The sequence below is a fragment of the Devosia sp. MC532 genome (assembly GCF_016461625.1).
Classification (GTDB): Bacteria; Pseudomonadota; Alphaproteobacteria; order Rhizobiales; family Devosiaceae; genus Devosia.
The window spans coordinates 230,687-288,357 of the sequence record NZ_JAEMNZ010000004.1 but is presented as its reverse complement, the minus strand read 5'-3'; the positions used below and the strand labels follow the sequence as shown (position 1 = coordinate 288,357).

Genomic DNA, 57,671 nt, shown 5'->3' with positions numbered 1-57,671 from the left:
GAAGAACATTGGCGTCGATAGCGCCACCTCATTGCCGCCCACGCTCATGAACCACCAGATCGAGGTCATGAACGGCGCATCGATAAAGACGCTCAATAGGCCCGAGGCCCCCGCCAGCAGCACGCCGATCCCGGCGAAGGCCAGCGGATCAAGCCGCAGCGCTTTGCGTACCGTCGGCACGCCCACAGCCATGCCGTAAACGGCAATGGCGGACGCCGCGATCAACCCACCGATAAAGCCCCCACCAGGCTCATTGTGCCCGCGCAGGCAAATGTACCAAGAGAAGACCAACATGGTCGCCACGATCAGCGGCGCCAGCGTGCGGAAAATGACGGTGTTCATGGCGTCACCTTCTTTGGCTTTCGCGCTGCGCGCAGTTTCTTGGCTGGGGCGCCTTTCTTGGGGCGACGCAGCAGGGCCAAAATCGCCATGCCCGCCCCCATCACCACGGCAATCTCGCCCAAGGTGTCGAAGCCGCGATAGTCGACCAGAATGACGTTGACGATGTTGTGGCCATGGGCGATCGGCACGCTGGTTTCGATAAAGAAGTCCGAGAGGCGCGTGTTCAATTCGCCATTGAGCACCAGCATCAAGAGAAGGCTCACCCCAGCCCCGCAGATAATGGCAATGGTGCCGTCGCGAGCCCAGTCTTCAAACGGTCGATGATCCTTCACATCGAGCCGCAAGCGGCTCATGACAAAGGTCAGCACCACCACCGAGAGCACTTCCACCATCAGCTGTGTAAAGGCGAGGTCCGGCGCGCCAAAGATCAAAAAGATCAGCGCCACCGACGTGCCCTGCACGCCCAGCGCCAGAATGGCGACGAGGCGCGTCGGAGCGCACAGCACTGCCACCAGCCCGATGATCGCCGTAATGAAAATCGCCCACTCGTAAAAATGGAGGCTCGGCAGCACAAGCCGCTGGCTCCAGTTACCCAAATCCCGGGTCGGCACTAGCCAGTCGAACCCGCCCCAAGCCAACATCGGCCCAAACAAGGCCAGCCCCAAGGCGCAGAAGACGACGACGAGATAGATCTCCAGCTTGCCGTGATGCAGGGTTTGCGTCACCCGCGCCGAAAAGCGAATGAGGCCGAACATGACACGATCGAACACAGTGTCTGCCGTCCAGCCAATTGCCGCGTCAAACTTGCGAAGCATGCTGCGCAAACGATTGGCTTGCAGATAGGCGGCCACACCAACGGCCCAAGTGGCAATCGAGAGCCAGATCAGTGGCGAGGTGACATCAATCGCCAAAGACAAATGGCTGTCCACTGCACTGCCGAAAATTGCGCTCGCAGCGGGCTCCAGAATATTGGCCCCAGTAAAGCCCGGCATCGCACCAAGCAGCACACCAATCACGCCGAGCAAAGCCGGCCCGACCAGCATAGCAATCGGAGCCTCGTGCGCATGCTTGGGCGTATCGATCTGTGGCCCCATGAATGGCTTGATCATCACGATCATCGCCACACCCGCCAAGAGCCCATTGCCAATTACCAGCACCGCCAGCGTCAGCAAAACTGTCCACTCGCCAGAGAGGAGCCCCGCATACATTTCTTCCTTGGCGAAATAACCAAGGGTGAGCGGCAAGCCGATCATCGAGAGAGCGCCGAGCACAGCGCCCGCAAAAGTCACAGGCATTGCCTTGCGCAAGCCGCCGAGGGCGGTGATGTCGCGCGTACCTGTTTCATGATCCACCGCGCCCGCGACCATAAACAGGCCTGCCTTATAGCAGGCATGCGCCACGAAATAGACCGCGACACCGGCCACGGCATAGCTTGAGCCAAGGCCCAGCAGCAGGACCAGCACACCCAGCGATGCGATGGTGGTTTGTGCCAAGATTTGTTTGAGATCGGTCTGCTTGATCGCGCCCAGCGCACCCCACAACAGGGTGATACCACCAAAAATGGTGAGAATGCTCATCCACTCCGCTGTCCCGCCAAGGCTTGGGGTCATGCGGGCGAGAAGATATACCCCCGCCTGCACCATGGTGGCAGAATGGAGGAAAGCCGACACCGGCGTTGGCGCTTCCATAGCGTTGGGCAACCAGAAGTGCAGCGGAAACTGAGCACTCTTGGTAAAGGCCGCCCCGAGAAAGCACAGCAGAACGACAAGATAGAGCGAATGCTCGCGCAGGACATCGCCCATGCCGCGCACCGCGCTCATCTCCCAAGTGCCAGTGAGCACATAAACGAGGATCGCCCCGGCGAGCAGGCACATGCCGCCGATATTGGTGATCACCAGGGCCTGAATTGCCGCCCGCCGCGCCGCCTGGCGCTTATGATCAAACCCAATCAGCAAGAAGGAGGTGATCGAGGTCAGCTCCCAGAACACGAATAGCCCAAGCAGGCTATCGGCCAAGACGAGGCCCAGCATGGCGCCCATAAAGGCCAGCATAAAGCCAATAAAACGCCCCTGATGTTCATGTCCCTTGAGGTAAGCGCTGGCATAGAGAATGATGAGCGTTCCAATGCCTGAAATGGTCAGCGCAAAGACCAGCGCCAGACCATCGACAAAAAAGCTCAAACCAATCCCATAGGCCGGAATCCAGTCCAGCGAGGTGGCAATTGTTTCGCCACTAACCACCGCTGGCACGAAGCCGATCAAATAGTAAAAGATCGCAGCTGGGACGAGTGCCAGAGCCAAACCACTAATATGACCTAACAACCGCCCGAGCAGTGGCGCGAATACCGCTGCAACAAAAGGCGCGATCGCGGCCATACCAACATAGTCTTGAGTATCGAGCTCCAAGCGGACCGCCTCTTATCAACAGTTCGATTCTTATTGCGCGCGAGATTCGGACCTTAAAGAATGACTGGACTGTCACAAGCAAAATCCGTCCCCGCCGGTACGCCAGTTTCGTTTTTCAACGTATTCCGGGCTGGCAAAACCCGTCGGGGCGTCCTATCTCCATGTCACTTCACCTGCATGTCATCGCAGGCCCATTGGAGAGATCATGACTGAGCTCACACCGCCCGTCGCCAAGCGCGTTTTCCATAGCCACACGCATCACGGTGTTACCGTTGACGATCATTACGCGTGGCTACGCGCTCAAAACTGGCAGGCGGTGATGCAGGACCCGTCGGCGCTCGACGGTGAAATCCGCACTTATCTTGACGCCGAAAACGCCTACTACGAAGCCCACTTCGGCAAGCCGACCGAGGCGCTGCGCGATAAAATCTTCAAGGAAATCAGAGGCCGTATCAAGGAAGACGACAGCGGCGTGCCGTCTCCAGATGGTCCTTACGCCTACAACACCCGCATGCTTGAGGGTAAGCAATACCCGCTGATCGTCCGTACCCCGCGCGATGGTGGCGAAGAGACAATCCTGCTCGATTGCAATGCTGAAGCTGGTGAAGGTTACTTCGGTTTTGCCGGCGCATCGCACGACAACACTCATAGCGTTCTCGCTTGGGCCGCGGACCGCGCGGGCTCGGAATATTACGACATCGTCCTGCGCGACATCGCCACCGGCATGGACCGCGACGAAGTCATCAAAGACACTGCTGGCGGCTTTGTTTGGAGCAATGACAGCTCCTCTATCTACTACGTCGAGTATGACGATAACCACCGCCCCTTCCGTGTCCGCCAGCACATCATCGGCACGGCGCAGGATAGCGACGCCGTGATTTATGAAGAAGAAGATCCGGGCTTTTTCGTCGGCATCGACAAGACCCTCTCGGAAAAATTCCTCATCATCGACGCCCATGATCACCAGACCAGCGAGGTCTATCTGATCGACGCGGAAAACGGCGGGGACCCAATCCTCGTCGCGCCGCGCGTGGTCGGTCGTGAATATGAAGTCGATGAACGCGATGGTCTGCTCTACATCCGAACCAATGCGGACGGGGCCGAAGACTATAAAATCGTTACCGTTTCTGCCGACGCCCCGGCGCCAGAAAACTGGACCGATCTCGTCCCCCATACGGAAGGTGTTCTCGTCCTCGACGTCGCCCTTCTCAAAAACTACATGCTCCGCCTTGAGCGTGAAGATGGTCTGCCGCGCATCGTCTCCCGCGATCTGCGCACGGGCAAGGAAGAGATCGTCGGCTTTGACGAAGACGCGTACTCGCTCGGCATGGCGACGGGCTACGAGTTCGACACCGCCGTCTTCCGCCTCTCCTATTCGTCCCCAACGACACCGCAGCAGCTCTTTGACGTAAACCTCGAAACGGGCGAGCGCACGCTCCTCAAGACGCAGGAAGTCCCCTCGGGCCATAACCCGGAAGACTATGAAACCAAGCGTCTTTTCGCCAAGGCTGCCGACGGCGAAGAGGTTCCTGTTACCCTGCTCTACCGCAAGGGCCTCAAGCTCGACGGCTCCAACCCAGTGCTGCTCTACGGCTATGGCGCTTATGGCATGTCCATGCCTGCGGCCTTCTCGGTTTCAAAACTTTCGCTGGTCGATCGCGGTTTTGTCTATGCCATTGCCCACATTCGTGGCGGCATGGAAAAGGGTTATCGCTGGTACCGCCTGGGCAAGACGGCACACAAGACCAACACCTTTGACGACTTCATCGCCTCGGCGGAAATGCTCATCGCTGAGGGCTATACCTCAGCTGGCAAGATCGTCACCGAAGGCGGCTCCGCTGGCGGAATGCTGATGGGTGCCATCGCCAACATGCGCCCGGACCTTTGGGCAGGCGTCATCGCCAACGTGCCCTTCGTCGACGTTCTCAATACCATGCTCGATTACACCCTGCCCCTCACCCCGCCAGAATGGCCAGAGTGGGGCAATCCAATCGAGTCTGAAGACGACTACACGCGCATTGCGTCCTACGCGCCCTATGAGAACGTCGCCGCGCAGGAATACCCTCCGCTCTTTGCGCTAGCCGGTCTCACCGACCCGCGCGTGACCTATTGGGAACCAGCCAAATGGGTTGCCAAATTGCGCGCAACCAAGCTGGGCGATGCACCATTGTATCTCAAGACCAATATGGGGGCAGGACATGGTGGCGCCTCTGGGCGTTTCGAACGCTTCAAAGAGACCGCCGAGTGCTATGCCTTTGCGATTAAGTCGGTCGGAATGGACGAATAGTCTATTTCACAACATTGTTGTGCCGCTTCAGGCTGATATAAGGTCAGTCGAAATTCGGCGTCGCCATCGGATTACGATTACACTCAACGGAGGCTTTTATGACCACCAAGTTCACCCTGCCGCCACTGCCTTATGCATACGACGCTTTGGGCCCGTACATGTCGGCAGAGACGCTTGAGTTCCACCACGACAAGCATCACCAAGCTTATGTCACCAACGGCGAAAAGCTGCTGGAAGGTTCGGGTCTGGAAATCCTGCCACTTGAAGACATCGTTCGTGAAAGCTTCGGCAAGAACGCTGGTCTGTTCAACAACGCTGGTCAGCACTACAACCACGTTCACTTCTGGAACTGGATGAAGCCAAACGGCGGCGGCAACAAGCTCCCAGGCAAGCTGCAGGCAGCAATCGACAGCGACCTCGGTGGCTTCGACAAGTTCCGCGCAGACTTCATCGCTGCTGGCACCACCCAGTTCGGTTCGGGTTGGGCATGGCTGTCCTTCAAGGACGGCAAGCTGGAAGTGACCAAGACTGCCAACGGTGAATCGCCACTCGTACACGGCGGCAAGCCCCTGCTCGGCGTCGACGTTTGGGAACACTCCTATTACATCGACTACCGCAACGCGCGTCCAAAGTACCTCGAAGCTTGGTTCGACAACCTGGTGAACTGGGAACACGTAGAAAAGATGTTCGAAGAAGCCACTGCCTAAGCCATTACTCTGAAAAGAGTTTTTGCGCGAACCCGTCGATCTTCGGATCGGCGGGTTTTTCTTTATCTACAGCCAATCCTTTAACTTATGCCCGCGCTGCTTCTTTGCCTCATCCTTGCGTGTTAACAATGCATTAACGCAAGAAGGAATCGTTCTTGGTCGCTCGAGGCAAGACAGTCGCTGTATTGGCAGCCACCCCAGCGCTTACCGCAGTTTTAGCGATGGTGTTGGCCGGTGACTCGCGCCTTCGTGTGCGCCCGTTCGCGAGCGAAATTGAGCTCTATTCCTACATGCGCATCGCCCCACTGGACCTGTTGGTCGTCGATTTCGACCGCGAGGGGCCTCCGGCCTATGAGGTTGTTGAAGCCATTCGTCTCGATCCAAGCTTCGTCAATCGCGACCTGCCGGTGATCGCCCTCACCCGCCGCATCACACCCGACACGCGTGAACAATCCATCTCCGCGGGCATCGACGAAGTTGTGGTTAAGCCCATGTCGCCGCGCCATCTTCTCCAGCGCGTACAGCAGCGGCTGCTCAAGCATGACGTCGTCGGTTCAGTCGATTTCGGCTACTACGGCCCCGACCGTCGCGGCCTCCTGCCCGAGCAAGAAGACCACCCTCTGCGCCGCCACAGCGATAATGTTATCCCCTTCACCCGCCCGATGATGGATACTCCTCAGCACCCGACGGTATAGGGCTACAAAAAACCCGTCCACACGTACAACTTACGTTGTGAGCGGAACTCGACTCTGCAATTATCTTTAATGTTTCATTAGGTATTATTGCGCAGCCATGCTTCCAACACGCAAAGGCCTTTCAGGCGGCCTCGCTATCGCAGCAGTCGTTTCGACATTATCCATCCAGCCGACCTTTGCGGTTAGCAGCATTAGTGGCTCCATCCAGGCCATTTGTTCGACCTCATTGGGGTTCACTCTTGAGGTCACTGTCAACAGCACCAACACAACCCCTGACTACACCAATAATAACGGCAATATCGACCGCTTCGCGGTCTATGTTCGCCAAGGATATGCTATCCTTGAGACATACATAGTCGAGCAGGTTATCGGCGGCGCGGCGACAAAGCTGACTTATAAGTTCACTCAGCCGTATGATGCAGGCTCATACGATGTGCGCTTCGTCGACCTTTTAGAACATAACAATGCCCCAACAGGCGGCAACGCCGTCGCGGAAATGTCTGAGCTAGTTGCCTCCTTCACTCTCCCTCAATTTGCTGAACAAGCTCAAGCCTGCCAAGCTGCATCGGGCGAAGAGGCTACCCAGTCATTCCTGTCAGCGCGCTCTGCCAGCGTCGGAACGAGCGCCCGCCCAACGTCGCAGCGCATTTCGCGCCTCAATGGCCAACGGCCAAGAACAGACCAGAGCGGCGGCGAAGTTCTCAATTATGTCTCAAGCTTCGCCTCCACCGGTCAGCTGCCGATCTCAGCCTCGCTCTCGGCGATCGCCGACCTCGACCAATCCTCGAAGCTGCGCGGAAGCCCGTTCGACGCCTGGATCGAGGGTACGTTCTCGCTGCTCGAAACCCAAACGGGCAACGGTCGCGCGACCTCCGCAGCCATTGGCGCGGATTACCTCCTCACCCCTGATCTTCTCGTCGGTGGTTTTGTCAGCATCGACCGCTTGGACAATTTTGAAACCGCCACCGACACCTTCTCAGGCACCGGTTGGATGGCAGGTCCTTACCTCACCACCCGTTTGACCGATCAGCTATATCTCGATCTCACCGCAGGCGCTGGCACGGCCGCCAACAAGAAGAGCAATTCTTCCGGCGAGGACAATTTCAATTCCACCCGCGCCTATCTCAACGCTACCTTGGAAGGCCAGTTCGGCGAGGAAGCCATTCGCTTCACGCCACGCCTAGGCCTCAACTATGCCGGTGAATGGGCTGCTGGCTACACCGACCATAACGGCGCTTGGACCGATGCTACCTCAAGCACTTCAGGCAGCGTCTTTGCTGGCCCCGGCGTCACCTTCACCGCCCATGATAGCGATATCACTCGCTCCCTAACCTTACGCGCCGATGCCAACACCACGCTCGGGGATGGGGCACAGCTCACAGCAGCTCTGGAAGCTGCTGTTCAACTCGGCTTTGCCAATGGCGTTGATCTGTCCGCCCGCGCCAATTGGGCAGGCATTGGTACCAGCGCCAAAACGCTGAGCCTCTCGCTCAAAGCCAGCGCCGGTTTCTAAGCTCAAGTATCCCCGCTTCGGCGGGGATATCTTTGCCGATTTTTAACCATAAGATTGCTCGGCAAACACGGCTCTGCTAGCGCTGACAGCAAGACCAAGCTGCATCTCGCACTGTTATTCTGAGCACCCTATGTCCTTTACCCGTCTCGCCTTTCTCGCTTTCTCACTCACTGCAACCGTCACAACCTCTGCCTATGCAGCAGCCTATAGCCACGAAGACTTCGGCTCTTCGGTAGAGACCTTTGCAGCGGGCCATGCGGACATCCTGGGTGCAACCCTGATCTCGTCGCAGCAGCGCCTCGCGCGCCTCGTCGGCGGCTCCACCGACACCGGCCTCACCCAGGGTGAGATGCTCAGCTACATCGCCTCCACCTCCCCAAGCGCTGCCGCAACTGCTGCTGCCGTGCAGGCCGCGACACCGAGCTACAACCCATTCGCTGCTTGGGTCGATGGATCGTTCAGCTATCTCGAAAGCAACAAGGGCTCCGGTCGTGCCGTTCTGGGCGCTGCAGGTGTGGACTACCGCGTGAATTCATCCCTTCTCGTGGGTGCATTCGTGTCGATCGACAAACTGAACGAGTTCAAGACTGAGTATGGCACTGTCGACGGCTATGGCGTGATGGTCGGGCCCTATATCACCGCCCGCCTGACTGAGCAGCTCTCGCTCGATGTTACTGCGGCCGTTGGCGCTGCCAAGTACACCAGCCAAGTGCCCTTTGGCGGTCTCGACGCGACCACCGATGCAACACGTGCTTACTTCAATGCCACGCTCAACGGCGTTTTCGGCGAAGACAGCATTCGCTTTACGCCGCGCGCGGGCCTGACCCACGCCGCTGAATGGACCAATGGTTACACCGACGGTGGCTACATCGCAGGCGAAACCTATTCCAAGACTGTCGTCTTCGCCGGTCCCGGCGTCACCCTCGCCCACACCGCTAATGGCATCACCAGCTCCGCCAGCTTGAATGCCGACCTCAAGTCGACCCTTGGCGACAAGGCTCAGCTGTCGGGCGCCATTGAAGCTGCGACCAAGTTGGAATTCGCCAACGGCTTCGGTCTCGGCGCTAGCGCCAGCTATTCGGGCATCGGCACGTCCGACCGTTCCCTGAGCCTCTCGCTCAAGGCCAGCGCCAGCTTCTAAGCCTCTTACGCGCTAACATACCAAAAAGCCCCGCATAGCTTTCCTATGCGGGGCTTTTTAACGACTAGAGAAAGAGCGTTAGCGGCGCTGTTCCAGCGCCCAAACGGTCTTCCCCCACAGGTCTTCAACCGTTTCGGCAAACTGAATATTGCGGTCGAAATTCTTGACCGAATGAGACAGAACGTCGTTGGCAAAGCCGCGGATCACCTCAAAGGCCCGATGGTGATTGAGCATAATAACCGGGCGATTGTGCTGGCTCGACCAAGCCCCAAACAGAGCAAGGCCTGAACTGAGCGAGCCCGGCAACGCGACCAGCGCTTGCGTCCTCTCCGCCAAAGCGGCATGGCGCTCACGCTGATCGGGAATGACGCTAATCGGCACGTCAGCCAAGGCTGGTGGCAGTGTAACGCTAGCATCGGCCAACACTTCCACTACGCCCCCCGCAGCGCGCGCGGCGGTAATCAGCGGAACGGGCACAATGCCATCTTCGGCCAGACAAATCAGCTTGGCGCCCTTCCGCGCAAAGACGAGACCAAACTCACTCATGATGGAGGCGCGCTGCGGATCGCCCGGACCACGATCGGAAGCAAAAACGGCAAGAGTAGGCGTCATATTTGAGCTCATCGACGGCGCTTCAAAGAACCGAAAATACCGCGCACAATCTCGCGGCCAAGTGTATTGGCGACGGTGCGGGCAAAGCTCGTCGCTGCAGCTTCGGTGGGGTTTTGACGGGTCGACCGGCGCGGCGCAGCAGCGCGTTCTTCCTTGGCCTGACGGGCCAGTTCCTTCTCGCGCTCTGCCTCGTAGGCCGCACGTTCTTCCTGCAGTTCAATCTCTCTCGCGCGCTTGTTGAGGATTTCATAAGCGCTCTCGCGGTCAATCACGGAGTCATAGATCCCGCCCACGGGCGAATTGGCGATGGTTGCGTCGCGCTCTGCCGGGGTTAGCGGGCCCACCTGCGCGCTCGGCGGACGGATCAACGTGCGCCCAACAATTGATGGAATACCTTTGTCTTCCAGCACCGAAACCAGAGCCTCACCAATCCCCATTTCAGTGATGACCGCTTCGGTCGAGAAGGCCGGGTTAGGGCGGAAGCTTTCGGCAGCCACGCGCACGGCCTTCTGCTCACGCGGCGTATAAGCCCTTAGCGCGTGCTGGATGCGATTACCCAACTGCGCCAGCACGCTTTCCGGAATATCGGCAGGGTTCTGCGTAACAAAATACACGCCCACACCCTTGGAGCGGATAAGCTTGACCACCTGCTCGACCTTGTCGATCAGCGCCTTGTTGGCTCCGTCGAACAGCAAGTGGGCTTCGTCAAAGAAGAACACGAGCTTGGGCTTATCCATGTCGCCCACTTCCGGCAGCTCTTCAAAGAGTTCCGAGAGCAGCCACAGCAGGAAGGTCGCGTAGAGCTTTGGGGCTTTCATCAGCTGGTCCGAAGCCAACACCGAGATGAAGCCCTTACCATCGGTGTCGCGACGCATCAGGTCGGCGATTTCAAGCGCTCGCTCGCCGAAGAAATCGTCCGCGCCTTGCTGCTCCAGCACCAGCAGCGACCGCTGAATAGCGCCAATCGAAGCCGTCGCCACATTGCCGTAACGCGCCGAAATTTCCTTGGCACGGCCCTGAATTTCGACCAACAGAGACCGCAAATCCTTGAGGTCGAGCAGCAGCAGACCTTCTTCGTCAGCCACGCGGAAAGCGACGTTCAACACGCCTTCTTGGGTGTCGTTGAGGTCAAGCATCCGCGCCAGCAGCACGGGCCCAATTTCCGAAATCGTCGCGCGGACCGGGTGGCCCTGCTTGCCGTAGAGGTCCCAGAACATGGTTGGGTAGACATCGTCGACATAGTCGTCAAAGCCGATGTCGGTCGCCCGAGCTGTCTGCCAGCCCTGCGCCACGCCAAGCTTGGCAATGCCCGAGAGGTCGCCCTTAATGTCGGCCGCAAAAACCGGCACGCCCGCGGCAGAAAACCCTTCGGCAAGCACCTGCAGGGTGACGGTCTTCCCCGTGCCCGTCGCGCCGGTCACCAACCCGTGGCGATTGCCATATTTGAGATTGAGATATTCGGGCCTATCGCTCACACCAAGAAAGATTTTGCCGTCAACGAGCATGAGCCAACCTCCTAATCTTCAATACATCCATATAGCCGCGCTCGCAGCGCGCTCACAAGCACGAACCGTCAGGTCTCAGGCTTTGTATCGCCACGAGACCGCATGACGGCCGTCGCATTCAGCTCCAGTTCAGCGACCTCGCGATAGAGCTTTTACATGGAGGGACGAATGCGCCACATCATGACACCATTCATCGCCGCCTTGCTGGTTTCGCCGGCCCTTGGAGATGCGCTGCAAGACCAACGCGCACCCGACTACTCGGGCCCAATGCTGGTCGATTACCGGCCTGTGATGTGCGTGCGCGCGCCCTGCCCTCCAGGCGTTTACGTGATCGAAGGCGACGGTTTCACCACGCGCGCCCGCACAGTGATCATCGAGGATGCTGGCGCGATCAATCAATATAATGGCCAATATCTTGAGGTCGAAGATATCAGTGGCTCCATATGGCTCGGCGCCGATGCAACCGGCACCCCACTGCCATTGGACGTAGTCTATATTGCGATAACACCAGAAACAGCGCCGACGCCTTAGAACGCGTCGACCGCCCTCAACTCGCCCACGACCATACCGCGTACATTCTTGATCGGCTGGCGCGCAAACTGCTCCAGCACCGCGCGCTGGGCGTCGTTTGGATCAGCATACTTCAGCAGCAGTCCCGAAATCATCGCGTGGCTTGCCGCCATATTGCCGTCGTCACACTTGAGCGCATAGCCCCAGCCCTTGGAGCGGATTGCGCCACACTGCACGCCTTCCGCGCCACCTTTTTGCATCAGCTCACCCGCATAGGCGTTCATGATCAGCGTATCGAGATGCCCTGTGCCCGCCACGAGGTGCGGATGCTTGGTCGCTGCATTGAACAGCGCTTGCGCCCCCTCGGCGTAGTGGCTCGGCAGGCCCTCGCCCGTCGCCATTTTAGCAAAGCCCGTCGCCCAAGCGCGCAACGGCGCCGCCCAAGTCGGGATCGAGCAGCCATCCGTGCCGCAGCGATCTTCGGTGAGCTTCTCGCCGATCACTGTTTCAACCGCTTTGCGCACGGCCTTCTGTACAGCGTGTTCGCGTTCGACATAGCCGTGCGGATCAACGCCCATGGCCAGCGCCACACTGAGCATGCCCGAATGCTTGCCGGAGCAATTATTATGTAGCGCACTGGGGTTTTCACCCGCCTTACGCAGCGCCTCACGCGCCGCGTCATTAGTCGGCATATGCGCGCCACATTCAAGGTCAGCAGCGCTCAGGCCCATGCGCCCGAGGAAGGCGCTGACATTGGAGGTGTGGTCGTCTTCACCGTGATGGGAAGCACAGGCCAGCGCCAGTTCTTCCGTACGGTGATGGAATTTTTCAATGGCGTGCTGATCGAAAATCGCCAGCGCCTGCATGGATTTTACAGCCGAACGCGGGAAGATTGGACGCTCAACATCGCCGCCAGAGGCAATAACATTGCCTATTGCATCCACAATGATGAACGCGCCGCGATGACGGTTCTCAACCCAGTTGCCGCGTAGGACTTCGGCGAGAATGGGGTTTGCGTCCATAACAAAAAACTCCGGTTCGTGCTGTCTTGGAGGAACAGCGCCGAACCGGAAAAGTCAACATGCATGGGTTGGAGGCAGAAAGCTTGTGATCAGAACCACTGATCCGTGGGGGTGAGGTAAGAGGCGTTCACCCAGCCGCGCATATGGTAAACTTCCACAAGGCACCAATCGGCGGAATTCTGGGCAGAATTGTCGATGCAACGCTCGACCCAAACATCCGTACCGTTTGGAACTGCGCTAATCTTTTGCGAGTAGGACGCCGGCCACTTGCGGATATTGAGATTATCCCAGCTGGCCACACCACTCACCTGAGCGGTCGATTGAACATGATAGCCGGCAGCCATTGCTGGCTGGACCGCGAAGGCTCCTGCTGCGACCAATACGAGGCCACAGAGCGATGCCATCAAAACCTTTTCCTGTGCCTTGTTCATCGCCGTCTCCTCTCGGTGATCTCTAGCGTTGAGATGACACTAGCTGCTCCCAATTGAACTCAGCCTGATCCCCTCATTCAGATTGGGTTCATGTTTTTCCGGCCTCTCCCCCAGCATCAGCCGACCTCCCTCCCCCTCGTGGGAAGGGATTGAGGGTGAGGGAACGCCGCCCCAACTTGCATACCTCTTGTGCGCATTCGTCTCATTGTGCCAAAGGCATAACTCGCTTCTTCTTGCGCCTTGGCAATTCGCCGAGACGAGTTTGTAGTTATGACTTTTATTCCGCTCGACCACCCGGATCGTCACGCCATTATGGACGAGGTTCACGCCCGCCCGGTCGAAATCCTGCCATCCGAATGCCGCTTGCGCCGCTTGGTTCTGGTCATGCCGGGCGAGCCGGGCGCTATGCAGCGCGCCTTTCAGCGATTTGCCGATTTCCGCCTCGCTTCGGGCGTTGAACTCGAACTGGCAGGAAGCCGTCAATACAGCTTTGAAACGCCCACCCGCTCCGTCACCTGGGAGTTTCATACAGAGTTCGTCACCATCACATGGCGCGATAGTCTGACCGGCGCGGATAATTTCCCGAACGACATTGGCCTTGAGGCTATTGGCGAAGGCCAGTTGCTTGGCGCGGTTCGTATCGACGTTATTGCCGATCACACCATTCCGGATCGCCTGATCCCGGGCTTCTCGCTTGCCAGCCTCTGCCTGTCGAACGTTGAAGACGGTAAAGCGCAAGTCGTGACCGACTTTATTCCCGATGCCGAAAAGTTCACCCGCATCGAGTTTGCGGCGGGAGCGCTGACGCCCTTGCGCCGCTCCATTCTCACCCGTCGCTTGCTCGAAGTCGAAACTTATCGCGCCATAGCGCTGCTCGGCCTGCCACTCGCGCGCGCCGCGTCGCCTGATCTGCGCGGCATGGAGAGCGAACTCTCGACCGTCATCAATTCGCTGTCGGAAGTGGTCGATCCGGCCAGCGCCAAGGGCGTGCTCCACGGCCTGCATGAATTGTCGGTGCGCTCGGGCCAAATGGCGGAACGCCTTGGCTATCGCTTCGCCGCTGGTCGCGCCTATGGCGAAGTCCTCAATTCGCGCCTCAAAGGTCTGCGCGAAAGTGGCACCGACAAGGGTTCGACCCTGTCGCGCTATATCGCCAACCGCGTTGAGCCGGGTCTGGCCACTTGCGCCGCCATCGAGCAGCGCCTGCGCGTCTTGTCGCGTAAGATCGAACGCGCCATTGGCCTGCTGAACGTGCGCATCGGCGTTGATATGCAGGTCCAAAATGCCTCGCTGCTCGACAATATCGCCCGCACCGCACGCAGCCAGTTCCTCCTCCAGCGCACCGTTGAAGGTCTCTCGACCATCGCCATCAGTTATTACGCGCTTGGCATTGTCGGCTACCTCTTGGGCGGTCCGCTCTACCATTGGAACATCGACAAAACGATGGCGCTCTCGATCTTCGCGCCTTTCGTTGTGCTGCTGGTCTGGCTCTCCGTTCGCTCCGTCCGCAAGAAGCACGAAGGCCACTGACCCAAATGCAAAGGCCCCGGATCATCTCCGGGGCCTTGTTCTTACCGCAGCCAAAACATTGGCTTTAAATCCACCGAGATCGGCTCATTCTTTTCATTGGTGGCCATGATATCGGCCATATGCGCCCACCAGCGCTGCATCACGGCCGTATTCGGCAGATCGTCCATGGTGTGATCGACGCGACGCCACAGCACGCCAAAGAGCGTATTGGTCTCCTCGTCGAGATGGATGGAATAATCCTTCACCCCCGCCTCGTGCAGTAGGCCCACCAGCTCGGGAAAAATCTCGTCGTGACGCTTCTTATATTCCACTTCCATGCCCGGATTGAGCTTCATCTTGAAAGCGTGTTTTTCATATCCCGCGTCCGTAATCACGCCCGTCGCTCCTTCATCATCCGATAGAAAATTGGCAGGGCGATCACGACGATCAGCAGCCCACCAGTAAAAATGCTCATGACAATGCCGGGCACATTGAGCAGCCCGAGCCCAAAAGTCACCAGCCCGATAATCAGCGCTGCAATCACCACACCAAGGATAGATCCGGCCCCGCCAAGGATGGAAACGCCCCCCAGCACGACCATGGTGATCGCTTCCAGCTCCCAGCCCTGCGCAATGGAGGGCCGCGTTGAGCCCAGACGCGCGGTCAACAACACTGCCGCAATGCCGCTCATCAGGCCTGTGAGGCAAAAGAGGATGAACCGCACCCGATCGACGCGCACGCCGGAAAACTGCGCCGCCGTCGCATTATTGCCAATGGCAAAGACGCGCCGACCAAAATTGGTTTTGTGCAGCAGCACATAGAAAATCACCGCGCAAACGCCGAACAACACCAGCTCAAACGAGATCACCCACCAGACATATCCCTGCCCGAACCACGAAAAACTGGCCGGATAACCCTTATAGCTCTGGTCCCCAAGAACGATGAAAGCGATCCCACGAAACAGGCTCATCGTGCCGATGGTGACAACGATGGAGGGCAGTTTCAGCCGAGTGACCAACACGCCATTAAAGGCTCCGCAGGCCAGCCCAACGGCAACACCCACCGCCACCAACACGGGCGTATCCGCCCCAAATTGCAGCGCCAGCCCCATCAGCGTCGAACACAAGGCAATGATAGAGGCGACCGAGAGATCAATCTCGCCAGCGATAATCAGCAGCGCCATCGCCAGCGCAATCAGCGCCTTTTCGGTGAAATTGAACGTGAGGTCCGAGAGGCTCCAGGCGTTGAGGAAATAGGGAGAGGCAAAGCTATTTGCGATGAAAATCCCAATCGCCACGAGAACCAGCAAGCTCTCCCAACTCAACACCCCCGCCTTCCAAGAACTCCCCAAGCGGTCTGGGAGTTTTTTCGTCACTATGTCTGTCATCATCTCTCCTCCCGGCACGACTCCCTACACACCCACCACCCCGCCTCCCTCCCCCTTGAGGGGAGGGCCGGGGTGGGGGTAGAGGCCTACGAGTCCTTGCGCCCAATCCCGTCACGCTGCTCAAGCAAATCCACCACTTCCCGCATCACGCCATCCAAATTCTGCATCACATCGACATTGCTCACGCGCAGCACCTCGAACCCGACACTCTCCAGAAACCCATCTCGCCGCGCATCGCCCGCCTCGCGCCCCGCATGGCTATCCCCATCCACTTCGATCACCAGCTTGGCTTGGTGACAGGCGAAATCGGCGTAGTACGGACCGATCGGCACCTGCCGACGGAAATGAAAGCCGAGAGGTTTTATCTCTCGCAACGCATCCCAAAGCTTAGCCTCAGGCTCCGGCATGTTATTGCGCAATTCCCGTGCCCGCTTGATGCTCATGTTCCCCCACCCTTAATCCCTCCCCTCAAGGGGGAGGGAGACGATGAACATTTTAGCCTCTACCCAACACACACTCGGTCCAACTCCCTCCCCCTTGAGGGGAGGGCCGGGGTGGGGGTATTTACGCCCCCCGCAAAATCACCCGGCCCTTGCTCCGCTCGCCACGCGCGTTCAGCACCACCGCCAGCAAAATCGCCGCACCAGAAATCGCCATCTGCCAGAAAGGCGACACCCCGATTACCGGAAGCGCATTGTTGACGACGCCGAGGAACAGTGCCCCCAACAGCGCCCCGCCAACCGTGCCAATGCCCCCAGCAATCGACACCCCGCCGATCACACAAGCTGCGATGATATTGAGTTCATAGCCGCTCGCCACTTCCACCGAAGCGATCACATAGCGCGAAATCCAGAGATAGCCCGCCAGCCCCGAAATCGCCCCGGCCAGCACAAACGCATAAAACTTCGTCTTGCCGACATCGATGCCGGTGTACACCGCTGCCGTCGGATTAACGCCAATGGCGTAAAACGCCCGGCCCAGCGGGGTCCGTGTCATCAACACATAAACCAGCGCCGCCACCACAATCGCAAACCAGCTCAACACCGGCAGGCCCAGAAAGACGCTCCGTTGCAGTTGGATAAAGTCCGGGCTCATCTGCGCTGCGTTCACCCAAGCACCGCCCGAAATGACGAAGACCAGCCCGCGGAAAATCGTCAGCGTTCCCAGCGTCACAACAATGGCCGGAATGTTCAGCTTCCAGACGAGGAGCCCATTAAACGCTCCCAGCGCCGCGCCAACAACCACGCAGCCCAGAATAAGCAATGGCACTGGAATAAAAGGGAAAGCCGCATTAGCCATAGCCACAATCATGCCGGTCAGCGCCAGATTGGAGGCCATCGACAAGTCGATACAGCGGGTCAGAATGACCGCCATTTGCCCCAGCGCCAACATCATCAAAATGGACGTATCGTTGAAGACGGTCAGCAAGTTGCTCGGCTCAGAAAAGCGCGGAAAGCGCAGTGTCACGGCTAAGATCACGGCGACAATTGCCAGCCCCAGCCAGATTTCGCGGTGTTTGAAAAGACTCTTCATGCCGCCTGCTCCTCAGCAATACCGGCGGCCAGGCGCACCAGCGTTTCCGGCTGCAACCCATGATTGACCAGCGTGTCGACCACCAGCCCCTCGCGCATAACGACGATCCTGTCGCTCATGCCCAACACTTCGGGCAGCTCGGACGAGACCATGATGACGCTCAATCCCTGCGCCACCAGCTCGCCCATGAATTCATGCACCGCCGCCTTCGAGCCAATGTCGATGCCCTTGGTCGGCTCGTCCAAAATGATCACCTTCGGCAGCGTCGCCAGCCATTTGGCGATCACTACTTTTTGCTGATTACCACCCGATAGGGTCGATACATTCTGGCTCAGCGATGAGGCGCGCAGATCAAGCCGCTCAGTATAAGTGCGCGACAGCGCGAACTCTTCCGCCATGCGCAAAAAGCCGCTGCGACTTGTCTTGTCCAAACTCGGCAGCGAGACGTTCTTAAAGATCGGCTCGCCGGTAATGACGCCCTGTTTCCCGCGCTCTTCCGGCACATAAACAATCCCGGCCTCCACCGCGTCGGCCGGGGATTTTGGCGTGAGTCTTTTGCCCTCTAGGCTGACACTCCCGGCGCTGGTTTTGGTCAGACCGAACACCGCCTGCATCACCTCAGAGCGCCCTGCCCCGACGAGCCCGTAAAAGCCGAGGATCTCGCCCTTTTTTACCTCAAAGCTGACGTCATGAAATTCTGTCGGGTGACAGAGCCCCGATACAGCCAGCACCGTTTCGCCAATCTGCGCGGTCCGCACCGGGAAAATGTGGTCAACCGAGCGGCCCACCATCATCTTCACGATGTCCGTTTGCGGGGTGTCTTTGATAAAACCCTTGCCCACCATTTCCCCATCGCGGAACACGGTGTAGCGGTCGGCAATGCGGTAAATTTCGTCGAACTTATGCGAGATGAAGAGTATCGCTTTGCCATCGGCTTTAAGAAGCTCGATCAGCACATAGAGGTCCTCGATTTCCTTCTGGCTCAGCGCCGCGGTCGGCTCGTCCATAATGACCACTTGCGCCTCGACGCTCAGCGCCCGCGCCACCGCTACCAGATGCTTCTTGGCAATGCCGAGTTCCTTCAGCGGCGTCGTCGCATCAATCCCTGCCGCCATAGAGTCCAGCGTCAGCTGCGCCTCGCGCTTCATCGTCGCCCAGTCGATCAACCCAAAGCGCGTCTTGGGCGCATGGCCGAGATAGATGTTTTCCGCCACCGTCAGCTCATCAAACAGCACGGTTTCTTGGTGGATCGCGGTAATCCCCGCCGCCGAGGCCGACACAGCCGTCGGCAAGGTCACCGCCTTGCCATTGACTGAAATAGTGCCGCCATCCGGCTGGTAAATCCCGGTCATGGTTTTCACCAGCGTCGATTTTCCAGCGCCATTCTCGCCAATCAGCGCCGTCACTTCACCGGCATAAAGCTCCAACGAAACCTCATGCAACGCCCGCACACCGGGAAAGCTTTTCGAGATGTTTTCAAGAGTGAGAATGGGCGTTTTCATATTCTTGATCCTTGGCGCCACTGTCCCGCGCCGCTCTCATCACAAGCTCGATATGCCTCCCTCCCCTTGAGGGGGAGGGAATGAGGGTGGGGTGATCGACCGGCGTATCCCAATAGCTTCCAGATGCTCGATGCAACTCCCCCACCCCTACGGGGAGAGGGTGGGGTGAGGGGGCTTTGCCAGTAAAGCTGACGCCCCCACCCTGCCTCCCCCGCAAGCGGGGGAGGAGCACGTTCTGTAGTCTTGAAAAGATCGCGTTCCCAACAGCAGTCCAGTCCCTCCCCCTGTTTCAGGGGGAGGCTAGGAAGGGGTCAGTAGATCTTCGAAAACTCTTCGATATTGCTCTTATCGAACTGGAACGGCGCGGCCATTGCAGCGGAGTTGGTGTCGTCGAGCGTGACTTCACCCACCTTGCCGATGGAGAAGGTCGCGCCGGGCTTGGCTTCAGCACCATCAACCAAGGCATCCGCCAGCATCACTGCCGAATAGCCCAGATCAATTGGGTTCCACAGCGCCACCGCCTGGCTCGCGCCATTGTCGATGAACTGCTTGAACTCGCTTGGCAGCGCCAGCCCAGTAACGTTGATCTTGCCGATCAAATTCTGGTCGGTCACCACCTGAGCCGCTGCCACAACACCAACGGTAGTTGGTGCAATGATAGCCTTAAGGTTCGGATGGGCTGCAATCAGACCACGCGCTTCTTCGGTCGACTTCACGCTGTCGTCGTCGCCGTAAACGGTGGCCACGAGGTTGATGTTGGAGAACTTCGCGGGAATGGCTGCCTTAGCCGCTTCAATCCATGCGTTCTGGTTGGTCGCGGTCGAAGCCGCCGAAAGGATCGCAACATCGCCGCCTTCAGGCAGGAAGTCCGCCGCCAGCTTGATGATGGTTTCCCCGATCAGACCAACGTCGGATGGGTTGAGGTGGATCTGGCGGCCTTCTGCAGCAACGCCGGAGTCCCAAGAGATGACCTTGATGCCGCGTTCCATGGCGCGCTTGAGCGCTGGCACGAGGGCGTCCGGATCGTTGGCCGAGATCGCAATAGCATCAACCTGCTGAGCGATCAGCGAATTGACCACCTCGATCTGTGCTTCAGCGGTTGCTGCCGTTGGGCCGGTGTAGATCACTTCCACATCGCCCAATTCAGCGGCAGCTTCCTGCGCGCCCTTATTGGCGGCATCGAAGAAGCCATTGCCGAGCGATTTCACGACCAGCGCGATGCGGGTCTTATCCTGTGCCATGGCTGGCGCGGCCAGCATCACAGCGGTTGCAGCTGTTGCTGCAAGAAGAGTCCAGAGCTTCATTATTTCCTCCCAGAAACGAAAACCTAGTCTGTGTTTGGGCTTAGGCCGCGTCCCCCTGCGGTTCCGCCTGTCCCATCGCATCCGCGATCACCAGCTTCACCCCTGCTTCCTCAAGCATCAGGCGATCTGCGTCGCGGATTCCACCGTCGGTAATGACGGTAGAAATTCGGTCGAGCCCACAAAGAATGAGGCTCGAGCGACCCGAAAATTTCGAACTATCGGCCAAAACGATCACTTCGTCGGCCTGCCCGATCAGCGCCAGTTCCGATTGCACCACCATGGGGTCAGCCTCCATCAGGCCATGTGGCCCGATCCCCTGACAGCCGATGAACATGCGCTTGGCGTAAAAATGGCTCGCCACCACGCCACCGAAGGGCGACAGGATGACGTTTTGCTCGCGATAGATCGTGCCGCCCGGAATGACGACCGAGTTGCGCGAATTGTGGATGAGAAACTCGGCAATGGCGAAGCTGTTGGTGAACACACTCAGCCGCTTTTCCATCAGATAATGCACCATCTGATAGGTCGTTGTGCCACCGTTGATAATCACCGGCTCGCCATCGGCGCACAGCTCTGCCGCTGCTCGCGCAATAGCGCGCTTTTGCGCGATATTGATCGTTTCATTGACCGAGAATGGGCGGCCCATCAGCCCACCCTGTGCTGGCGGGGTCAGCGCTTCCGCGCCCCCTCGCACCCGGCGCAACTTGCCTTGCTCGTCCAGCGCCGCAATATCCCGGCGGATCGTCGCTTCCGACGAACCGGTAATGTCACACAACTCCGCCACCGTCACGACGGGGCGCGATTGCGCAGCAGCCAGAATAACGCGATGGCGTTCGGTTTCGTGCAAGTTGTTTCTCCCTGCCCTTAGTGCTTCCACCTCTTCCAAGCAGAGTCAATCATCATTCGCAAGGTTTCGATCATTTCCATTCACACATGAAAAATTCTGATCGAAGCTGATTGACACCTTGCAGGATTGGTGAGCTATTTTCACCCCTGACTGACCGCGCTCTGCGGCGAACAATGCGTCCATCTACGGGTTATGCCCACGGAAGCGAGTTGAAGAGAATTGCGGCTCATAGGAAAGGGCCGCTTCTGGGGAGGAAATTGCCATGTCCACTGCGCCGAAGCGCCTCGAAAACCTATGGGACGATGCCAAAGCCGCATCGCTAAGCGAGCCAGAACGTCTGGTCTACCGCTCCAATCTCTTGGGCTCCGACAAGCGCGTCACCAATTTCGGTGGTGGCAATACGTCCTCCAAAATCTGGCAGAAAGATCCGCTCACAGGCGAGACCGTTGAAGTGCTTTGGGTCAAGGGCTCCGGTGGCGACAATGCTTCCATTAAGCTCGATGGTTTTTCGACCCTCTATATGGAAAAGCTGCGCGCTCTGAAGGGGCTCTATCGCGGCCTTGAGCATGAAGACGAGATGGTCGGCTATCTTCCCCACGCCACCTTCAATCTCAACCCGCGCGCCGCGTCCATCGACACGCCGCTCCACGCTTATGTGCCGCGCCCCTATGTCGATCACATGCACCCCGATGCGATCATCGCCATTGCCGCTTCCAGCAACTCCAAAGAGCTCACTCAGCAGATCTTTGGCGACACTATCGGCTGGCTCCCTTGGAAAAAGCCGGGCTTCGAGCTTGGCTTGTGGCTTGAAAAATTCTGCCATGAAAACCCCTTCGCGAAGGGCGTTATCCTTGAAAGCCACGGCCTCTTCACTTGGGGCGACGATCCAAAAAGCTGCTACGAAACCACCATTGCCATTATCAATCAGGCAATCGAATGGTTTGAAAACCAGACAGCCGGCAAGGTGATCTTTGGTGGCGCTGTCACCACCTCCCTCCCTGCCGCTGAACGCCGTGCCATTGCCGCCAAGCTGATGCCGAAAATTCGCGGTTTCATCTCCGAGGACAGCCACAAGCTGGGGCATTTTGACGATAGCGACGCCGTGCTGGAATTCGTCAATTCCAAGAATTTGCAGCCGCTCGCGGCGCTGGGCACCTCCTGCCCCGACCACTTCCTGCGCACGAAAATCCGTCCGCTGGTCATCAATTTCGACCCGGCCAATCCAGACGTTGATGCGGTCATTACTGGTCTTGCTGATCAGATTGCCGCCTACCGCGCCGATTACGCGGCCTATTACGAGCGCTGCAAGCACGACAATTCGCCCGCCATCCGTGACCCGAACGCGGTCGTCTATCTCATGCCGGGCGTTGGCATGTTTACCTTCGCCAAGGACAAGGCTACTGCCCGCATCTCCGGCGAGTTTTACGTCAACGCCATCAATGTGATGCGCGGCGCGTCCACCGTCTCGACCTATCAGGGTCTGCCGGAACAGGAAGCCTTCGACATCGAATATTGGCTGCTTGAAGAAGCCAAGCTCGCTCGCATGCCAAAGCCAAAGTCGCTGGCTGGCAAGATTGCTCTCGTCACCGGTGGCGCAGGAGGCATTGGCAAGGCGACCGCCATACGCCTCCTGCGTGAAGGCGCTTGCGTCGTCCTCGCCGACATTGACCAGGCCGCGCTCGATAGCGCCATTGCCGAACTCTCGTCCGTCTTCGGCGCCGATGTGGTCCGCCCGGTCAATATCAACGTCACTCGCGAAGAACAGGTCACAGCAGGCTTTGCCCATGCCGTGGTCGAATTTGGCGGGCTCGACATTCTCGTCTCGAACGCCGGCCTAGCCTCTTCCGCCCCGATCGAAGACACGTCCCTCGAGCTCTGGAATAAGAACATGGACATCCTGTCCACGGGCTATTTCCTCGTCTCGCGCGAAGCGTTCCGGTTGTTCCGTCAGCAGAAGATCGGCGGCAATGTCATCTTCGTCGCCTCCAAAAATGGTCTCGCCGCTTCGCCAAACGCGGCCGCCTATTGCACCGCCAAGGCCGCCGAAATCCACCTTGCCCGCTGCCTCGCGCTCGAAGGCGCTGAAGCGCAAATCCGCGTTAACGTGGTCAATCCAGACGCCGTGCTGCGTGGCTCCAAGATTTGGGCAGGCGAATGGCTCGAACAGCGCGCCTCGACCTATAAGACCGACAAGGACGGTCTTGAGGAAATGTACCGCCAGCGCTCAATGCTGAAACGCTCCGTCTTCCCCGAAGACATTGCCGAAGCGATCTATTTCTTCGCCTCAGACGCTTCAGCCAAATCCACTGGCAATATTTTGAATGTTGACGCGGGCAACGCCCAGTCGTTCCCGCGCTAAGCTTGGCTCCAAGAGTCAGCAACAGAACTCGATACAACCCCTCCCCCTCACAGGGGGAGGTTGGGTGGGGGTAAACCCCAGCGGCTGGAGAGAGGCCGCAAGGGAGGAAACACATGACCGAACAACTCATCGCCGCTTCGACCGTCGAAGCCGAAAACGCCAAGCGCTCTACTGATCTGCGCAATGACTACGACAGCCTTGGCGAGCGCCTCGACCGCCGTGGCATTTCCATCGACGCGATTAAATCCAAAGTCGCCGCTTTTTCCGTTGCCGTCCCCTCTTGGGGCGTTGGCACCGGCGGCACCCGCTTTGCTCGCTTCCCCGGCAAGGGCGAACCACGCGATATTTTTGATAAGATCGAAGATTGCTCGGTCATCGCGCAACTGACCCAAGCGACCCGCACCGTCTCGCTGCATATCCCATGGGACAAGGCCGACACAAACCGCCTCAAGCAAGCCGCTTCCCGCTTTGGCCTCGGCTTTGACGCCATGAACTCCAACACCTTTGCCGATGCTGCCGGGCAGTTGCAGAGCTATAAGTTCGGCTCTCTCTCTGCCGCCGATGCCGCCACCCGAAATCAAGCCATTGAGCACAATCTCGAATGCATTGAGATCGGCAAAACCATTGGCTCAAAAGCCCTCACGGTCTGGATTGGCGACGGCTCCAATTTCCCCGGTCAGGTCAATTTCGCCAATCAGTTCGAGCATTACCTCAATTCCATGAAGGCGATTTACGCGGCCCTCCCCGAGGATTGGCGCGTCTATACCGAGCACAAAATGTACGAACCGGCATTTTATTCGACCGTCGTGCAGGATTGGGGCACCAATTATCTCATCGCCAAGGAACTGGGCGACAAGGCCTATTGCCTCGTCGACCTTGGCCACCATGCGCCCAACGTTAATATTGAGATGATCGTTTCGCGCCTTGCCCAGTTCGGCAAGCTCGGCGGCTTCCACTTTAACGACAGCAAATATGGTGACGACGATCTCGACGCAGGCTCCATTGACCCATACCGCCTGTTCCTCGTCTTCAACGAGCTTGTCGACGCTGAAGAGAAATATTCCGATTTCCGCCCGGCCCACATGCTCGACCAGTCGCACAATGTCACTGACCCGATCGAAAGCCTGATGCTCTCCGCCGCCGATGTGCAGCGCGCCTATGCGCAAGCCCTGCTTGTTGATCGCAAAGCCCTTACCGAAGCACAACACGGCAATGACGCCCTCGGCGCGACCCAAGCCCTCCGCTTGGCTTATCGCACCGATGTCGAGCCGATCCTCGCCATGGCGCGCTACGAACAAGGCGGCGCGATTGATCTTTTGGCCACCTACCGTGCCTCTGGCTATCGCCAGCGTGTCGCCGAAATCCGCCCGGAAATCGCCGCCGGCTCAAGCGGCATCGTCTGACCGGACTTGATCCTCCCCTCCCCCTGCCCAGGGGGAGGCCGGATGGGGGGCTCCCTAAGCCTTTACCAGCCCGCCAAAATACTCCAGCGCATAGGCCTCAACGCCACCGACCAAAATAGCCTCGCGCCCGCGAAACTGCTCCGGCCCACCGTCGTTTCGATCTTGATAGGTGCAGCCGCCACTGAGCCAGACAAAGCCACCGAGGAACCGCCCTTTGCGGTAGAGCGCCGATAGGGAGTCTTGGATGATCGCCCCTGCCTGCCCTGCGTCGATCAAATCCGGCCGCTTTATATAGCCGTAGTAATTCATGGCCCAGACAGGCTCATTGCGGTGCCAGAGCACTTCTTGCCCCAGAAAATCTGTGCCGCCGAAATAGCTATCAAGGTAGCGCCAGTCGCCCTCCTCCCAGGCGATCTCGTTTGCGCCCTGCCGCGATGGCGTCACCTTTGCCCCACCACCGACATAGCTTGCGGCCTTGGCCCGAACGATCACGCGATTAAGCTCTTCGCTGTCCATACCCCTGCCCTCCCTCGCGCATAGATTTAGGCGCGTCAGAGACAGATTACGTCAGCATTCCACCTAAGATCGAGCGGGCCCGAACTTGGCGTTTCTGCGCCGAGGCTGACGAGCTGTGTGCTGCACAACGACGCCCTCTCCTGCCAGCAGCATCCTAAGCTCTCAAGACCGACGTTGCCTCCAATATCCACTCTCGAAACACCTTCACCTTGGTCCAATTTCGTCGCGACTGCGGATAGACCAGCTGATAGGTGCACCCGTCCCAGCCCAGTTCGGGGAACGGTTGTACCAGTCGCCCGCTCGCCAAGTCATCGCGAAATAGCGCCGGCGTAATCATGGCAAAGCCTCTCCCTGCCCCCGCCGCTGCCGCCTCCAACACTTGCGTGTCGAGTGTCACCACGCCCCGGGCCATTGCGGGATAGTCGTCAATGCCCATCATCTCGAACCACTGTCCAATCCATTGGTCACTTGGCGAAATCGCTGGTGCGCCAAGCAGGTCTCTCGGCTCCCGAATACGATGCTTTTCGATGAAATCGCCGCTCATAATCGGCGTGAATTTTGCCCGCAACAGCTCGTGCCCAATCACGCCCTCCGGCAGCTCGCCCCAAGACGCAATTATGCCGACGTCGAACATGTCCTTTTGAAAATCGACATTCTCCACCCGACTGTTGAACCGCACAGCAATGTCGGGGTGAGCCACTTGAAACAGCCCGATATTGGCGGCGAACCACCGCGTGGCAAAAGTCGGCAGAGACAATATGGCCAATGTCCCGCTGACATGCTGATGCGTCTGCGCAAAACTATTGCGCAGAATATCAAATGCCTGCAGCACATCCGGCGCGAGACGCTGCCCCACTTCGCTCAGCTCCACCTGCCGCGCTTTTCGCACAAATACTGCTGCGCCAATCCGCTCCTCCAAGAGCTTGATCTGATAGCTCACCGCCGCCTGCGACATGCCCAGTTCTGCAGCCGCGCGCGTAAAACTAAGCTGTCTCGCGACAGCCTCGAAAGCCCGTACGGAGGTCAGAGGCGGAATATCAGACATAAGCTTACCTTATACGTCTCCACCGGCATTCAATTGGAAAATTGCGATATACTCGCGCTAAAGCAGAGCATGGCCAAGTCAAAGACATAAGGCAAGGATGTGTTCTGATGCTTCCATTTGCACTTCTCGAACTTCCCGCTCTGCTGTTCATCAATACTTCGGGCAAGCGCGGCGCCGGCCCGCTCTACATGTCCTCGGAACCTCTATCAACGCATTTGCGCCGCGATATCGGGCTCGACGCCATCCGGGATGAGCGTGCCGAAAACCTCTCGCCAATTCCCCCCGATCGCATAAAGTGAGGCCACTGTTTCGCTTTCCCATCTCAGCCGACGGCCATGTCAAAGACCACGCCCGCCACTGCCGCGCTCACCAAAGTCGGTATTTCCTTTGAACTAGCAACCTACGACTATGACCCAAATGCGGAACGCGTCGGCTTGCAGGCGGCCGAGGCCATGGGCGTGTCACCGGCCGAAGTGTTCAAAACGCTGATGGCCGAGCTCGATGGCAAGCCAATCTGCGCCATCGTCCCCTCGGATGAAGAAGTGAATATGAAAAAGCTGGCTGCGGCTTTGGGTGGCAAGTCGGCGCATATGATGAAGCCCGTCGATGCCGAGCGCCTCACCGGTTACAAGGTCGGCGGCATTAGCCCTTTGGGCCAGCGCAAGGTCGTGCCGACGGCGCTTGATGAAATGGCAACGCTCTACGACGAGATCTATCTCAATGGCGGTCAGCGCGGATTGCAGATCCGCATCAAGCCCGATGATCTCGTTTCAGCGCTCAACTGTGTCACCGCCGATCTGACACGCTAGACCACCCCCAGAAACGACAAAAGGCGCCCTGCAGGACGCCTTCATCGGATAGTCTTTTCTCTGCCGCCTTAGGCGACCGAGACCTTCGCTTATTAGGCTACGTAGGTGCCGCGTGCGATCGACTTGATGTCACCCTTGGTGATGCCCAAGTCGTTCAGCTGACGGCTGTCAAGGCTGTTCAGTTCACGCAGAGTGCGCTGGTAGCGGGCGTAGTCAGAAAGCTTCTTTGCGATGTTCATTTCGGTTCCCCTTCGGTTGATGACCCCTATGTAGACCTAAGTCGTAGTGATTAGAAGATGGCCAATCTGCACATCCGTTATGCACTAGATGCAAGTGATGGGGCAATCTTGGTTAAGCAAGGGTAAATTCGAAAAACCCAGCGAAACTCGGCAAAAATGAGGCAGCCCGCCTTAATCGCCATAGCAAAGGGCCGCACATCATCTGCATGATGTGCGGCCCTGCTTAATTTACAGGCAGATAGTTAGACCTGCCTACTCGCTTTTCGTCTCAGCCATGCGCGCAGCGCGGGCCACGCGAATGTCGTCCTTCATCTCGAACCACATGGCATTGATGATGCCGAAGGCGCAGGCCAGGCCGAGGCCGAGGATCCATGCAAAATACCACATACGACTGCTCCTAGTAGGCGTTGGGGTTTTTGGTGAGATTGTCGGCCGTAACCGGACCACGCATCACGCGGAACACCCAAGCGGTGTAGGCAACGATGATGGGCAGGAAGATAACGGTCGCAACCAGCATAATGAAGAGCGTCAGATGGCTCGACGATGCATCCCACAGCGTCAGGCCCGAGCCTGGAACCGTCGAGGACGGCAGCAGGAACGGAAACAGCGAGACACCAGCTGTCGAAATGATCCCGAAGATCGCCGCGCTCGTTGCCAAGAGCGTGATCACATGCTTGCGGCCTATAAAACCGAGCACCGCCAAGACCAGACCGACGAAGGCCAAAATCGGCGCAGTCACCATCCAAGGATATTTGCTGTAGTTCAGCATCCAGCCGCCCTGCACCAGCTCAACCGACTTGGCGAGCGGGTTGATCGGCGCTGCCGGGTCAATCACGCTGGTCACAACGTGGCCGCTCATGAACGCAACCCAGAAACCACCCAGCGCGAACAGCACCAGAGTTCCAGCAGCAGCATAGAGCCCGAACATGCGCGCCCGTTCTGCCATTGCCCCTTGGGTGCGTCCGGCGATAACAGCCGCGCCCTGCGCACTGATCATGCCCACGCTGACGAGGCCGCACAGCAGTGCAAACGGCATCAACAGCTGGAAGAAGTTGCCCGTGTAGAAGATGCGCATGGTGTCGTCGAAGTGGAATGGTGCGCCCAAGAGCACATTGCCCACCGCCACGCCCATGATCAGCGCTGGCACAAAGCCACCGATGAACAGGCACCAATCCCATACAGCGCGCCAGGTCGGGTTATCGATCTTGCCACGGAACTTGAACCCCACTGGGCGCAGGATCAGCGCCAGAAGGATCACGAGCATGGCAAGGTAGAAGCCCGAAAAGCTCACCGCATAGAGTGGCGGAAACGCGGCAAAGATCGCACCACCACCGAGAACCAACCACACCTGATTACCTTCCCAGGTCGGGCCGATCAGGTTGAGCAAAATACGGCGTTCTTCATCGGTCTTGGCAGCGAAGGGGAGCAAAGTGCCCACCCCCATGTCGCGGCCACCCATCACGGCAAAGCCGATTAGCAGCACACCGAGCAGAACCCACCAAATCAGGCGGAGTGTTTCGTAGTCGAGAGGGATCGAGCTCATGCGACGATCTCCTTGTTTTCCTTGGTCGCCGGAAGGGCAGCCATGACGTAGTCCTCATCTTCTTCCGGAGTGAAGAGCTGATCCTTCGGACCCGCCTTGATGATTTTGACCATCAGAATGATCATGATGACCAAGAGCACGCTGTAGAGCAGTACGAAGAAGGTCAGCGACAGGACCAAGTCGAGCACGTTCAGACCCGAGGCGGCGTAGAATGTGGGCAGAACCCCTTCCACGACCCAAGGCTGTCGGCCGAACTCGGCGATGAACCAGCCTGCTTCAATCGCGATCCAAGGCGTTGGCAGCATGAACACCGTGAACCACAGCAGCGGCTTGTTGGTGTCGATCCAGCCCCGCGACGCGCGGTAGAACCACAGCGCGAAGAAGGCGATGTAGAAGAACCCGAGACCCATCATAATGCGGAAGGTCCAGAACAGCGGCCATACGCTTGGCACGGTGTCGGCAGCAGCCAGCGCGATTTCTTCCGCAGTCGCATTCTCGACATCAACGCGATACTTCTTGAGCAGCAGCGCATAGCCAAGGTCCGGCCAAGTCTCTTCAAAGACCGCACGGGCATCGGTGTTCGTGCCGTCGGCGCGAATTTCAGCCAGCGCATTGTAAGCGATCAGACCCATGCGGATACGATCTTCGGCGCGATCAACCAGTTCGTGAATGCCCGGCAGTTGCTGATCGAACGAACGCGTCGTGATCAGACCACCAACCCACGGAACCGAGATGTGGAAGCCAACGTCTTCGCCGTTCGAGCCGGGGAATGCGATGATCGACCACGGAGCCGGAGCCGGCTCGGTTTCATACATGGCTTCGAGCGCAGCGATCTTCATGTGCTGGTGTTCCGTCGCGACATAACCGCTTTCGTCACCGAGCACGACCACCGACAGCGCCGAGGCCAGACCAAAGCTTGCCGCCACAACAGCGGAACGCTTGGCCAATTCGACATGCTTGCCCCGCACAAGGAACAGCGCCGAAATGGCGAGAATGAACATGGCGCCGCAGAGATAGCCTGCGCTTACCGTGTGCACGAATTTTGCCTGCGCCACTGGGTTGAAAATCACCGCCATAAAGTCGGTGACTTCCATACGCATGGTGTCAGGATTGAACTTGGCCCCAACCGGGTTCTGCATCCACCCGTTGGCAACCAGGATCCAGAGCGCCGAGAAATTGGCGCCAATTGCGGTCAGCCAGGTCACAACCAAGTGACCCACCTTGCTCAGACGATCCCAGCCGAAGAAGAACAGGCCGATGAAGGTCGCTTCCAAGAAGAAGGCCATCAAGCCTTCAATGGCGAGTGGCGCCCCAAACACGTCACCGACATAATGGCTGTAATAGCTCCAGTTCATGCCGAACTGGAACTCCATAACCACACCGGTGGCCACGCCCATGGCGAAATTCACGCCAAAAAGCGTGCCCCAGAACAGGGTAGCCTTGCGCCAGACCTGTCGGCCAGTCATGACATACACGCTCTCCATGATCGCCATCATGAAAGAGAGCCCGAGCGTCAGGGGAACAAATATGAAGTGATACATGGCGGTGGCAGCGAACTGCCATCGCGATAAGTCAACGACCAACATGTCGATCATGGCATTGTTGCCTTTCGTTAGGGCGGCCGGAAGCAAGGTCGCCAATGCCTGTCCTGTAACGCATCTAAAATCTGACACCTTGATTCAGATCAATGCTCCCCGAAAAGTGCCGTGTATGTTCAAACGCATGACCCGCAGCTCCCCTCCCAGCGCACGCCGGCCAGAAAACTCGGTCTCGCACACGTTAAAACTCCTGCAAACACAGGGGGGAGCAGCGCTTTGGCTGTCTATCGCCGCACCCATTTTGGCAGGGGTGTTACTGGTCTGGCAGGCATGGGTATTGGCCTCAACCCTGGGTCAGGCCATCGAAAATGTCGCACCGATCAGCACATTGTTACCAGGAATTTTCATTCTTCTGGGGATAGTTCTGGCCCGTGCAGGGCTTTCGGCAATCGCCGATCACACCGGAATCATCGCAGCTGAACGGATCAAGCTTCACCTCCGTCAGACGCTCTTCAGCCAGCTTCTGGCAAAACCGCCCCGCGCGGCCAATTCAGCCGCCTCTGGCCTTGCCGCTGCCTCCATTGTCGATCAGGTCGAAGCGCTAGAAAGCTATTTTGCGCGCTACATCTCCGCCTCGGCACAGGGCATCGTGCTGCCGCTGGTGTTTGGCGCGATTATTCTACCCATCGATTGGGTGGCGGGCGTGCTCTTCCTCGTCAGCGCGCCGCTTATTCCCATCTTTATGGCCCTTGTCGGCTGGGGCGCGCAGGTCGCGACCGACCGTCAGGCCAAAGCCCTCAGCCACCTCTCAGGCCGTTTCAGCGATCGCCTGCGTGGTCTTCTCACCCTCAAGCTCTTGGGCCGCGAAGAGGCCGAAACAGAAGGCATCGTCTCTGCCAGCGAAGCGCTGCGCCAGCGCACGCTCAAGGTCCTGCGCATTGCCTTCCTGTCGTCGGCCGTCCTCGAATTCTTCGCCGCTCTCGGCGTCGCGGGCGTAGCGCTTTATGTGGGCCTCACCTTCATTGATTATCTCCACCTGCGCACGAGCCCACTCACCTTGCAGCTGGGCATGTTCCTCTTGCTGATGGCGCCAGAGGTCTACAACCCGCTGCGTGTCATGGCCGCGCAATATCATGATCGCGCCTCTGCCAAGGCTGCGCTCAATGAGATCGAAGCCAATCTCGGTACTTTGTCCGACGAGCGCGTCGACCACACGGACAACGCGCCCCTCCCCGGCAAGCCCATCGCCCTTGAGGCGAACAATGTCACCCTGCGCACACCCGATCACATGCGCGCCGTCATCGAACACGTCACGCTCCGCGTCGAGCCGGGCCAGCACATTGCCCTCCTCGGCCCCAGTGGCTCAGGCAAGTCGACTCTGCTCGAAGCCCTCGTTGGCCTGCGCGACGCCGAAGGCGATATTCTGCTCGATGGCCGCCCGCTGACCGAATGGTCTGAGCCGTCGCTGCGCGGCCGCACATTTATCCTCACGCAGAAGCCACGCATCATCCACGCCTCGCTTGCGGACAACATCGCCCTGGGCCGCCCTGCCGCCAGCCGCGCCGACATTGAAAAGGCCGCCGAACTCTCTGGTGTCCTCGGCTTCACGGCGGGTCTGCCCCTTGGTCTCGACACCATCATCGGCGAAGCCGGCGCAGGCATTTCGGGCGGTCAGGCACAACGCGTCGCGCTGGCGCGCCTCTTCCTGCGCGATGCTGGTTTGATCATCCTCGACGAGCCCACCGCTCACCTTGATGCGGCGCTTGAGCAAGAGATCATTCACTCCATCACCCGCTATGCGCGCGGCCGCACCCTCATCGTCGCGACCCACTCCCCCGCAGTTGCTAAAAATCTCGATAGAGCCTGGCGCGTCACGCCCACCGGTCTTGTTGAAGCGCCGCTCTCCGCCCGCGCGAAAGGCGTCGCATGAAAGCCATCCTCACCTTCGCCCCGCTCTTCCTTAAGCGTTGGAAGTCGTTTTCGGCAGCTTTGCTCCTGGCGCTCGTCACCCTTATCGCGGGCGTGTCTCTGCTCGGCGTGTCCGGCTGGTTTATCACCGCCACATCACTGACCACGCTTGGTCTGGCATTCAATTTGTTCGTGCCATCGGCCGGCATTCGCGCACTATCCTTTGTGCGTATTCTAGCGCGCTATTTTGAGCGCCTCGTTGGTCACAACGCCACCCTCAAGCTGCTGTCGGATTTACGCGGCTGGCTCTTTGCCAGCCTCTTCCCCCGCCTCCCCCTGCCCGACCGCTCATTGCGTCATGGCGATCTCGTCAGCCGCCTCACCACAGATGTGGATGCGCTGGACACCGCCTTTCTCGTCGGCATCGGCCCGCTGGTCGCAGCGCTCTTCGTAGGCACGGTGATGACCGTCATATTGGCGCTGTTCCTGCCCGGTGCTGCGCTCATCTATGGGCTCTGCATTGCCGCAGCAGCCCTGCTTGTGCCCCTTGCCATGATCACCCTGTCGCGCCGCGCCGGTCGTGCCAGCGTGGAAGCCAGCGCCGCCATGCGCATGAATGTGCTCGACGCTGTGTCCGGCCATGCTGACATTGTGGTGCTCGGCGCGCTTGGCACGACGCAGGATCGCTTCGCCAAAGCGGCCGCCACAGCCAGCGCGCTGAAGCGGCGCCTCAGCCTCTACACCACCTCCGGCAGCTTCGCCGTCCAGATCGCGGCAGGTCTCGCGCTTGTCGGCACGCTTTGGTTCGGTCTCGTCGCACTGCAAGCCGGCACAATCGACGCCCCGCTGATGGCAGCCCTCCTGCTCGCCGTCATCGGCAGCTTTGAGGCCACCAATGTCATCATTCGCAGCACCTCCAAGGCCACGGCCGCCATGGCAGCTGCCGAGCGCCTGCAGGCCCTCGCCAATATCGACATTCCCGTTGCCGAACCAGTTGCGCCCAAAGCATGGCCGAATGACGCCCCGATTACTCTGACGGGCCTCTCCTTCAGCTATGGGGCAAACCAGCCGGTTCTTAACGACATCGATCTCACCATCGCGCCCGGCGAACGCATCGCCGTCATTGGCCCGAGTGGCGGAGGCAAGTCGACGCTTTTGCGCCTACTCCTGCGCTTGGACGAACCGACCTCAGGCAGTATTTCGGTCGGCGGGATCGCGCTCGATCAATTCGCCACGCGGGACGTTCACGCCCATTTCGCGCTTTTGAGCCAAGACAGCCCCGTGTTCATCGACACCATTCGCAACAATCTTCTCATTGGTCGCGATACGGCGTCGGAGGACGATCTATGGGCGGCCCTCGCCAAGGCGCAGCTCGATGAGCATGTCCGCAGCCTGCCCAAGGGCTTGGATACCATCATCGGGGAAGCTGGCCGCACGCTCTCCATGGGTCAGGCGCGTCGCCTTACCCTCGCGCGTGTTCTGTTGTCCAACGCACCGGTGCTCCTTCTCGACGAACCAACCAATGCGCTTGACCGTGAAACCGAGGAAGCCTTCTTCGCCGTGCTCGGCCAAGCAACGCGCGACCGCACAGTCGTGCTCGTCACCCACGCCACCATTCCCGAGGGGACGGTGGATCGGGTGCTCACGCTCAATCATGGTGAGTTGGTTTAGCCGCAGCGCAGGCGGAGCAAAGCCAGATCGGGCACATGGATCGTACGATAGTGCTCGACTGCAATAACGCCTTCGGTTTTCAGCTTGGTCATTTGGCGGCTGACGGTTTCGATCGTCAGCCCCAAAAAGTCGGCAATATCGGCCCGGCTGAGTGGCAGATCAAACTGCGCCCCATCCTGATCATCGGTCGGGTCAATATGGGTCGCGATCAAGTACAAAAAGCTCGCGACCTTTTCTGCCGCACTTTTCCGGCCCAGCGTCACCATCCAGTCGCGCGCTTCATCCAGCTCGCGCAGCGCCTGCATCATGATGCGATGCTCAAGTGGCGCACTCTGTTGGATGAGATTTTCCAGCGCAGACTTGGGGATCATGCACAGATCAACTTCGGAGGCCGCTTCTGCACTCACCCGGCTTTCGGTGGCAAAGGGGCGGCCCAACAAGTCAGGCGCAAACTGCAGCCCCACCACTTGCTGGCGTCCATCTTCCAAAACCTTGGTCAGCTTGATCACCCCGCGCAGCACATTGCCAAAGGCCTCAATAGGCTCGGCGTCGGCCATCAGAGGGTCGCCCGGGTCCTTACGAACACGGCGTGTGCTGCGGGAGAGTGCGGAAAGTTGTTCGGCGTTGAGCGCCCCGCAAATGCCTTGGTGACGCGCTTCGCAACTTTGGCAAAGCACCGGCATCTCCGAGTTATGGATATCTTTCCGAACCGTTTGCATGTCCACGCGCCCTCTACAGAGTCTTTTATAGCTCCGCCCCCACACAACTATAAGAACGATAAATGACGCTGTGCCAACCGGTCGCAGACCAACAATGGGCAAACTAATACATTCAGGCCACTTGACCTTACCATCATTAGAACCTTTATATGCTTCAGGGCGAGGTTCATTGACATGCAGACAAACGTCCAGAATTTACATCCCGAAAAGCCTGTAACGCTCGACATCACCGGCATGAGCTGCGCCTCGTGTGTGTCTCGCGTTGAAAAAGCCCTGCTCAAAGTCCCGGGTGTTGACGCCGCCACTGTCAACCTCGCAACCGAACGCGCCCGTATTTCCGGTGGCGACACCGAAGCGCTGATCGCGGCTGTCAAAAAGGTCGGCTACGAGGCGGTCCTGCGCCCCGAGCAAGCCCCTGCCAGCGCCCACTCCCACCACGACGAAGACGCAGCCGTGCTCAAGCGCGATGTCACAATCGCTGCGGTCGCCACAGCCCCGCTCTTTGCTCTTGAAATGCTTGGGCATTTTTACATGCCCTTTCACCATTGGCTGATGGGCATCGTTCCCATGCAGACGCTTTGGTATGTCTACTTTGCCCTCGCAACCTTCGTGCTCTTCGTGCCCGGCCTAAGGTTCTTCCGCCATGGCCTGCCCGCTCTCTTCCGTGGCGCGCCAGAAATGAACTCGCTGGTCGCTCTCGGCGCAGGCGCAGCGTGGCTCTATTCCAGCGTCGTCACCTTCGCGCCCGGACTTGTGCCCGCCGAGACGCGCTTTGTGTATTTTGAAGCCGCCGCCGTCATCGTCACGCTCATCCTTGTGGGCCGCTGGCTCGAAGCCAAAGCCAAAGGGCGCACGGGTGCCGCCATTCGCTCCCTCGTCCAGCAGCAGGCCAAAACCGCTCGCGTCGAACGCTTTGGCGCTCTGCATGAAATCGACATTGCCGATGTGCGCGTGGGCGACATTATCGAAGTCCGTCCCGGCGAGAAAATCGCCGTCGATGGTGAGGTTGTGGACGGGCAAAGCCATGTCGATGAAAGCATGCTCTCGGGTGAACCCCTGCCCGTCGCCAAACGCATTGGCTCCGCTGTCGTCGGCGGCACGCTCAACAGCTCCGGCAGTTTCCGCTTTCGCGCCACTAAAATCGGCGCCGATACCATGCTCGCCCATATCATTCGTATGGTCGAAGACGCTCAGGCCGGAAAACTCCCTATTCAGGCCGTGGTCGATAAAATCACCGCTTGGTTCGTGCCCGTCGTCATCGGTCTCGCGCTCATCACTTTTGCGCTCTGGATGATCTTTGGCGGCGAACAGCGCCTCAGCTTCGCTTTGGTCAATGCCGTCGCCGTGCTCATCATCGCCTGCCCCTGCGCTATGGGTCTAGCCACCCCAATGTCGATCATGGTGGGCACGGGCCGCGCCGCCCAACTCGGCGTGCTGTTCCGCAAGAGCGAAGCCCTCCAGCAATTGCGCGACGCGCGCATTGTCGCTTTTGACAAAACCGGCACGCTCACCCTCGGCAAACCGGTCCTCACTGACCTCATCCCCTTCAATGGCTTCGATCGCGCCACCGCCCTCTCCTTGGCCGCTGCCGCTGAAGCTCGCTCTGAACACCCAATCGCTACCGCCATCGTTTCGGCTGCCAATGCCGAAGGCCTCACCCTGCCCACGATCCAGGCTTTCGACAGCGATCCGGGGCGCGGCATCACGGCCACCATCGACGGGCGCGCGGTGCGCGTCGGCTCGTCCAAACTCCTCACCGGCATCGATCTCTCATCGGCCCATGCCTTGGTTGACGATCTCGCCCAGCAAGGCAAAACACCGGTCTTCCTCGCCGTCGACGGAACGCTCGCCGCCGCCATTGTCGTGGCCGACCCGATCAAGCCCTCGAGCAAAGCGGTCATCGCCGCTTTGCATCAGCAGGGCCTCAAAACCGCGATGATATCGGGGGACAATCGCCTCACCGCGCAAGCCATTGCCACCCAGCTTGGCATTGATGAGGTTCACGCAGAGGTTCTGCCCGCCGACAAGGTCGCCACCATCAAGGCCATGAAGGCCTCCGGGACAATCGTCGCCTATGTCGGCGATGGCATTAACGACGCCCCCGCCCTCGCTGAAGCCGACATTGGCCTAGCGGTTGGCTCAGGCACGGACGCCGCCATTGAAAGCGCCGATGTCGTCCTCTTGGGCGGCGACCTCAAAGGCGTCGTCGACGCCATCACGGTCAGCAAAGCCACTCTCAAGAACATCTGGGAGAACCTCTTCTGGGCTTTCGGTTACAATGCCGTGCTCATCCCCGTCGCAATGGGCGCGCTCTACTCCAGCTTGGGCATTTTGCTCTCACCCATGATCGGTGCGGGCGCGATGGCGCTGTCCTCCGTCTTCGTCATTGCCAATGCCCAGCGCCTGAGAACACTTTCCGGAGTAAGCCTATGAACATCGGACAAGCCGCCGAGCATTCCGGCGTTACCGCCAAAATGATCCGCTATTATGAGCAAATCGGACTGGTGCAGGCGCCCAAGCGCACCGGTAGTAACTATCGCGTCTATAGCCCAGATGAGATCCACGTGCTGCGCTTCATCAAGCGCTGCCGCACTCTCGGGTTTTCGGTCGAAGAAACCGGAACACTGCTGTCGCTCTGGCGCGACAAATCCCGCGCCAGCGCTGAGGTCAAAACCATCGCCACCAGCCATATTGATGCGCTGCAAACCAAAATCACCGAGCTGCAAAGCATGGTCAAAACCTTGACCAATTTGACCCACTGCTGCCACGGCGACGACCGCCCCGACTGCCCCATTCTGGATGATTTGGCTGGCGTTCCGGCCCACAAAGGAAACTGAAGATGAGCGACACCACCACCTTCACAGTCAACGATATGACCTGTGGTCACTGCGCTGGCACCATCCGCAAGGCGCTCGAAGAGGCGCTTCCCGGCAGCGCCATTGAGATCGACGTTCCGACCCACAAAGTCACGTTCTCTGGTGACAAGGCCAAAGGCGAAGAGGCCATTCGCGAGGCCGGTTACACGCCCGAAGCCGCGTAACGTAAACAAAAGGGGCGCCCGCAAGCGCCCCTTCTCTCATCCTGAGAGGATAACCGATCAGAATGGGCTGTCTGGGAAGTAGAACTGCGCCGCATTTTCCTTGGTGATCAGCGGCGAGCCCAGAATATAGCTGCCCGTCACTGGACCATTGGAGGTGAAGTGCGCCACGGTCACGTCCATAGCGGTCGCGATCTGTGCTGGCGGATAGAGCACGTCGACAGGAACGAGTTCGTCGCCGTCCATCACGCCCTTGATGATTTCCTTCATACCAGCGCCACCCACCACGAACATTTCCTTTTCGCGGCCAGCCTGCTTGATGGCTTCGACCACGCCTAGGGTAATGTCGTCGTCCTGCGCCCACACGCCGTCAATGTCTGGGAAGCGGCTCAGGAAGTCCTGCATCACTTCAAAGCCATCGTCGCGGTTCCAGTTAGCGAACTTGTTGTCGAGCACGTTGATGCCCGTACCTTCAATGGCGCCCATGAAAGCGTCAAAACGTTCTGTGTCGAGCACGGTCGGAATACCGCGCAGGATGACGATATTGTCGCCTTCCCCGAGACGGGTCTTCATGTACTCAGCCGAGTTCACGCCCATTTCGGTGTTATTGCCCGACACATAAATGTCCTGAATGCTTGGGTCCGTCAGGCCACGGTCGACCACGGTGATGAATGCACCCGTGGACTTCACCGCACGGACAGGCTCGGTCAGGGGCTCGGATTCAAACGGCAGAACCACAAGCGCCTGGATTTGCTGCACCGAAACCAGATCTTCAAGATCGCTCGCCTGATCTTCCGGGCCGTCAGCCGTGACGATGATAATGTCGATGTTGGAGTGCGCTGCCTCCAGACGCTTTTCCGCTTCAGCGGCATGCCAGTTCAAACCACCCATAAAGCCGTGGGTGGCGGCTGGGATGGAGACACCGATTTTGATTTTCTCCTGAGCGATAGACGCGCCAGTCAGCATGCTGGTGGCCAACAGGCCCAGTGCCAATGCCTTAATAGTCATATTCTACTCTCCCTTGTTAAAGGCGCTCCTCACGCCTTGCTACCGCGCTTTTTTGAGCGCGGAATTCATTCCGCCGCCTTTTTGCGACGCGTGTTCAACGACCCGCGCTGCAGATAAACTGCGGCGACGATGATCACCCCCTGAACGGCCCCGTTGAGGTAGTTGGAGATGATCTCGGTCAGATTGAGAATGTTGCCGATTGAGGTCAGGATCAGCGCGCCGATCACCGTTCCGCCGACCCGGCCGAACCCGCCCTTGAGCATGGTCCCACCAATAATCACCGCGGCAATCGCTTCCAATTCCCAGAGCACGCCCGTCGCCGCCGAAGCCGAGCCCAGACGCGGCACATAGATGATGGTGGCGAGCGACACGCAGAGGCCCTGCAAAATATAGGTCCAGGTCCGCACCCGATCGACCTTAATAGCCGAATAGCGCGCCACGTGTTCGTTCGAGCCGATCGCCATGCAATAGCGCCCAAAAGCGGTGCGGTTCATCAGCACCCAGCCAACAATGGCCACGGCGATAAACACCCAGACCGGATAGGGCACGCGCAGGAAGCTATCGTAATAGACCGGGCGGTAAATCTCGCGCGCCCCGGAGTTGAGCGAGAGCGTGCCACCATCGGCGAAATAGGTCACCAGCGAGCGGTAAATCCCCATCGTCCCGAGCGTCACGATAAAGGCTTCAATCTTAGCCTTGGTCGTCAGGAAGCCGTTGATGAACCCCGCGCCGACACCCAGAATAATCGAGCAGCCGATGCCGATGAGCACGGTCCATACCGAAGCACCCATGCTGGCCACGGTCCAGTTCATGATGATGATCATCACACCGGCGATAAAAGCCGCCATCGAGCCAACCGACAGGTCGATGCCACCTGCCGTAATGACGAAGGTCGCTCCCACCGCGATAATGCCGATGAACGCCGAGCGGGTTAGGATATTGGTGATATTGCCTTCCGCCAAAAACAGCGGGTTGAGCACATAACCAAGGATGACCAGCAAGATCAGCGCCAACAGCGGCCCGAGCGTCTTGAGATCCAGCCTGAACCCTTTTGCGGGTTTGGTCGCCACTTCAGGCACTGATACGGTCATGCTCTCCACCCTGTTTAATGCCCGCGGCGTAACGCATAATTTCGCCCTCGGTGATTTCTGCGCCTTCCAAAACCCCAGCGATCCGCCCCTGGCGCATCACCACCACCCGATGGCTGAGGCCAATCACTTCCTGCAACTCCGATGAGATCAGGATGATGGATTTCCCCTCGGCCGCCAGCGCGGCGATGATGTGATAGATTTGCTGCTTGGTACCGACGTCGATCCCACGCGTTGGCTCGTCCATAATGACGATCTGCGGGTCACTCTCCATGGTTTTGCCCAGCATCAGCTTTTGCTGATTGCCGCCGGAGAGCTTGCCCACCTGCACAGAAGGATCTCGGGCGCGAATGTCGAAACGGCGCGTCGCGCGCGCCAGCGCCTCTTCTTCGCTCTTATTATTGAGGAACCAGTTTTTGAGGTGCTTTTTCAGCGTCAGCAAGGTCAGATTGGGCTGCAATCCCGCGTTGAGCAGCAACCCCTTCCCCTTACGATCCTTGGTCATATAGGCCAGCCCGGCATCAACCGATTTTGAGACGTCGGCGAAGTCCCGCAGCTCACCGTCGAACCGCACCACGCCGCTGGTCTTTTTGGTCAATCCCACCAGCGCTTCGGCCATCGCCGTGCGCCCCGACCCGATCAGCCCGGCAAAGCCAAGAACTTCGCCGCGTTTGAGGTCAAAAGAGGTGCTGCCAATGCCCGGCCCCGCCAGATTACGGACGGACAGCACGACTTCCGCATCGACATCAGGCTCGTGCTTAGGCGGATAAAGATTGGATAGCTCCCGCCCCACCATCATTTGGGCAATCGCGTCTGGCGTGAGATTTTCTGTGCCAACGGTTGAGATCAATTGCCCATCCCGCAACACCGTCACCCGCTGCGCCAGTTCCATGATCTCGTCGAGCTTGTGCGAGATAAAAATCACTGCCACGCCCTTGGCCGTGAGACGGCGGATCTGCTCGAACAGAGTTGCCGTTTCGCCCACGGATAGGACAGCCGTCGGCTCGTCCATAATCAGCACGCGCGCTTCGCGGCTGATCGCTTTGGCGATCTCGACCATTTGCTTGTCGGCAACCGAGAGCGCGCTGATCCGCGTGTCTGGATCAATGTTCACATGCAGTGTATTGAGAATGGCCTGGGTCTGCTCGCGCATCGCCTTGGCATTGAGAAACAGACCGCTCTTCAGCTCGCGCCCGAGGAAGACACTATCGGCGACGGTCAGATGCTCAGCCAGCAATAGCTCTTGGTGAATGACCACAATGCCCAGAGCTGCGGCTTCTCCATTGGGAGGCAGCACCACACTCTCGCCGAGATATTCGATCGTGCCAGAGGTTGGTTGCTCGATGCCGGACAGGATTTTGATCAGCGTGGATTTTCCCGCGCCGTTCTCGCCAATAATGGCGTGCACTTCACCGGGACGAATATCAAAGTCGATGCTGAACAGCACCGGCACATCGCCGAATGATTTCGAAACGCGATGAGCCGCCAAGACCGGCTGCGATGACTGGGCTTCACCCTGCATCGTTTTCTCCTCCATCCCGCCACGGTGCATCTTTGGCACTCATTGACTGAATAGTGATGTAAACCTTTTCATGATGTATGTAAAGGTTTACAGTCCACACAAATGACTATGCAACTTAGTAAGGCGCCTATACCGCTGTTGAGCTTTGTGCTGGATTTGAATCCAGTCCGTTGTGCAAGGGTTTAGAGAACGTGCAGCAGACCAAGCTGGCAACTATTGAAGACGTCGCCGCCATGGCAGGCGTGTCTATTGCCACTGTCAGCCGCGCTCTCAATGAGCCCACCAAGGTTGCAGAAAAGACTCGCCTGAAGGTCACTGAAGCTGTCGCCAAGACAGGCTATACGACCAATGCGATGGCCCGTTCGCTGCGCATGCGCCGCTCCAATATGATCCTCATTCTCGCCCCCGATGTGGGCGATCCAAACTTTTCGAACATTCTCGTTGGTCTGGAAACCGAGGCCAGCAAGCGCGGCTATGGCCTGCTCATCGGCAATACCCAGAACGACCCGGCGCGTGAAGCCAACTATCTGCGCTTCATCAGTTCAAACCAGGCGGACGGGCTGATCCTCTTCACCGGGCACCTGCCCTATGGCTACGCCCAGACCGAAGAAGTCTCGCGCCTCCCGCCCATGGTCGCCGTCAGCGAGCCGGTGGTTGGCGCACATGTTCCCTTCGTCGGCGTCGATAATTTTCAGGGCGCGCGTGTCGCGGTTGAATACCTCATCGCACAGGGCCACAAGCGCATTGCGTTCGTCGGGAAATCGGGCCGCGAAACCAGTCGCCTTCGCGAAGAAGGCTATCGCGCTGCGCTCACGGCTGCGGGCCTTCCGATCGAGCCCAAACTCATCATGGATGGCGACGGCACCACCGAGAGCGGTCGCGCTGCGGCCGAACTCATGTTCGTGCGCGACATCCTCCCCACAGCCTTTTTCTGCGTCAACGACGCGACCGCCTTGGGTGTCACCATCTGCCTCAATACCCGCCGCTATAGCCTGCCGCAGGATTATTCGGTCATGGGGTTCGACGATATCTCCTTTGCCAGCTTCATGGCCCCCTCGCTCACGACCATGAAGCAACCGCGCTCAACCATTGGCGAAGCCGCCATGGGTCTACTTCTGGAAACACTGAGCGAGGCGCGGCCTAAGCAAAAGGAAATCCTCCTGCGCGCCGAGCTCATCGTCCGCAACTCCGTCACCCGGCCGAAACACTAAAAAATTCGGTTCTCGCGCATGTGGCTCGGGGTCATCCCATATGCCTTGCGGAAATGCTCATAAAACTGCGTCTGGCTCGAAAACCCGGCCTGGAACGCAATATTGGCAACCGCCATGTCGGTATCGAACAACAAGCTGCGCGCCCGGATCAGCCGCATTCGAATAACGAATTTCTGGATCGAAATATGCATCACCTTGGTGAAGAGGTTGGTGGCATAGTTCGGATGCAGACCCACGGTTTTGGCAATGTCGTCGACGCTGAGCGGATCGGTGATATTCTCAACAATGTGCCGCACCATGCGCACCACATAGCGCACCGGGCTCGCCGTCCGGCTGCGGGCCGAGCTCTTTTCCACCCAAGCGGGCAGCAGAGTGTCCCAGCCCACAATTGCGGCGCGACGAAACATGGTACCGATCTCAGAGCGCACAAGATCGGAGCGCAAGGCATTGCCCGAGCGATAATCGCCATGCCAGCGCTCCAGCGTTTCGAGCCCGATACAGTCTGGCGAAAGCTGGATCACCCCACCGCCCATAAGCGTTTCGGTCAGCCGCCCCAATTGCGGCATCTCCAAAAACGCATCCATCGGCAGGTAGATATTGAGTTGCTTTTCCAGGTCCGTTCCGGTCAACCCGACAGTCTGATGCGGTATCCCCGCCCAAAACGCTACCAACCTATTTTGCCCGACGGTCAGCGGCCCTCCGTCGAAAACATAGTCCATCGAACCGCCCGTCAGCCAATTAAACTCGATATGTCCATGAGTGTGCGGTTCGGCCATAATCTGCGGCTTGAAGGAACGAATACCAAAGCGTCCGAAAGCTTTGCCCGAAGCATAAAAGCTGCGATCGGATCGGGGCGTTGGGCGCGGCGCACGACCTGCTGCACGGCCCGGTGATGGCGTAATCTGTTGTGGCGTCATAGATTATTCAGACTTCTTAGAAACCCGAAACTATCCATTACTATTCCGGATTGCGTCAACATACGCAAGAGTTAGGCTTTCTGTCCGAGCGAAGATCAGGGTCGAAGAGGAGAACCGACCCGATAGCGTCACGCTGTCTTCGCATCGCGGGAGGAAATCATGAGAAAGCATATCTATGCCCTTAGCGGGGCAGGACTACTGCTGTCCGTATCGCTAACTGCATTAACTGCTCAAGAACATTCTGGCGCTCTGCCAGCACCACCAGACTTTGCAGCGCAAAGTGAACCCAATTTTGTCAGCCTGTCTGACATTCAGGAGTTCCGTGCGCTCGATAAGTATAACGAGCCCGATTGGGTCACCAAGAAATTCGTCGAAGCTGGCACGCTGCCGCCTGTCGCCGAGCGTCTCCCCAAGGAACCGCTGGTTTACAAAACGGCCAACATGCCGGATGGCGTTGGCGTTTACGGCGACGTCATGCGCCACGTCATCGGCGGCCGCCCAGAAGGCTGGAACTACATCGGTGGCCAAGCTCAGGGCTGGGGCGGCATCGACATCGGCCTTTCCGAATGTCTGACCCGCACAGGCCCGCTCTTCACGGTTAAGGCCGAAGAGCTTGAGCCCATGCCGAACCTGGCAAAGAGCTGGGAATGGTCAGAGGACGGTCACACCCTCACCATGCACCTCATCGAAGGCGCGAAATGGTCTGATGGCGACCCCTTCGATAGCGAAGACCTGATGTTCTATTGGGAAGATCACGTTCTCGATGCAAACGTCTCCCCACTCAATGGTGCAACGCCTGAAACCTTCGGTGTCGGCACGACGCTAGAAGCCATTGACGCTTACACCGTTAAATGGACCTTCAAGGAAGCCTTCCCCAAGCAGTACCTCTGGGCCATGGCCTATGGCACCTTCTGCCCCGGCCCTGCGCATATCCAGAAGCCGCAGCATCCAAAATACTCCTCGAACACCTACGAGCAGTATAAAAACGCCTTCCCGCCAGAGTTCATGAACATGCCGTCGATGGGCGCATGGGCTGTGGTTGAATATCGCCCAGACGATATCGTCGTTATGCGTCGTAACCCCTACTATTGGAAGGTCGACGATCAAGGGAACCAGCTCCCTTACCTCAACGAAATGCACTACCGCCTCTCGACTTGGTCGGATCGTGACGTGCAGGCTGTTGCCGGCTCGGGCGACTTCTCCAACCTTGAACAGGCCGAAAACTACGTTGAATCGCTCCGTCGTTCGGCTGAAGACACCGCACCAGCGCGTCTCCAGTTCGGCGCGCGCACAATCGGCTATGCGCTCCAGCCAAACCTCTCCAGCAATGGTTGGGGTGAGCCTGATACCCGCGCACAGGCCGTCCGCGAACTCAACCGCGACTTGAACTTCCGCAAGGCAATTTCGATCGGCCTCGACCGTCAACGTCTCGGTGAATCTCTCGTGCGCGGTCCGTTCACCGCCATCTATCCCGGTGGTCTTTATGCCGGCACGTCCTTCTACGATGCTGCCTCCACCGTCTACTATCCGCACGACCTCGAAGTCGCGAAGTCGCTGCTCGATGGTCTCGGCCTCGTCGACACCGACGGCAACGGCGTCCGTAACTTCCCAGCCGACACTGCAAACGGCGCAGACGTGGAAATCACTCTCCTCGCCAACTCCGATTATGGCACCGACACCAATCTTGCCGAAGGCGTCATCGCGATGATGGAACCGCTCGGTCTGCGCGTCATCGCCAATTTCCAGCAGGGCAATGCCCGAGACGACGCTGCTACCGCAGGTCAATTTGATTGGGCGGTCAATCGTCAGGGCGCTTCGATGGTCTCGATCGTCCAGAATACGGCCGAACTTGCTCCCACAGGACCACGCGTTCATCCATTCCACCGTGGCGGAACTGATGGCACGCTTGATCTGCTGCCGTTCGAAGAAGAACTGGTCGCTGTGGTCAACAAGTTCATTGCCACCAATGACAATGCTGAACGCGCTGAGCTGATGAAGCAGTATCAGAGGCTTTACACCGAGAACGTCTACTCGATCGGCCTCACCCAATATCCGGGCGCGCTGATCGTCAACAAGCGCTTCGCCAACATTCCGGCCGGTGCACCAATCTTCATGTTCAACTGGGCTGAAGATAGCGTCATCCGTGAACGCCTCTATGTCCCCGCGGACAAACAGGCTGACCACGAACTGCATCCAGAAACGCTGCCGGGCGAACCAGGCTCTGCCGGTCCCGTCTGATTGCAACATCGAAGGGTGGCCCACCGCCACCCTTCACCGCCTTTATCCCATTAAACGCGCGCCGCTCTACCCCACGAGACCGGTGTCTGACCCAAGGGTCAGGACAGGGGCCCTAGCCCCTCAGCCCAGCGAGGCCATGCATGCTCCGTTTCCTTATGATGCGCATCTTGGGAGCCATACCGCTCCTCCTCCTCTTGAGCATCGTCACATTCGCCATCATCCAAGCTCCACCCGGCGACTATGCCGACTACATCAAGTCCATGCTCATCAATCAGGGCGGGGTTCGGCCCGACCTCGCCGAGGCGCAGGCAGAGATTTATCGAGAGGCCAATGGCCTCAACGATCCGATCATCGTTCAATATTTCCGCTGGATCACCGGCATTATTACCCGGTTCGATTTCGGCCACTCGCTCTACTACAATAAGCCCGTCGGCAATGTGATCGCCGAGCGCCTCCCCCCGACCATCGCCATAGCGCTGGTCTGCCATATCCTGGCTTCGCTCCTCGGCATCGGCCTCGGCATCATCGCCGCGACCCGCCAGTATTCGTGGACCGACACCTTCCTCGGCATCATCTCCTTCCTCGGCATGACCGTGCCGCGCTTCCTCATGGCCATCATCATTCTTTATGTGCTGGTCTTTAAGCTCAACGTCTCAGAAGTCGGCATGTTCTTCTCCGCCCGTTATGGCGGCGCGCCATGGAGCTGGGACAAGTTCGTCAACCTGGTGCAGCATGTCTGGCCGGTGATCTTCGTCGCCACCTTCGGCGGCCTCGCCTATAATATGCGTGTCATGCGCGGCAATTTACTGGACGTTCTCAACGCCCAATATGTCGAGACGGCTCGCGCCAAGGGTCTCTCCGAGGGCGCCGTGATCATGAAGCACGCTGTCCCCAACGCGCTCCACCCGCTCATCGCATATCAGGGCGTCGCCCTGCCCTACATGCTCACCGGTGAAATCGAGGTCGCCATCGTCTTTGGCCTCGCAACGGTCGGCCCGGCCATCGTCGGCTCCATGGGCGTTGGCGACGTTTTCGTCACCGCTAGCTTCATGCTCGTCCTCGCCACAACCCTGATCATCGGCAACATCATTTCAGACCTTCTTCTGGTTGCGCTCGACCCGCGTGTTCGTCTGGGAGGGCGTGCAGAATGACCGACACCAGCAATGCCAACGGCACGCCCCACGACGCGCCCAAAAATGCCAGCCAGATGCACCAATCTGGCCCCGAAAATGCCAATGAAACGCCCATCGTCGGGAGCCGTCACGGCTCGGGCAACGAGACTTATGCAAGCCTAGTTTGGCGGCGTTTTCGTCGCTCCACCATGGGGATGATCGGACTGATTTTGGTCTGCATGCTGCTGATCATGTCGATCTTCGCCGACTTCTTCGCACCCATGGACCCCAAGGCTGCAAACCTCCCCTTCGCGCCGCCAGACCTCATCGCCTTTGAAGATCCAAACGGCAATTTCAGCCTGATCCCTTGGGTCTACCCCATTGGCGATACTGGCGAATTTGATCCAGTCACCTATCAACCACTCACCGGCGCAGTGAAGGACGACCCAACGCCCACTGGCTTTTTCGTCCGGGGGCATGAATACCAAATGCTCTGGTTCATCCCCGCCAATATCCATTTCTTCGGCTCAACCGACGGTCGCCCGCTCCACCTTTTGGGCACAGACCGCATGGGCCGAGATATTTTGTCCCGCGGTATCCTCGGCTCCCGAATATCGCTTATGATCGCTCTCGCAGTGGTCGCAATCACCACAACAGTGGGCACATTGGTCGGCATCACCTCCGGCTATATCGGCGGACGGTTGGATGCGTGGCTGCAAAGGTTCGTCGAGTTCGTTCTCGCCTTCCCGCAACTGCCGCTTTATCTGGCCCTGACGTCACTGATACCGGTCACTGCGCCATCTAACCTATTCTTATCATTCGTTATTTTTGTAATGTCGGTGTTAGGATGGGCTCAGTTGGCGCGTGAAGTCCGCTCCAAAACCCTGTCGCTGGCCCGCATCGAATATGTCCGCGCGGCAATCGCAATTGGGGCTACGGATCGGCGCATCATTCTGCGCCATATCCTCCCTAACGTCTTGAGCCACATCATTGTTTCGGTGACGCTGGCTATTCCGACCGTGGTGCTTTTGGAGAGCTTCTTGGGGTTCCTCGGCTTTGCCGTGAAGCCGCCCCTCATCTCATGGGGACTGATGCTGCAAGACACTGGTGCCTTCTCCGTCATCGGCTCCTACCCGTGGATCCTTGCGCCGGTAGGCTTTGTTCTTGTTACCGTTTTTGCCTTCAACGCGTTGGGTGACGGCCTGCGCGACGCCATAGACCCCTATTGAGGAGCGCGACCATGACACAAGAAAATCTCGCTCCCGCCGAACGCCTCGATCTTGGCCAACATGGTCGAGAACTCATCCTCGACGCACGCAATGTTGGCGTTGATTTCAAAGTCGAAAATGGCATCGTCAACGCTGTCCGCGACGTGTCCTTCCAGCTCCACAAGGGTGAAACCATCGCTATTGTGGGCGAGAGCGGATCGGGTAAATCCGTCACCGCCCGCACCATCATGCGGCTCCTCACCAAGCGCGCCAGCATTCTCCCCCAAACGCGCATCTCATTGGCGGGGAAAGACATTGTCGCCATGAGCGATAAGGAGATGCGCAAGCTTCGCGGCAATGATATTGCCATGATCTTTCAAGAGCCTATGAGCTCCCTGAACCCCGTTTACACCATCGGGCAGCAGCTGTGCGAAGTGATCCATTTGCACAATCGCGTCTCCCGCAAAGAGGCAATGACCCGGGCTGAGGCCTTGCTGGCCGAGGTCCAAATTCCTGATCCCAAGGCTCGCCTCCAACAATATCCGCACCAGCTGTCGGGCGGTCAGCGCCAGCGCGTCATGATCGCCATGGCTCTCGCCAATCGCCCGGACATTCTTATCGCCGACGAGCCAACCACCGCGCTCGACGTCACCGTTCAGGCCCAAATCCTCAATCTTCTCAAGGACCTCAAGGACAAGTACGGCATGGCGGTGATCCTCATCACCCATGACCTGACCATCGTCCGGCAATTCTCAGACTATGTCTATGTGATGCAGAACGGTCGTGTGCAGGAGCACAACGCCACTGAAGCGCTGTTCCAAAACCCGCAACACCCATACACCCAACACTTGCTGGCCTCCGAACCCAAGGGCACCGCTGAGCCGCTCGCAGATGGCGCGCATGACACCGTGCTCGAAGGTAAAAATGTGAAGGTCAGCTTCACGCTCAAGCGCGGCGGGCTCTTCAATGCCGAATTCTACGAACTCAAGGCCGTGGACAATCTCGACATCAAGCTCATGCGCCACGAAACGCTTGGTATCGTTGGCGAAAGCGGCTCGGGCAAGACCACTTTCGGTCAGGCGCTTGTGCGTCTCATCGGCAATCAAGGCGGCCAGATTACCTTCGACGGCCAGCGGATCGACGGGCTAGACCGAAACGGTATGCGACCGCTGCGCTCGCGTATGCAGATCGTTTTCCAGGACCCGTTCTCATCGCTCAACCCGCGCATGTCGATCGGCCAGATCATCGAAGAAGGCCTGATCGTCAATGGCATAGGCGCCAATCGCACGGAGCGGCTCAACCGCGTGCGGCAGGCCCTACGCGACGCTGGCATGCCCGACACCATCCTCCAGCGTTTCCCGCATGAGTTCTCTGGAGGTCAGCGCCAACGTATTGCCATTGCTCGGGCCATCGCGCTCGAGCCGGAGTTCATTCTCCTCGACGAGCCTACTTCCGCACTCGATCTTTCGGTGCAGGCGCAAATCATTGAACTGCTTCGCAAATTGCAGAACGAACGCGGCCTGTCCTACCTTTTCATCTCCCACGACCTAAAAGTTGTCCGCGCTCTCTGCCACCGGGTTATGGTGATGCAAAACGGAAAAATCGTGGAGCAAGGCCCGGTCAATGAAGTGCTGTTGAACCCGCAGACCGATTACACCAAGCGCCTTGTGCGTGCGGCGTTTGAAATCGCGGCTTAGTCAAAAAGGCGACGCCCCGCCGGGAGGACGGGGCGTCTTGAGGAACAGAGGAAGTCGTCGTCTTAGTGGTGCGCACCACGCATTTCGCGCAGTTCGTCCACGGAACGGACACGCTTGCGCGCCGCCCCTTCCCAGTCACGTGTCTTAACCGTGGATTTCGCCACGCGTTCAGCCGCCGCTGGGATAGCATCGGCGTATTGCGGCAACCACTGAGCCTGAGCGACGACCATTTCGTCGACCATGGCCCAGACCTCGTCCGGCGTACAAATCGCGCCAACAAGTGGGTCGTGTAACACTGCCAATTTCAGAAGGTTGAGATCGCCCGTCATCGCTGCTTCCACCGACATGCGCTGCACCGACACAGAGACAGAACATGTGGCCGCACAAGCAGTTGGCAAAGTTATCCCCTCCACCATATTGATGCCGAAGCGGTCTACGAAGCCCGGGCTTTCAATAATCGCGTCAGCGGGCAGATTGGTAATAATCCCATTGTTGCGGCGGTTGAAATGCCCGCGATAGGTGCGACCGGTTTCCATCGCTTCAATGATGTAACTGGCGTGTTCGGAGGTGCGTTTGTGCTCCGAGAGCGGCTTATTGGCCTGCTCCTTAAACATCGGAAAATCGGTTTCAAACCAATTCCGGCGCTCGGTCGAATAGCGCAGATAGCCCCCGGTTTCCCCGTGGATCCAATCGCTCATATCGATCCAGCGGCTGATCTCTTCCGGGCGCTTGCGATACCAGGGCAGGTATTCCGAAAGGTGGCCATTGCTCTCTGTTGAGTAGACACCAAACCGCTTGAGGACGTCGATGCGGACCTTTTCCTGCTTTGAATAAACCGGGTGGTTTTCAAAGCCAGCAATCAGCTCATCCGCCTCGATTTTCCGCCCTTTGGCGCGAACATCGATGTACCAAGTCTGGTGATTAATCCCGGCGCAGACATAGTCCAGTTCGTCGTCAGTCACGCCCAGCACATTGGCGATCTGATGCGCCCCATGCTGCACGCCGTGACACAGCCCCACGACATTGACGCCGCCATAGAGGTCTGCCGCCCAAGTGTTCATCACCATAGGGTTGGCATAGTTCAGGAACAGCGCGCCCGGCTCCGCTACTTCGCGGATATCCTTACAGAAATCGAGAATGACCGGAATATTGCGCTGGCCGTAGAGAATACCACCGGCGCAGATGGTGTCGCCCACGCATTGGTCGACGCCATACTTGAGCGGCACGTTGATATCGTGCGTAAAAGCCTCAAGCCCACCGACACGGACGCAGCTCATCACATAGCGCGCACCGGCAATTGCCTCACGGCGGTTGGTCGTCGCCGTCACCTTGGCCGGGAGCTTATTGACCGAGACAATCGTCTCGATAATCTGCCGGACCATATCGAGATTGTGCGGATTAACATCGGTCAGAGCGAACTCGCAATCGACAAACTCTGGAACTTTCAGCAGGTCGGAGATCAGGGTTTTGGTAAACCCGACCGAGCCCGCTCCAATGACGGTGACCTTAAACGACATAACTTCCTCCCAAGCGCCAAAACCTGCGCCTTGCCACTAGAGCTAGCGAGTTCCCACTATCTGGTGTAGAGAAAGCTTGTGCGAATAGGGGTAATTTTGTGCTCTCCCGTCTCGTTGCTCATGGGTTCGATCTCAAGCATATCCAGCCTCCGCGAGGGGCAGCGCATCTGCATTGCATGACCGTCAGCGCAGGCTTTGAGCAGCGCCGAAATGAGCACTATTCGTGGGATGGAATGAAGCGTGGCAGCGCGCCATTCCTTGTGTTGCAACACACCACACAAGGCGAAGGTCAGCTCGATTATGCTGGCGTGCGCCACAAGCTGACGCCGGGCAAAACCATGCTAGTGACCATGCCCCATGAGCATCGCTATTTTTTGGAGCGAGGCGGTCATTGGGAGTATTTTTGGATGCTGATCAGTGGGCGCGAGGCCATGCGCCTCAGCCTTGATATTTTGGCTACCGCCGGCCCCGTGCTCAGTCTGAGTGAAGCTGAGGTCGATACCCTTGCCGTCGCTACACTCACCTGTCTCACCCACAGCACTATGAGCGCGGGTAAAGCCTCTAGCCTCGGCTACGCCGCCCTGACCACGCTCTACGACGCCGCGTTTAGCGCCCTACCCGCCGCCGCCGCTGCTCATCCCGCTGCCATCGAGCGGGTGCTTAGCTACATCGAGCACAATATCTCAGCGCCGCTTCACGTCGAGCGCCTCGCCGCCATTGCCAGCATGAGCCGTGCCCATTTCGTACGCCGTTTTACCGAGACAGTCGGCAGTCCGCCTTCGCACTACGTTTTGGAACGCCGCATCGCCCGCGCCGAACGCCTGCTGCTCGCTACCGAAATGAGCGTCGCCGACATTGCCGCAATGACCGGTTTTGCCGAAGCCAATTACTTCTCCAAAACCTTCCGGCGTCTGCGCGCCACCACGCCAATCTCCTACCGCGCCACCCGCTTCGAAGCGGGGTAATCTCGCCCAACAAAAAGGGCAGAGGTTTCCCCCCGCCCTATGAAAATCATCTGACGACGCTAGCGCTTAGCCTTCGATGTCGCCCTTAGCGGCAGCATCGCAATAGACCACGACCTTGCCGTGGGCCTGAAGAGCCGAGGCAGGGCAATCAGTGCTCGGTGCTGATGCAAACGCGGCCTTCAAGGCCTCGGTCTTGTTGGCGCCCAACGCCACCAGCACGATTTCCTTGGCATCGACGATGGTACCCACGCCCATGGTCACAGCGCTTGGCGGCGGCAGTTCGCCAGCAGGAAAGTCCGAAGTATTGGCTTCAATGGTCGACTGGGTCAGCTCAACCTGACGGGTGCGGCTATCGAAAGCGGAACCGGGCTCGTTGAAGCCGATGTGACCGTTCTGGCCAATGCCGAGGAGCTGCAGGTCAATGCCGCCACGGGCAGCGATAGCGGCTTCGTAGGCGGCGCAGGAGGCTTCAACTTCCCCTCCAACGCTCGGCAGGTGCGCGTCCGCAGCAGGCAGGTCGACGTGACGGAAGAGATGCTCTTCCATATAGCTGCGGAACGAGGCTGGGTGACCTGCAGGCAGGCCAACATATTCGTCGAGGTTGAAGCTCGCGGCCTTCGCAAAGCTCATCTCGCCCTTTTTGAAGTGCTCGACGACCTCGGCATAAATCGGGATAAAAGTCTTCCCAGTTGCTAGGCCCAGGGTTGCAGCGGGTTTTGCCGACAGGGTTTCTGCGAGGTGGCGGGCGACAGCAGCGGCAACTTCTTCACGCGAGTTAAAAACGCGGAATTCTGGCTTGGTCATAGCAAACACAAATCTCTATTCGGGCGCGCAATGAACGCGCTGCAACACGGACGAGCCCAAGTCGCAGAAGGCGTGTGGCTTGAGCAGAAACGGGTCATCAGATGTCTCTGAAGACCGCCATTGAATGGGTCACGCTCGCAGCGGTGTCAATAACTTCGCTCCGATCTAAGCAAGGGTGTCCCCGACCAAAGTCGTAGACACCCGGCTTGTGTGGCAGATTTAACCCGCAGCAACGGCGGTACGCGCCATTTCCGAGAAAATCTTGGCCTTGCCATCGCGGATGATGACAATTTCTTCAAGACGTAGGCCAAAGCGGCCCTGCAGGTAAATGCCCGGCTCAATCGAGAAGACCATGCCTTCGGCCAAAATTGTTTCCGAAGTGCCGGTGATATAGGGCGCTTCGTGCACGTCGATGCCAAGGCCGTGGCCGGTGCGGTGCAGGAACTTATCCCCGTACCCGGCGGCAGTGATAACATCACGTGCTGCCTTATCAACGGCGCTGGCTGGAACGCCTGGTACAGCCGCCGCGAGCGCCGCCTGCACAGCCGTATCGACCAGATTGTGGATCTCGTCATAACCTTCAGGCTTGGACTTAAAGAAGCCCATGCGGGTCATGTCGGAAGGATAGCCGCCAATACGACCGCCTGTGTCGATCAATACCGCGTCACCAGCCTTGAGCTTAGTGTCGCCGGTGTGGTGGTGCGGGAAGGCGCCGTTTGGGCCGAAGCAGACCGAGCAGAACACGGTTTCAGCACCATTGGCCTTATAGTAGCCCTTGATGAAGTCTGCGACTTCTATCTCGGTCATGCCTTCCTTTAGCTGAGCAAAGGCAGCTTCAACGGCACGGTCATTGAGCAGATGCGAGGCCTTGATTGCGGCCTCTTCGGCTTCATCCTTGCGCGAACGCAGATAGCCGACAGTATCTGCAGTGAAGCGACGGCTTGCACCCGGCAGCGCGTCGAGAACCAGCAGCGCGAAGTCCGCGCGCATGGTTTCGTCAAGCACAACCGATGGTGCGCTGCGGTCAATGCCGGTGGCGTCCAGCAGCTGCTCCAATGCCGCGTTCGGGCCTTCAGCGTCGGACCAGGGGAAGAACGGTAAATCTGTGTGCTGACGCGCCGCATCGGCGTTCAGCGCAGGCATGAGGAACCCGGCATAACTCTGGCTCACCATCAACATCACCGGGCGCTCATCGCCATGCGGCGAGAGATCGGCCAGATAGACCATTTGGCTGGATGGGCCAATCACCACGAGATCTGTGGCAGTGGCGGCCATGCGCTCGCGCAGCTTTTCGAGGCGGGCGGCGAGAATGGGGTTCATGATGCAAATCCTGCAGGTTTAAGAAGTCCAAAGCCGGCCCGAGGCCGGCTTCGGTTTTTTGTCTTTTGGGCCTAGCTGCTCCCGCCCGTTCCTTCCATTACTGGGGAGAGGCGGAAGCAATCAGGCAAACATCACAAGAACTTAGTTCTTGGTGACGAGACGGTAGTAGACGAAGTCCGAGTTCGAACCGTTGACGTAACCGTTGACGTTGTTCGCCATGCCGATGTTCAGGGCTGCCTGGAACATGATGACAATCGGGCCATCTGCCTGAACCTGCTTCTGCAGGTCGAGGTAGATTTCGTTACGCTTGTCCATGTCAGCTTCAGCGAGAGCTGCAGTGACCTTGTCATTCATTTCCTGCGGAACGGCCCAAGCATTGCGCCAAGTGGTGGTCGCTGCGTATGCGTCGTCGGCATTGTTGGAATTGTACGCAAACGCCTTAGCGTTCGAGTGCGGATCCATGAAGTCTGGGCCCCAATACAGCAGCATCGCCTGGTGGGTACGTTCACGGTACTTGGTGATGACCTGAGCGCCGGTGCCTGGCAGGATTTCGAAGTTGATACCAACTTCAGAGAAACCAGCCTGCAGCGACTGCGCAATGTCGGTGAATGGCGCCGAGTTGATGACGTCGAGCGTCACGTTGAGCGGCGTTGCAACACCAGCGTCAGCCAGAATCTGCTTAGCCTTTTCAACGTCGTAGGTGAACGGGGTGTCTTCCAGCGCGCCTGGGAAGCCCTTTGGCCAGAAGGCCTGGTGCTTTTCCATCTGACCCTTGAGGAAGGTCTGGGTCATGCCGTCATAATCGACGAGGTAACGTGCAGCTTCCCAAATAGCTGGGTTGGTCAGCTCTTCGGTCTTCTGGTTGAACGAGAGGAAGTGAACTGCCGACTGCGGATAGGTTTCAACCTTAACCGCATCGCCCAGACCACCGATCTGATCAGGGGTCAGGTTCTTGGCCATGTCAACGTCGCCCGAGGTCAGCAGCAGCTGCTGAGTTGCGGCTTCAGCCACGTGGCGGATGATGACCTGTTCCATAGCCGGAGCGCCGCCCCAGTAATTGGCATTGGCCTGCATACGGACCATTTCGGCCGCCCGGTAGTCGGTCAGAACGAATGGACCCGAACCAGCCGAATTGGAGTTCAGCCAAGCATTGCCCCAGTCGCCGTCAACTTCGTTGGCGCTGACGAGAACCTGGTCAACAATCGAGCCCGGACGTGCTGCAAGCACGTTGAGAACGAATGCCGAAGCGAAGTCGCCCGACCAACGAACGGTAACGGTGTTGCCGTCAACAGTGACCATTTCGTCGATGTTTTCTGGGGTCCAGCCGAGCTGGGTCAGAATGAACGCCGGGGTCTTGTTGAGGGTTACAACACGCTTGAAGGTGTAGTGCACGTCTTCTGCACGGACAGGGTTGCCCGATGCGAAGGTTGCGCCTTCGCGCATGGTGAAGGTCAGCGACTTTGCCGCTTCGTCTGCAACCCAAGAGGACGCCAGACCCGGTGCGAGAACCGTGGTGTCTTCTGCTGCGTACTGCACCAGGTGGTCATAGAGGTTGGCGTTGATTTCGCCAGCCGAGAATTCATAGGCCTGTGCCGGGTCCAGCGCGACGATATCGTCGATGTTCTGGGCAATGACCAGTGCGTTTGCAGGGGTTGCTGCGTTTGCACCAACTGCCGCAGGCAGGGTGAGCGCAGTCGCCAGCAAGGCAGCGCGGAAGAGCTTCATGAGCGTTTCTCCTTAGGGTTTATTTTACGAGCCGGCTTGTTTGCGCCGGTTTTGGTTGTGCTCTGTCCAGCGCGCGGGCCGGCGTTTGAGCGAAAGAGTGTAAGGGTTCCCGTCCACAGCAGACGCGCCGGCTGATCGGACAAATTGAACCACGAGTGCGGAAGGTTGCCGCGATAGTGCAGGCTGTCGCCTGCGCTCATCACCATGTCTTCGCCATCGAGGCGTTGGGTGATGGACCCTTCCAGTACAAAAATAAGTTCTTCGCCCTCATGGGCAACGGTTTCGGAGCGGTAGCCCGGCGGCACAGTCAGCAGAAAGCTCGACAATTGATTGCCGGGAAAATCTGCGCCGATCCGTTCGTAGACGACCGAGGATCCGTCGACCGAGAAACGATTGCGTTCCCCGGCCCGCGTCAAGGCATTGGCGGTCGTGGGCGCGGAAATGAAGTAGTCGATTGGCACCTCAAGTGCGCGTGCAATCTGCGCCAAGGTTCCCAAAGATGGCGTGGCATGGTCGCGTTCGACTTGGCTCAAATAGCCCACCGAAACCTCAGCGGCCTGCCCTAGTTCCACAAGGGTCAAATGCTGCTGACGACGGCGTGCGCGAATGAGTGCACCAACCTTCGGGTGATCCGCTTGGTTCACTTTCGCGACCGCTTCTGCCATACCCATCCCACCAAAATTTTTTTGATATAAGCAAAATTGCTAGTATGGTGAAAGCGAAATCTGCAGCCATTGAAACCGCAAAATGAACTTTTTTGCGGTGCTAAATTGCTGTTTCTAATAAAGGAAATTACGTGGCGCTCGACCAAACATCGACACCATCGGCAAGCCCGAACAAAAACCGGAATCGGCGCCTCAAGCGTCAGATTTCGGCGGTTGCCGGCTTTGTCATAACTCTTTTCCTCACTTTTCTTGGCCTTTTGGCGATAACCTTCTGTATCGGCCGTGTGATCCCGATTGACCCGGTTCTGGCAGTCGTCGGTGACCGCGCGACGCAGGCTCAATATGACGCCGCCAAGATTGCGATGGGGCTAGATCAGCCGCTCTGGCAGCAGTTCATCACCTATGTCGGTAATGTCTTCTCAGGCGATCTGGGCAAATCGGTGTCCACTGGTCGTGACGTTGCTGACGACATCAGCCGCTTCTTCCCCGCGACCTTTGAAATGGCCACCTTGGGCATTCTCATTGGCGTTGCTATGGGTGTGCCGCTGGGCGTCACAGCTGCCGCCAAGCAGGGCAGCTGGATTGATCAGATCATCCGCGTCATTGGCCTACTGGGCTATTCCGTTCCGGCCTTC

General features: G+C 58.5%; 52 protein-coding genes (2 of these 52 running past the window's edge). 23 read left to right on the top strand and 29 right to left on the bottom strand.

The genetic code is table 11. From position 1 onward, the window contains the following. Positions 1-342, bottom strand: partial view of an MnhB domain-containing protein gene (locus tag JHC09_RS07595; protein ID WP_169194644.1) — the 5' portion only. 84 nt of this gene lie to the left of the window's left edge; the window shows 342 of its 426 coding nt (coding positions 1-342); its start codon is at positions 340-342; its stop codon lies beyond the left edge, outside the window. Then, positions 339-2,747, bottom strand: coding sequence for a putative monovalent cation/H+ antiporter subunit A (locus JHC09_RS07590; RefSeq protein WP_349236524.1), 2,409 nt, complete (start codon positions 2,745-2,747; stop codon positions 339-341). The genes JHC09_RS07595 and JHC09_RS07590 overlap by 4 nt, the downstream gene beginning before the upstream one ends. A gap of 205 nt (positions 2,748-2,952) precedes the next feature. Here JHC09_RS07590 and JHC09_RS07585 point away from each other — a divergent pair, with 205 nt between their 5' ends. The 5 genes from JHC09_RS07585 to JHC09_RS07565 all read left to right on the top strand — a co-directional run bounded on the left by JHC09_RS07585 (position 2,953) and on the right by JHC09_RS07565 (position 9,090). Beyond that, a complete protein-coding gene (locus JHC09_RS07585; protein WP_199531426.1) occupies positions 2,953-5,034 on the top strand; it encodes a S9 family peptidase in 2,082 nt (693 codons plus the stop codon). A gap of 98 nt (positions 5,035-5,132) precedes the next feature. Beyond that, the gene (locus tag JHC09_RS07580; RefSeq protein WP_169194642.1) at positions 5,133-5,741 is read left to right on the top strand and encodes a superoxide dismutase; all 609 of its coding nucleotides are present in this window, start codon (positions 5,133-5,135) and stop codon (positions 5,739-5,741) included. A 155-nt stretch (positions 5,742-5,896) separates the two neighbouring features. Next, positions 5,897-6,436: a response regulator gene (locus JHC09_RS07575; RefSeq protein WP_199531425.1), complete on the top strand. Its 540-nt coding sequence runs from the start codon at positions 5,897-5,899 to the stop codon at positions 6,434-6,436. A 97-nt stretch (positions 6,437-6,533) separates the two neighbouring features. Then, entirely contained in the window at positions 6,534-7,949 is a 1,416-nt protein-coding gene (locus JHC09_RS07570; protein WP_199531424.1) for an autotransporter outer membrane beta-barrel domain-containing protein, read from the top strand. A gap of 130 nt (positions 7,950-8,079) precedes the next feature. Next, on the top strand, positions 8,080-9,090 hold the full coding sequence (locus tag JHC09_RS07565) for a hypothetical protein (protein WP_199531423.1): 1,011 nt from the start codon (positions 8,080-8,082) through the stop codon (positions 9,088-9,090). A 78-nt stretch (positions 9,091-9,168) separates the two neighbouring features. Here the strand turns inward: JHC09_RS07565 and JHC09_RS07560 are convergent, their stop codons facing one another. Both JHC09_RS07560 and JHC09_RS07555 read right to left on the bottom strand, forming a co-directional pair. Beyond that, positions 9,169-9,702, bottom strand: coding sequence for a hypothetical protein (locus JHC09_RS07560; protein ID WP_169194638.1), 534 nt, complete (start codon positions 9,700-9,702; stop codon positions 9,169-9,171). An 8-nt stretch (positions 9,703-9,710) separates the two neighbouring features. Beyond that, positions 9,711-11,207 (bottom strand): helicase HerA-like domain-containing protein, encoded by a 1,497-nt coding sequence (locus JHC09_RS07555; RefSeq protein WP_199531422.1) that lies wholly within the window; start codon positions 11,205-11,207, stop codon positions 9,711-9,713. A gap of 168 nt (positions 11,208-11,375) precedes the next feature. On the opposite strand from JHC09_RS07555, the gene JHC09_RS07550 reads away from it, so the two are divergent. Next, positions 11,376-11,738, top strand: coding sequence for a hypothetical protein (locus JHC09_RS07550; RefSeq protein ID WP_199531421.1), 363 nt, complete (start codon positions 11,376-11,378; stop codon positions 11,736-11,738). Here the strand turns inward: JHC09_RS07550 and JHC09_RS07545 are convergent. Continuing rightward, complete coding sequence (locus JHC09_RS07545; protein ID WP_199531420.1) at positions 11,735-12,739, bottom strand: asparaginase; 1,005 nt, start codon at positions 12,737-12,739, stop codon at positions 11,735-11,737. The genes JHC09_RS07550 and JHC09_RS07545 overlap by 4 nt on opposite strands. Positions 12,740-12,828: 89 nt before the next feature. Continuing rightward, positions 12,829-13,170 (bottom strand): SH3 domain-containing protein, encoded by a 342-nt coding sequence (locus JHC09_RS07540; protein ID WP_199531419.1) that lies wholly within the window; start codon positions 13,168-13,170, stop codon positions 12,829-12,831. A 270-nt stretch (positions 13,171-13,440) separates the two neighbouring features. On the opposite strand from JHC09_RS07540, the gene JHC09_RS07535 reads away from it, so the two are divergent. Further along, positions 13,441-14,700, top strand: a complete 1,260-nt coding sequence (locus tag JHC09_RS07535) for a DUF3422 domain-containing protein (RefSeq protein ID WP_199531418.1) — start codon at positions 13,441-13,443, stop codon at positions 14,698-14,700. A gap of 41 nt (positions 14,701-14,741) precedes the next feature. Here the strand turns inward: JHC09_RS07535 and rhaM are convergent, their stop codons facing one another. From rhaM to JHC09_RS07500, 7 genes are all read right to left on the bottom strand, one after another. Beyond that, positions 14,742-15,071 carry an L-rhamnose mutarotase gene (gene rhaM / locus JHC09_RS07530; RefSeq protein ID WP_349236528.1) on the bottom strand — a complete coding sequence of 110 codons (330 nt, stop codon included), beginning with the start codon at positions 15,069-15,071 and terminating at the stop codon, positions 14,742-14,744. Then, entirely contained in the window at positions 15,071-16,066 is a 996-nt protein-coding gene (locus JHC09_RS07525; RefSeq protein WP_199531459.1) for an ABC transporter permease, read from the bottom strand. Before JHC09_RS07525 ends, rhaM begins: the two co-directional genes overlap by 1 nt. Before the next feature lie 86 nt (positions 16,067-16,152). Then, complete coding sequence (locus JHC09_RS07520; RefSeq protein WP_199531417.1) at positions 16,153-16,509, bottom strand: DUF559 domain-containing protein; 357 nt, start codon at positions 16,507-16,509, stop codon at positions 16,153-16,155. Between the two features lie 121 nt (positions 16,510-16,630). Next, the gene (locus JHC09_RS07515; protein ID WP_199531416.1) at positions 16,631-17,599 is read right to left on the bottom strand and encodes an ABC transporter permease; all 969 of its coding nucleotides are present in this window, start codon (positions 17,597-17,599) and stop codon (positions 16,631-16,633) included. Then, positions 17,596-19,101 carry a sugar ABC transporter ATP-binding protein gene (locus tag JHC09_RS07510; RefSeq protein WP_199531415.1) on the bottom strand — a complete coding sequence of 502 codons (1,506 nt, stop codon included), beginning with the start codon at positions 19,099-19,101 and terminating at the stop codon, positions 17,596-17,598. Before JHC09_RS07510 ends, JHC09_RS07515 begins: the two co-directional genes overlap by 4 nt. A 311-nt stretch (positions 19,102-19,412) precedes the next feature. Then, a complete protein-coding gene (rhaS, locus tag JHC09_RS07505) occupies positions 19,413-20,405 on the bottom strand; it encodes a rhamnose ABC transporter substrate-binding protein (RefSeq protein WP_169194629.1) in 993 nt (330 codons plus the stop codon). A gap of 40 nt (positions 20,406-20,445) precedes the next feature. Then, positions 20,446-21,252 (bottom strand): DeoR/GlpR family DNA-binding transcription regulator, encoded by an 807-nt coding sequence (locus JHC09_RS07500; protein ID WP_199531414.1) that lies wholly within the window; start codon positions 21,250-21,252, stop codon positions 20,446-20,448. 262 nt (positions 21,253-21,514) lie between these two features. Here JHC09_RS07500 and JHC09_RS07495 point away from each other — a divergent pair, with 262 nt between their 5' ends. Both JHC09_RS07495 and rhaI read left to right on the top strand, forming a co-directional pair. After that, positions 21,515-23,611 (top strand): bifunctional rhamnulose-1-phosphate aldolase/short-chain dehydrogenase, encoded by a 2,097-nt coding sequence (locus tag JHC09_RS07495; RefSeq protein ID WP_199531413.1) that lies wholly within the window; start codon positions 21,515-21,517, stop codon positions 23,609-23,611. 113 nt (positions 23,612-23,724) lie between these two features. Next, entirely contained in the window at positions 23,725-25,014 is a 1,290-nt protein-coding gene (gene rhaI / locus JHC09_RS07490; RefSeq protein WP_199531412.1) for an L-rhamnose catabolism isomerase, read from the top strand. A gap of 54 nt (positions 25,015-25,068) precedes the next feature. On the opposite strand, the gene JHC09_RS07485 is transcribed toward rhaI, so the two are convergent. Further along, positions 25,069-25,530 (bottom strand): DUF5680 domain-containing protein, encoded by a 462-nt coding sequence (locus tag JHC09_RS07485; protein WP_199531411.1) that lies wholly within the window; start codon positions 25,528-25,530, stop codon positions 25,069-25,071. Between the two features lie 154 nt (positions 25,531-25,684). Next, positions 25,685-26,575: a LysR substrate-binding domain-containing protein gene (locus tag JHC09_RS07480; RefSeq protein WP_199531410.1), complete on the bottom strand. Its 891-nt coding sequence runs from the start codon at positions 26,573-26,575 to the stop codon at positions 25,685-25,687. A 107-nt stretch (positions 26,576-26,682) separates the two neighbouring features. Here JHC09_RS07480 and JHC09_RS07475 point away from each other — a divergent pair, with 107 nt between their 5' ends. Then, complete coding sequence (locus tag JHC09_RS07475) at positions 26,683-26,874, top strand: hypothetical protein (RefSeq protein ID WP_199531409.1); 192 nt, start codon at positions 26,683-26,685, stop codon at positions 26,872-26,874. Between the two features lie 36 nt (positions 26,875-26,910). After that, on the top strand, positions 26,911-27,384 hold the full coding sequence (gene ybaK, locus JHC09_RS07470; protein ID WP_199531408.1) for a Cys-tRNA(Pro) deacylase: 474 nt from the start codon (positions 26,911-26,913) through the stop codon (positions 27,382-27,384). 92 nt (positions 27,385-27,476) lie between these two features. On the opposite strand, the gene JHC09_RS07465 is transcribed toward ybaK, so the two are convergent. The 4 genes from JHC09_RS07465 to JHC09_RS07450 form a co-directional block, all read right to left on the bottom strand. After that, entirely contained in the window at positions 27,477-27,623 is a 147-nt protein-coding gene (locus JHC09_RS07465; RefSeq protein ID WP_169194622.1) for a DUF1127 domain-containing protein, read from the bottom strand. Between the two features lie 252 nt (positions 27,624-27,875). After that, positions 27,876-28,010: a cytochrome bd-I oxidase subunit CydX gene (cydX, locus tag JHC09_RS07460; RefSeq protein ID WP_169194621.1), complete on the bottom strand. Its 135-nt coding sequence runs from the start codon at positions 28,008-28,010 to the stop codon at positions 27,876-27,878. A gap of 10 nt (positions 28,011-28,020) precedes the next feature. Beyond that, positions 28,021-29,166, bottom strand: coding sequence for a cytochrome d ubiquinol oxidase subunit II (gene cydB / locus JHC09_RS07455; RefSeq protein ID WP_199531407.1), 1,146 nt, complete (start codon positions 29,164-29,166; stop codon positions 28,021-28,023). Then, a complete protein-coding gene (locus tag JHC09_RS07450; RefSeq protein WP_199531458.1) occupies positions 29,163-30,758 on the bottom strand; it encodes a cytochrome ubiquinol oxidase subunit I in 1,596 nt (531 codons plus the stop codon). Before JHC09_RS07450 ends, cydB begins: the two co-directional genes overlap by 4 nt. Here JHC09_RS07450 and cydD point away from each other — a divergent pair. Continuing rightward, on the top strand, positions 30,706-32,634 hold the full coding sequence (cydD, locus tag JHC09_RS07445) for a thiol reductant ABC exporter subunit CydD (RefSeq protein ID WP_349236523.1): 1,929 nt from the start codon (positions 30,706-30,708) through the stop codon (positions 32,632-32,634). The genes JHC09_RS07450 and cydD overlap by 53 nt on opposite strands. Continuing rightward, positions 32,631-34,283, top strand: coding sequence for a thiol reductant ABC exporter subunit CydC (gene cydC / locus JHC09_RS07440; RefSeq protein WP_199531405.1), 1,653 nt, complete (start codon positions 32,631-32,633; stop codon positions 34,281-34,283). The genes cydD and cydC overlap by 4 nt, the downstream gene beginning before the upstream one ends. Here cydC and JHC09_RS07435 read toward each other — a convergent pair. Beyond that, on the bottom strand, positions 34,280-34,966 hold the full coding sequence (locus JHC09_RS07435) for a Crp/Fnr family transcriptional regulator (RefSeq protein WP_282567673.1): 687 nt from the start codon (positions 34,964-34,966) through the stop codon (positions 34,280-34,282). The genes cydC and JHC09_RS07435 overlap by 4 nt on opposite strands. A 210-nt stretch (positions 34,967-35,176) precedes the next feature. On the opposite strand from JHC09_RS07435, the gene JHC09_RS07430 reads away from it, so the two are divergent. The 3 genes from JHC09_RS07430 to JHC09_RS07420 are packed head-to-tail and all read left to right on the top strand — an operon-like array spanning position 35,177 to position 38,042. Continuing rightward, on the top strand, positions 35,177-37,435 hold the full coding sequence (locus JHC09_RS07430) for a heavy metal translocating P-type ATPase (protein ID WP_199531403.1): 2,259 nt from the start codon (positions 35,177-35,179) through the stop codon (positions 37,433-37,435). Next, positions 37,432-37,839 carry a Cu(I)-responsive transcriptional regulator gene (gene cueR / locus JHC09_RS07425; RefSeq protein ID WP_169194615.1) on the top strand — a complete coding sequence of 136 codons (408 nt, stop codon included), beginning with the start codon at positions 37,432-37,434 and terminating at the stop codon, positions 37,837-37,839. Before JHC09_RS07430 ends, cueR begins: the two co-directional genes overlap by 4 nt. Before the next feature lie 2 nt (positions 37,840-37,841). Then, the gene (locus JHC09_RS07420; RefSeq protein WP_199531402.1) at positions 37,842-38,042 is read left to right on the top strand and encodes a heavy-metal-associated domain-containing protein; all 201 of its coding nucleotides are present in this window, start codon (positions 37,842-37,844) and stop codon (positions 38,040-38,042) included. A 57-nt stretch (positions 38,043-38,099) separates the two neighbouring features. Here JHC09_RS07420 and JHC09_RS07415 read toward each other — a convergent pair whose 3' ends face one another. From JHC09_RS07415 to JHC09_RS07405, 3 genes are all read right to left on the bottom strand, one after another. Beyond that, the gene (locus tag JHC09_RS07415) at positions 38,100-39,047 is read right to left on the bottom strand and encodes a substrate-binding domain-containing protein (RefSeq protein ID WP_199531401.1); all 948 of its coding nucleotides are present in this window, start codon (positions 39,045-39,047) and stop codon (positions 38,100-38,102) included. Between the two features lie 65 nt (positions 39,048-39,112). Beyond that, on the bottom strand, positions 39,113-40,138 hold the full coding sequence (locus JHC09_RS07410; protein WP_169194612.1) for an ABC transporter permease: 1,026 nt from the start codon (positions 40,136-40,138) through the stop codon (positions 39,113-39,115). Beyond that, positions 40,119-41,657 carry a sugar ABC transporter ATP-binding protein gene (locus JHC09_RS07405; RefSeq protein ID WP_199531400.1) on the bottom strand — a complete coding sequence of 513 codons (1,539 nt, stop codon included), beginning with the start codon at positions 41,655-41,657 and terminating at the stop codon, positions 40,119-40,121. The genes JHC09_RS07410 and JHC09_RS07405 overlap by 20 nt, the downstream gene beginning before the upstream one ends. Before the next feature lie 191 nt (positions 41,658-41,848). On the opposite strand from JHC09_RS07405, the gene JHC09_RS07400 reads away from it, so the two are divergent. Beyond that, entirely contained in the window at positions 41,849-42,868 is a 1,020-nt protein-coding gene (locus JHC09_RS07400; protein ID WP_282567617.1) for a LacI family DNA-binding transcriptional regulator, read from the top strand. Here the strand turns inward: JHC09_RS07400 and JHC09_RS07395 are convergent. Then, positions 42,865-43,785: a helix-turn-helix domain-containing protein gene (locus tag JHC09_RS07395; protein ID WP_199531399.1), complete on the bottom strand. Its 921-nt coding sequence runs from the start codon at positions 43,783-43,785 to the stop codon at positions 42,865-42,867. The two genes, JHC09_RS07400 and JHC09_RS07395, sit on opposite strands and share 4 nt — an antisense overlap. Positions 43,786-43,944: 159 nt before the next feature. Here JHC09_RS07395 and JHC09_RS07390 point away from each other — a divergent pair, with 159 nt between their 5' ends. The 4 genes from JHC09_RS07390 to JHC09_RS07375 all read left to right on the top strand — a co-directional run bounded on the left by JHC09_RS07390 (position 43,945) and on the right by JHC09_RS07375 (position 50,040). Continuing rightward, on the top strand, positions 43,945-46,023 hold the full coding sequence (locus JHC09_RS07390; protein WP_199531398.1) for an ABC transporter substrate-binding protein: 2,079 nt from the start codon (positions 43,945-43,947) through the stop codon (positions 46,021-46,023). Positions 46,024-46,163: 140 nt separating this feature from the next. After that, the gene (locus JHC09_RS07385) at positions 46,164-47,174 is read left to right on the top strand and encodes an ABC transporter permease (protein ID WP_169194608.1); all 1,011 of its coding nucleotides are present in this window, start codon (positions 46,164-46,166) and stop codon (positions 47,172-47,174) included. Between the two features lie 56 nt (positions 47,175-47,230). Then, positions 47,231-48,364, top strand: a complete 1,134-nt coding sequence (locus JHC09_RS07380; protein ID WP_199531457.1) for an ABC transporter permease — start codon at positions 47,231-47,233, stop codon at positions 48,362-48,364. Positions 48,365-48,375: 11 nt separating this feature from the next. Further along, positions 48,376-50,040: an ABC transporter ATP-binding protein gene (locus JHC09_RS07375; RefSeq protein ID WP_199531397.1), complete on the top strand. Its 1,665-nt coding sequence runs from the start codon at positions 48,376-48,378 to the stop codon at positions 50,038-50,040. Between the two features lie 62 nt (positions 50,041-50,102). Here the strand turns inward: JHC09_RS07375 and JHC09_RS07370 are convergent, their stop codons facing one another. Beyond that, on the bottom strand, positions 50,103-51,557 hold the full coding sequence (locus tag JHC09_RS07370) for an alpha-glucosidase/alpha-galactosidase (protein WP_199531396.1): 1,455 nt from the start codon (positions 51,555-51,557) through the stop codon (positions 50,103-50,105). 98 nt (positions 51,558-51,655) lie between these two features. Between JHC09_RS07370 and JHC09_RS07365 the strand changes: the two genes are divergently transcribed. Then, positions 51,656-52,522, top strand: a complete 867-nt coding sequence (locus JHC09_RS07365) for an AraC family transcriptional regulator (RefSeq protein WP_199531395.1) — start codon at positions 51,656-51,658, stop codon at positions 52,520-52,522. 66 nt (positions 52,523-52,588) lie between these two features. Here the strand turns inward: JHC09_RS07365 and JHC09_RS07360 are convergent, their stop codons facing one another. The 4 genes from JHC09_RS07360 to JHC09_RS07345 form a co-directional block, all read right to left on the bottom strand. Beyond that, complete coding sequence (locus JHC09_RS07360) at positions 52,589-53,326, bottom strand: glucosamine-6-phosphate deaminase (protein ID WP_199531394.1); 738 nt, start codon at positions 53,324-53,326, stop codon at positions 52,589-52,591. Positions 53,327-53,545: 219 nt separating this feature from the next. Then, positions 53,546-54,646, bottom strand: a complete 1,101-nt coding sequence (locus JHC09_RS07355; RefSeq protein WP_199531393.1) for a Xaa-Pro peptidase family protein — start codon at positions 54,644-54,646, stop codon at positions 53,546-53,548. 141 nt (positions 54,647-54,787) lie between these two features. Then, on the bottom strand, positions 54,788-56,371 hold the full coding sequence (locus tag JHC09_RS07350; protein ID WP_169194602.1) for an ABC transporter substrate-binding protein: 1,584 nt from the start codon (positions 56,369-56,371) through the stop codon (positions 54,788-54,790). Then, entirely contained in the window at positions 56,368-57,036 is a 669-nt protein-coding gene (locus tag JHC09_RS07345; RefSeq protein ID WP_248305913.1) for an XRE family transcriptional regulator, read from the bottom strand. Before JHC09_RS07345 ends, JHC09_RS07350 begins: the two co-directional genes overlap by 4 nt. Positions 57,037-57,239: 203 nt before the next feature. On the opposite strand from JHC09_RS07345, the gene JHC09_RS07340 reads away from it, so the two are divergent. Beyond that, positions 57,240-57,671, top strand: partial view of an ABC transporter permease gene (locus JHC09_RS07340; RefSeq protein WP_349236527.1) — the start only. 573 nt of this gene lie beyond the right edge of the window; the window shows 432 of its 1,005 coding nt (coding positions 1-432); it begins with the start codon at positions 57,240-57,242; its stop codon lies off the right edge, out of view.

Bases quoted from the DNA above. Each gene is read 5' to 3' on its own strand.
- JHC09_RS07585 (WP_199531426.1), top strand. From the start codon at position 2,953: ATGACTGAGCTCACACCGCCCGTCGCCAAGCGCGTTTTCCATAGCCAC.
- JHC09_RS07580 (WP_169194642.1), top strand. From the start codon at position 5,133: ATGACCACCAAGTTCACCCTGCCGCCACTGCCTTATGCATACGACGCT.
- JHC09_RS07570 (WP_199531424.1), top strand. From the start codon at position 6,534: ATGCTTCCAACACGCAAAGGCCTTTCAGGCGGCCTCGCTATCGCAGCA.
- JHC09_RS07565 (WP_199531423.1), top strand. From the start codon at position 8,080: ATGTCCTTTACCCGTCTCGCCTTTCTCGCTTTCTCACTCACTGCAACC.
- JHC09_RS07560 (WP_169194638.1), bottom strand. From the start codon at position 9,702: ATGACGCCTACTCTTGCCGTTTTTGCTTCCGATCGTGGTCCGGGCGAT.
- JHC09_RS07555 (WP_199531422.1), bottom strand. From the start codon at position 11,207: ATGCTCGTTGACGGCAAAATCTTTCTTGGTGTGAGCGATAGGCCCGAA.
- JHC09_RS07550 (WP_199531421.1), top strand. From the start codon at position 11,376: ATGCGCCACATCATGACACCATTCATCGCCGCCTTGCTGGTTTCGCCG.
- JHC09_RS07545 (WP_199531420.1), bottom strand. From the start codon at position 12,739: ATGGACGCAAACCCCATTCTCGCCGAAGTCCTACGCGGCAACTGGGTT.
- JHC09_RS07540 (WP_199531419.1), bottom strand. From the start codon at position 13,170: ATGAACAAGGCACAGGAAAAGGTTTTGATGGCATCGCTCTGTGGCCTC.
- JHC09_RS07535 (WP_199531418.1), top strand. From the start codon at position 13,441: ATGACTTTTATTCCGCTCGACCACCCGGATCGTCACGCCATTATGGAC.
- JHC09_RS07525 (WP_199531459.1), bottom strand. From the start codon at position 16,066: ATGACAGACATAGTGACGAAAAAACTCCCAGACCGCTTGGGGAGTTCT.
- JHC09_RS07520 (WP_199531417.1), bottom strand. From the start codon at position 16,509: ATGAGCATCAAGCGGGCACGGGAATTGCGCAATAACATGCCGGAGCCT.
- JHC09_RS07515 (WP_199531416.1), bottom strand. From the start codon at position 17,599: ATGAAGAGTCTTTTCAAACACCGCGAAATCTGGCTGGGGCTGGCAATT.
- JHC09_RS07510 (WP_199531415.1), bottom strand. From the start codon at position 19,101: ATGAAAACGCCCATTCTCACTCTTGAAAACATCTCGAAAAGCTTTCCC.
- rhaS (WP_169194629.1), bottom strand. From the start codon at position 20,405: ATGAAGCTCTGGACTCTTCTTGCAGCAACAGCTGCAACCGCTGTGATG.
- JHC09_RS07495 (WP_199531413.1), top strand. From the start codon at position 21,515: ATGTCCACTGCGCCGAAGCGCCTCGAAAACCTATGGGACGATGCCAAA.
- rhaI (WP_199531412.1), top strand. From the start codon at position 23,725: ATGACCGAACAACTCATCGCCGCTTCGACCGTCGAAGCCGAAAACGCC.
- JHC09_RS07485 (WP_199531411.1), bottom strand. From the start codon at position 25,530: ATGGACAGCGAAGAGCTTAATCGCGTGATCGTTCGGGCCAAGGCCGCA.
- JHC09_RS07480 (WP_199531410.1), bottom strand. From the start codon at position 26,575: ATGTCTGATATTCCGCCTCTGACCTCCGTACGGGCTTTCGAGGCTGTC.
- JHC09_RS07475 (WP_199531409.1), top strand. From the start codon at position 26,683: ATGCTTCCATTTGCACTTCTCGAACTTCCCGCTCTGCTGTTCATCAAT.
- ybaK (WP_199531408.1), top strand. From the start codon at position 26,911: ATGTCAAAGACCACGCCCGCCACTGCCGCGCTCACCAAAGTCGGTATT.
- JHC09_RS07465 (WP_169194622.1), bottom strand. From the start codon at position 27,623: ATGAACATCGCAAAGAAGCTTTCTGACTACGCCCGCTACCAGCGCACT.
- cydX (WP_169194621.1), bottom strand. From the start codon at position 28,010: ATGTGGTATTTTGCATGGATCCTCGGCCTCGGCCTGGCCTGCGCCTTC.
- cydB (WP_199531407.1), bottom strand. From the start codon at position 29,166: ATGAGCTCGATCCCTCTCGACTACGAAACACTCCGCCTGATTTGGTGG.
- cydD (WP_349236523.1), top strand. From the start codon at position 30,706: ATGGCGGTGGCAGCGAACTGCCATCGCGATAAGTCAACGACCAACATG.
- cydC (WP_199531405.1), top strand. From the start codon at position 32,631: ATGAAAGCCATCCTCACCTTCGCCCCGCTCTTCCTTAAGCGTTGGAAG.
- JHC09_RS07435 (WP_282567673.1), bottom strand. From the start codon at position 34,966: ATGCCGGTGCTTTGCCAAAGTTGCGAAGCGCGTCACCAAGGCATTTGC.
- JHC09_RS07430 (WP_199531403.1), top strand. From the start codon at position 35,177: ATGCAGACAAACGTCCAGAATTTACATCCCGAAAAGCCTGTAACGCTC.
- cueR (WP_169194615.1), top strand. From the start codon at position 37,432: ATGAACATCGGACAAGCCGCCGAGCATTCCGGCGTTACCGCCAAAATG.
- JHC09_RS07420 (WP_199531402.1), top strand. From the start codon at position 37,842: ATGAGCGACACCACCACCTTCACAGTCAACGATATGACCTGTGGTCAC.
- JHC09_RS07415 (WP_199531401.1), bottom strand. From the start codon at position 39,047: ATGACTATTAAGGCATTGGCACTGGGCCTGTTGGCCACCAGCATGCTG.
- JHC09_RS07410 (WP_169194612.1), bottom strand. From the start codon at position 40,138: ATGACCGTATCAGTGCCTGAAGTGGCGACCAAACCCGCAAAAGGGTTC.
- JHC09_RS07405 (WP_199531400.1), bottom strand. From the start codon at position 41,657: ATGCAGGGTGAAGCCCAGTCATCGCAGCCGGTCTTGGCGGCTCATCGC.
- JHC09_RS07395 (WP_199531399.1), bottom strand. From the start codon at position 43,785: ATGACGCCACAACAGATTACGCCATCACCGGGCCGTGCAGCAGGTCGT.
- JHC09_RS07390 (WP_199531398.1), top strand. From the start codon at position 43,945: ATGAGAAAGCATATCTATGCCCTTAGCGGGGCAGGACTACTGCTGTCC.
- JHC09_RS07385 (WP_169194608.1), top strand. From the start codon at position 46,164: ATGCTCCGTTTCCTTATGATGCGCATCTTGGGAGCCATACCGCTCCTC.
- JHC09_RS07380 (WP_199531457.1), top strand. From the start codon at position 47,231: ATGCACCAATCTGGCCCCGAAAATGCCAATGAAACGCCCATCGTCGGG.
- JHC09_RS07375 (WP_199531397.1), top strand. From the start codon at position 48,376: ATGACACAAGAAAATCTCGCTCCCGCCGAACGCCTCGATCTTGGCCAA.
- JHC09_RS07370 (WP_199531396.1), bottom strand. From the start codon at position 51,557: ATGTCGTTTAAGGTCACCGTCATTGGAGCGGGCTCGGTCGGGTTTACC.
- JHC09_RS07360 (WP_199531394.1), bottom strand. From the start codon at position 53,326: ATGACCAAGCCAGAATTCCGCGTTTTTAACTCGCGTGAAGAAGTTGCC.
- JHC09_RS07355 (WP_199531393.1), bottom strand. From the start codon at position 54,646: ATGAACCCCATTCTCGCCGCCCGCCTCGAAAAGCTGCGCGAGCGCATG.
- JHC09_RS07350 (WP_169194602.1), bottom strand. From the start codon at position 56,371: ATGAAGCTCTTCCGCGCTGCCTTGCTGGCGACTGCGCTCACCCTGCCT.
- JHC09_RS07345 (WP_248305913.1), bottom strand. From the start codon at position 57,036: ATGGCAGAAGCGGTCGCGAAAGTGAACCAAGCGGATCACCCGAAGGTT.